This is a genomic window from Nocardiopsis sp. NPDC055551 (assembly GCF_053619415.1).
The window spans coordinates 203,912-261,582 of the sequence record NZ_JBSHJJ010000007.1 but is presented as its reverse complement, the minus strand read 5'-3'; the positions used below and the strand labels follow the sequence as shown (position 1 = coordinate 261,582).

Sequence of the window (57,671 nt, the reverse complement as noted above, 5' to 3'; positions counted from 1 at the left end):
GCGTCGGCACAGGTCGGTGAAGCCACGGGTTACGCGACCCAGAACGGTGGAACCACCGGCGGAGCGGGCGGACAGACGGTACGTGCCACCACGGGAACCCAGATCCACGAGGCCTTGTGCAATCGGTCCGGTACCGACACCCCGATCATCATCGAGGTGGAGGGAACCATCGACCACGGCAACACCTCCAAGGTGTCGGGCGACAGCTGCGACACCGCCGACGACGTGATCGAGCTCAAGAGGATCAGCAACGTCACGATCATCGGTACCGGCGGCGGAGCCGTTTTCGACCAGCTGGGCATCCACATCCGGGAGTCCAGCAACATCATCATCCAGAACGTGACCGTCCGGAACGTCAAGAAGTCCGGTTCTCCCACGTCCAACGGCGGCGACGCCATCGGTATGGAGAGTGGCGTACGCAACGTCTGGGTGGACCACGTCACCCTGGAGGCGTCGGGCGGGGAGTCGGAGGGTTACGACGGCCTCTTCGACCTGAAGAACAACACTCAGTACGTCACCCTCTCCTACAGCATCCTGCGTAATTCCGGCCGTGGCGGATTGGTCGGGTCCAGCGAGAGCGACCGCTCGAACGGCTACGTCACGTACCACCACAACCGGTACGAGAACATCGACTCGCGCGCCCCACTCCTGCGCGGCGGTACGGGGCACATGTACAACAACTACTACGTGGACCTGCACAAGTCCGGCATCAACTCCCGGGCCGGGGCCAGCGCGAAGGTGGAGAACAACCACTTCGAGGACTCCAAGGACGTCCTGGGCACCTTCTACACCGATGAGATGGGCTCCTGGGAGGTCGGCGGCAACATCTTCGACAACGTGACCTGGTCCAGCCAGGGCGACGAGAACCACCCCGCCGGGCCCGACCCGCAGTCCAACACCTCGGTGAGCATCCCCTACCCCTACGAACTCGACGACGCAGCCTGTGTGCTGGACGTGCTGAACCAGACCGCGGGCGCCGGCAAGGGCAACCGGACCTCGGACGGCAACTGCGAAGCGGAGGAACCGACCGACCCGGAGCCGACCGACCCCGAGCCGACAGACCCGGAGCCGACCGATCCCCCTGACGGGACCAACCTCAGCATCGGGGCCGGCGCAGACGGTTCCGGTAAGGCCGGTGGGACCAGCTACGGGAACGTCCTCGACGGCGACATGAACACCTACTGGTCACCGAGCGGCTCGACCGGTCGTATCTCGGTCAAGTGGGGCTCCGAAACCACGGTGTCCACGATCAACATCCGTGAGCAGGCCGGAGCCCAAGGCAACATCGGCTCGTGGAGGGTCACCGACCACGACACCGGTGCCGTCCTGGCCACCGGCAGTGGAGCGGGTGCCATCACCTTCGAACCGACGACGCTTCGAAAGATCGACTTCGAGATCACCGGCTCGAACGGCACGCCGCGCGTCGCCGAGTTCGAGACCTACACCGGCTAGTCACCGGATGGCGTAGGCGGCGGCGAGCCGGGCCGGGATATGGACGATTCACCCGGAATCCACTCTCCCCGGGACGGCCCCGTTGGAGGACCCGGTCCTCTTCGCGGGGTCGTCCCGTCGTTTCCCCTGGAAGTGGTCTTCCGTGCCTCGGTCAGGAATCGAGAAGCCCCGCTCGGCTCGGGTATCTACCGTGGGTACCACCACACGGTGAGTAGAGGCATGGGAGCAGTGATGAGCAGCGGCGAGAACAAGGACGCCTCCGCGGAGCAGGGGCTTTCCGAATGGGAGCGCGCCGCCCTGAAGGAACGGGTCGCGGAGAAGAAGACCGCCGCCCGCCGGGGCCGAGGCGCGGACAAGGCCGCAGCCGACGCGCGGGACGTGCGGGACAAGATCGCCTCGATGCCGGAAGGGGACCGGGAACTGGCCGAGCGGGTGCACACCCTCGTCACGACAGCAGCCCCGGACCTGGCCCCCAAACTCTGGTACGGCCAACCCGCCTACGCCAGGAAGGGGAAGGTCGTGTGCTACTTCCGCAGCGGCCGGATGGACAAGGAGCGCTACTCCACGTTCGGGTTCTCCGAACAGGCCGCCCTGGACGACGACAGCGGTCTGTGGCCGACGGCCTTCGCGTTGACCGAACTGAGTGAGGCGGCGGAGAAGCGGATCAGCGAGTTGGTCGAGCAGGCCGTGCGCTGAGAACGAAGGACCGGGGGACGCGGGCCACCCCGTCCGCGCCCCCTCGGCTCACTCCGCTTCGGGGGCCTCACCCAGGAAGAACGCGGTGGTGCGGTCCCGGGCGGCCTCGGCCTGTTCGCGAGGGGTGCCCGAGGCGATCCCCGCCTCGGCCCAGGCGGCGCTGCTGTCGGTGATGAACCTGCGGCCCTGCTTGGTGGTCTCCCAGCCGTCGGCCTCCACCGGGGAGTCGATGTCGGTGCCCAGGTGCGCGGCCAGACCGATGAACGCCAGGTCCCAGCCCACACCGGTCGCGCCCGGTCCGAACCGTTCCCAGAACGCCTCCACCTTCTCGGCGTCGGCGGTGTGTTCCAGGGTCAGACGCGCGCCCTCGCTGTCGGGATCGACCCGCACCGAGATCCAGCTGACGTCACCCCCGAACTCCCACGTGGCGTCGAAGGACCGGGGCGGCTCGCAGGCCTCGATGACGCCGCTCGCGTTGCCCTCGATCCGGTAGGCGCCGCCCAGACGCAGGTCGCCCGCGACCGGGGCGAACCAGCGGGGGAGGCGTTCGGTCGAGGTGCAGGCGTCCCACAGGTCCTCGACGGTCGTGTCGTAGCGCTGGGAGATCACCGACACCAGCGTTCGTCGGCCCTCCCGGTCACGGGTCTCCAACCCGCGCGTGACCGCCTCGATCTGAGCGTCCACGTCCAGGTCCTCGTACTCACCCATCGTCTTCCCCCTCCATACGGTGCTGTCGCTTGCCCCGGGCGATCTCGGTCTCCAGAGCGGCCAGCCGCGGCGCCCAGAAACGTCGGAACGGGTCCAACCAGGCGTCCACCGGGCGCAGGGCCTCGGTGTCGACCGCGTACAACCGCCGGGTGCCCTCGGCTCGCACGGTCGCCAGCCCGCTCTCCCGCAACACCCGCAGGTGCTGGGAGACGGCGGGCTGGCTGATCCCGAACTCCTCACGGACCACCTTGGTCAGCTCGCCCGAGCTGAGTTCCCCGTCGGCGAGCAGTTCCAGCAGGCGGCGCCTGACCGGATCCCCGAGTACGTCGAAGGCGTGCATAAGCGCATAATATCAACATGTGCTTATATAAGCGAGGGCTTAGATTGAGCGGAGGAAGTCCAACAGGGCCGCGTCGACTTCCTCGGGCCGCTCCTGCTGGGTCCAGTGGCCACAACCCGGCAGGGTGATGTCGTCGCGCAGCTTCGGCACGATGTGCGGCAGTGCCTCCCGCAGTTCCGGCACCCCCTTCAGGGCGGTGACCATGTCCCTGTCACCCACCATGTACAGCGCAGGCACCTCGATCCGCAGCCCCTGGAACGCCGCCATCAGCCCCTGGTTGCGGTCGATGTTGCGATACCAGTTCAGCGGCCCGGTGAAGGCGTCGGGCGCCGAGTAGTCCTCGGTGAAGACCGCCAGGTCCTCGGCGGTCAACCAGGCGGGCAGCTCGGAAGGTTCGGGCAGGGACTCCACCACGGTCGCCCCCTCGGGGACGATCCACGGCACGGGCTCGGGGGAGGGGCCGTCACCGGAGGCGGTGACCAGTATCCGGCGCAGCGTGGCGGCCGGGTCCGCGGCCAGTTCGGCGTCGGCACGGCCGGGCTCCTGGAAGTAGGCCTGGTAGTAACGGTCCCCGTAGATCGCACGGGAGGACTCGATCGATGGCATGCCCGCCGGCGGGAGCGGAGGGACGCTCAACCCGACCACGCCGCGCACCAGGTCGGGGCGGAGCAGGGCGGTGGTCCACGCGACCGGCGCGCCCCAGTCGTGTCCCACGACCACGGCGTCCTCGGCGCCCAACGCGGTGATCAGCGCGGTGACGTCCCCGACCAGGTGTGGCAGGGAGTATTCGTCCACGCTCGCGGCCCGGTCGCTGCGCGCGTAGCCGCGCTGGTCGGGGGCGGCCACCCGGTAACCGGCCTCCGCCAGCGGGGCGAACTGGTGTCGCCAGGAGTACCAGCTCTCCGGGAATCCGTGCAGCAGCAGGACCAGCGGTCCCTCACCCTGCTCGGCCACGTGCAACCGCAGCCCGTTCACCTCGACGTGGTGGTGCTTGAGGTCCATGTCGGTTCCTTTCGTGCCCTTGTGGTCGGCGGAGGTCGGTCAGCCCGGGACTCGCAGGCCCGCCAGGTAGCGCCGGTGGTTCTTTCTGTGACTTCGGTAGGCCAAGGCCAGGAACGTGTACACCGTGCTCAAGCTCATGACGGCTGCGCCAAGGGGATCCAGCCAGAACGAGAACACCGAGAAAGCGCTCGCGGTGAACAGGGACAGGGGCGCGGTCACCACGGTCACCAGGTCGCGGGCCCGAGATCGTCGTTCCGCGAGGGCCGCGGAGAGTACCCCGGCCGCAGCGGGACCCCAGAAAGCGGTACCGAGTAGGAGGCCGGGAAAGGCCCGAAGACTCAGCGGCCATCGTCGACGGGCCTTCGCGGTCAGCCACGGTAGGAGCGCCAGGGCTAGAGACAGTGATACACCGCCGGTAGTCAGGACGAACGTCTCGAATCGGATGGGAGCGGACATTAAGAAGAAGAGCGGGACGAAGCAGTGGACCAAGTTGAACGCGTAGGGCCCGAAGACCAGGCCGGTCTCGAACCCGACCGGGGCGTCCCGCCGGGGGACGAGGCTCGAGAAACAACTGTGCACGACCATGGGACGCAAGTCCCCACGTGCCTCCGTGGTCTCACACCAGTCCGACTCCAGGTCCCCGTCCGGGGTCAGCCCTCGTGTGAGCATGGTGCGCCAGTATTCCGGGTCGTCGCCACGCTCGATCCGGCGGTGGGCCAGGCCTCTCAAGATGGAGCCGCGACCTGTGGTGGCCCCGGCCCGGGCTATTCGTTCGGCCTCACGATGGTCCCCCTTTTCCTCTTCGAGATGGACGTAGTGCTCTAATAACGCGGCCGGCGCGGAGGCGTCGGGTGGGCCCTCGAGGCCGGCCGCGGCACGTAGGGCGGCGACTCGTTCCGGACCGGTGCCATGCCCGAGGGACAGCTCATGGAAACGGGCGGCGTTGGCCCAGTCGCCTTCGAGCTCCAACTCTTCGGCCTGTTCGGACCATGAGCCATAGCACTGGTGTTCACGTAACCACCGGACCGAGAGCAGGGCCAGGTCCGGGCGAGCGGCCTCCAAGAGCGGATCCACCGGGGATATGGCGTCGGACATGAACCGGATGTCCTGGGGGAACTCTGAGGCGGGGGTCTCGGCGAATGAATCGACGACGTCTTCGGCCAAGTGCATCGCACCCGCTCGCACCACGTGGACCAGAACGCGCTGGGCATGTCCTTGCGCGCGCCAATGGTAGGAGCGAAGGCGGGAGCGCAAGAGGGTCCTCGGCCTACCCCATGTGAATTCGGAACGTTCGAAGGCGCCCCTCAAGTCTGCGACTTCCGCACCGAGAAATCCCAGCAGGGCGGGCACCCTGGCGTGCTCTCCCGAGTTCAGGTATCCGCGCACCAGGGAAGGGACGGCCCCCGAGCCGCTGACGCGCAGCGACAACTCCTCCAACTCGTTGGCGGCCGCCGGCTCTCCTTGGTTCCGGTACAGGTGGGAGGTCCAGGCCAGGAGGATGCCCAGGTGTCCGTGGTGGTGTTCCTCTGTCCCGAACATGAACGTCCGGGGGTGGCCGGCAGGGCGGTCCGAGGCCGTCCCTACCCCGTGGGTGAAACCGGGGACACCACCGACCCGCGCGGCCAGGTGGCGGGCCAGAGTGATCGGTGTGCCGTCCCTGAGGTGACGGGCCAACTCCCCTGTTGTCTCCCGCTGGGAGTCCTCGCCTTCGCGCCCCTCTTCCCAGGACGCGGGTGGGGTGAAACGGTGCAGATAGCGCAGGAGCGCTTCGTCGATGAACTCACCATTCCGGGGCCACAGGACCCGGGCACGTTCGTCGTCTCCCGCGGCCTTCGCCGCCCATGCCAGGAAGCACAAGAGCGGCCCGTTCCACCAAGGGGCCCCGGGACGACGCATACGTTCCGCCGCCTCGACCGCCGCCGGTTCGGTCAGTAGGCAGCCGACGATCTCCTCCAACGCCACCTCATCGAGATCGTCGGCGGCCAGTACATCGATCGCCTCCGCACGGTACCCCTGCTCCGTGAGGATTTCCGCCAGGATGCGTACAACCTGTGGGTTCTCGTTATGCTCCACGGACCGGCGCGCCAGGTGTTCCGCGGTGGCCGTGTCCCCCCGACGTCTCAGGTATCGGATGAGGATCCTCTGAACCTCCGTGAGGTGGAGCCGGTCCTCACGGTCGGATGCCCCCGTGCCGCCTTCTGGGAACGCCAGGCGTTCGGCTCCCGCCAGGTCCCCACGGCGTAGGCGAAGACGCAGCGCGAGCTCTCGGGTCAGGGAGTCGTCGAGGTCATTCAGGAGTCGTTCGACCACCTCCGTGCGGCCGGAGACCGCCAGCGATTCCAAGCTCGAGAGGAGATCCCACACCCTGGTGCCGGCCTGGACGGCGAGTTCGAGGAAGCGGGCACCGGAGTCCAGGTCCTTGGCTGAGAGCGCGGCCTTGGTGATCTCGCGGAGGACTTCCGGATCCCCGGACTCGGCGAGGGCCTCGATGAATTCGGGATGCGTCGGCCATCCCTCGTAGGTGTGGGGACTACTCGGGCCCCGGAAGGGGGCCATCGGTTGCAGAATCGGTTCGATGAGCCCAGCGGACACGCATCGTCGGGCGATTTCACCCCGTAGCATCAGGTGCAGTGGATGGGATTCCTCCGACAACAGCTCGTTCAGAGGATCGAGGTAGAAGGCCTTCGCGTGTTCGATCGCCTGGCCGATCCGTCGATCCCGATCGGCTTCCCACACGGACTGCTCGGCTTCGGCGGTCTCGGCCTCGTCCGGATCGATGTGTTCCATGCACAGTCGGATCCCCGCTCGGTCACGGAGCGGTCGCAGTAGCTCGACCAGGGCCAATAGCCCATCGGCCCCCGCGCCCTGGTGGAGAGCTCCCACCAGGGCGCACTTCCCCTCCTCTGAAGCAGTGGGGAAGCGAAGGGTGATCTCCTCGACGACCCATTCGATGCCCTCGGTCTGTTGGAGTAGAACGAAGGCGGCCAGGGTGTATTCGGGGCGGTCTGTGGCATCGACCAGTTCCAGCAGGGCGTCGGGACGGCCGGATAGGGCGGCGTCTGTGGCCAGGCGTTCGGCGGTCGCGAGGTCGCCGGCGCGCGTGCGCAGTCGTGCCCGCCGCTCCAGCACCTCGCCTCGCTCTCTCGATATGAACCTTGTGGGTGTGTCGTTGCGGAGGATCGCGTCCGCGTGACGTAGGAGTAGTCGGTCCTCGGCCGCTTGCACGAATGGAGCGAGTTTGACGACGCTCTTGCCTTCGGGTCTGCTCAGCGCCTCCCACAGCGAGGTCGGTGGGCACAGGTGACGACGTTGCTTGAGCCCGTACTCACTCAGGTAGTCGGGAAGGACGAAAACTCTCTTCTTGATGCTCGACGGCATCAGCGGTCCGGGTGTTCCCGGTCCGCGCCTGGTCAGGCTCCTGAGCACGGTGGTGAACCAGTTCCGAGACAACCGTGAGCGTTCGGTGGGGGACAGGTACCCGGGGGCGGCGGCCCGGAGAAACCTCGGGGAGAGGTGGTAGACGTACTCGGTCGAGCGGGAGACGTCCATGGCGACCTCCAGGACCGCGCGTTCGGCCGGGGTGCCGTGCCGGTAACGGCGGAGCAGGTCCAGCGCACCGGAGAGCGCTTGGGTGACCTGTCCTTCGTCTCCTTCCCTGAGCGCCCAGAGCAGCCGACGGTCGGTACTGGAGAGATCCACATTGGCGTGGAGCTCGGCCGAGGTGAAGGAGCCCGGGACGATGATGTCGCGTGCCCGATCCAGCAGATGGCGGCCCTCCCTGCCGGTGGAGGCCTCGTCGTGCAGCTCCCGCCAGTACTCCGGCCACAGTGAACCCAGGACCAGGACGGGTCCGCGCGACGCGTCGGCGAGCAACCCCTGGAGCGCCTCCAGTACCTCCGGTTGACGTAGGTACAACTGGGCCTCGTTGAGCCACACCACCGTGTGGGGCGTGACCCGATCCGCCCGCAGGGCCTCCTGCAGGGCCTCGGTGCGGGTGGGCGTCAGTGGATGCCACAGCCGCCACTCCGCGGGGAGTTCGGCGTGGACCGCTTCCCAGCAGGCACGCGTCTTGCCCACCGACGAACCGCCCACCAGCAGCACCAGACCGCTCGTGTTCTGTGCATCGCGCACGGCCGCGCGTAGTGGGTCGTCGACGTCGGGGCGGTAAAGGTAGGGCGGCAGTGGTGGAAGCTCGTCGCCGCCGGTGGGATCTGCGACCTCGTGCACCTCGAAGGTGTGGGCGTCCGCGGGCGACAGGTCGCCCAGGGGCTTGCCGAGCGGGGGCTTCCTTGCCGCAACGGGGTGGTGGTAGTGGTGCTCCACCTTGCCGATGAGGTCGCGGCCGACCTCTGCGCCGCTCAGGTCGATGTGATCGCCGCCGTACTCACGGACCACCCCTGTCCCACCATCCTCGTGTCGACGCCTTAGCGGCCACAACCCTTGCCGTTCGGCCACTCTAGATGTTGAGACGAGGTGGAGGGAGGGCTTTCCCGGTCGGTGTGGGCGCACCGAACGGGAAAACAGCGGGGTCAGCGTTGGCGGTTGAACGCCCACACCGACAGTGGGGCGAACACCGCGATCAGCCCCGCCGACCAGGCCAGCGTCCAGGTGACGGTGTCCCCGACCGGCGTACCCGTCAGCAGGGCGCGGGCGGCGTCCATGACGTGGGTGACCGGGTTGATCCCCGCCCAGCTCCGCAGCCAGTCGGGCAGGGTCTCCACCGGCGCCGCCATGCTGGTGCCCAGGAGCAGCGGCAGGATCGCGATGAAGGTGAACGCCATGACAGCGGTCTCGTCGCGCATGAGCACCCCGAGGAACACCATCACCCAGCTCAGCGCGAACCCGAAGCCGATCGCCAGGGCGGAGGCGGCGATCGCCGAAACCGCGTCGGTCTCCACCCGGAAGCCCATGAGGAACCCGATGGCGAACAGGATCAGCACGGTGATCACGTACCGGACCAGGTCGGCCAGGACCGAACCGAGCAGTGGCGTGGAGCGACCGATGGGCAGGCTGCGGAACCGGTCGTAGACACCCTTCTTCATGTCGATGTTGATGGTGAGCCCGGAGGAGAGCATCCCGGCGATGCCCGCGCCCATCACCAGCACCCCGGGGAACAGGTATTGCAGATAGGCGTCGGTGGATCCGGACACCGAGCCGCCGAACAGGTACACGAACAGGACCATGAAGATCGCCGGGGTCATCACCCCGTTGACCAGGCTTCCCGGGTTGCGCAGGGACTTGGCCAGGCTCCGTCGGGCCAGCACGATGCCGTGGCGGAGCAGGGCGGCGGGCCGGGCCGGGGCGGCCGGTCGTCGGGGCATGGTGGGGGCGCTCATGCGGTCTCCTCCTCGTGGGTGTCGCGAGAGGCGCCGGTCAGGGCGAAGAACACCTCGTCCAGGCTCGGCAGGCGCAGGGAGAACTCGGTGACCCGTATGTCCGCCTCTCGCAGGGCACGGGCCAGTTCCCAGGCGGTGGCGTCGCCATCGACCGGGACGGTCAGGGTGTGGCCGCCCGTGTGGTCGGGCGCGCGTCCGGTGACCCGTTCCATGGCCAGGGCGGCGGTCGGAACCCGGGTGGGGTCGGTGGGGCGCAGCGAGACGGCCTGACCGCCGACCACGCGTTTGAGCTCGGCCGGGGTGCCGTCGGCGATCACCCGGCCGTGGTCGATCACGGCGATGGCGTCGGCCAGCGCGTCGGCCTCCTCCAAATACTGGGTGGTGAGCAGGACGGTGGTGCCCTCGGCGGTGAGTTCGCGGACCATGCGCCACAGTTCCTCGCGTTTACCCGGGTCCAGGCCGACCGAGGGTTCGTCGAGGAAGACCACGTGGGGTCGGCCCACGAGCGAGGCCGCCAGGTCCAGCCGGCGTCGCATCCCTCCGGAGTAGGTGGTGACCGGGCGCCGGGCGGCGTCGGTGAGTTCGAAGCGTTCGAGGAGTTGATGGGCCCGGTCGGTGGCCCCGGTCTTGCCCAGGTCCAGGAGTCGGCCGATCAGGACCAGGTTGGCCGTGCCGGTCAGCTCCTCGTCGAGCATGGAGCCCTGCCCGGTGAGCCCGATCAGTCGGCGCACTCGGGCCGCCTCGCGGACGACGTCGTGTCCGCCGACGGTGGCGGCGCCCTCGTCGGGGCGGGCGAGGGTGGCCAGGATCCGGATGGCGGTGGTCTTGCCCGCTCCGTTGGGGCCCAGGACGCCGAGGACCGAACCGGGGCGGGCGGACAGGTCCACCCCGGCCAGCGCGGTCGTCTTCCCGAACCGTTTCACCAGCCCCCGGGCTTGGAAGGCGTAGTCGGTCATGGTGTGCCTCACTCGCTTTCGCAGCAGTGTTCCACTTAAAATGATGTCATCATCTGGATGGTCAAGGTATCCGAGTGTTGGCGGTATCTCAACGTAGGATGGGTGGCACACCGCGGCTAGGAGGACGATGGTTCGGCTCAACAGGGCGCAGCAGCAGGAACACAATCGGGCGAAGGTGCTCGCCGCGGCCCGCGAGGAGTTCGCCGAACACGGCTTCCGTGGCACCGGCATCGACCGCATCGCCGCGCGCGCCGAACTCACCCGCGGGGCCGTCTACTCCAACTTCCCGGGTAAGCGCGCCCTGTACTTCGCCGCCTTGGCCCAGGCCGCCGAAGAGGCCCCGCCGGGGAAGGTCGACGCCACCACCATCGAACGGGCCCTGGGCGACTTCGCCCGCTCCTGGGTGGCCCGACTGCCCATCGGCGGCGACGAACGCGCGGGCGCCGACGCCATGGCCGAGATCACCGCCGACGCCCGGGTGAGCGCGACCTTCGCCCGTCTCACCATGCTGGAGTCGGTCCTGCTCGGTATCGCCCTGGAGCACCTGGACCCGGGCGGGCGCCGCGTCCGGGTGGCGCAGAGCGTGCTCACCACGCTGCACGGGGCCGAGCGGCTCGCCGCCGCGGCACCCGGCTTCACCGACCCCTTCACGGTCATCCGCGCCTGTGAGCACCTGGCCGGGCTCGCCCTGGAGGACGCCTGGCCGCTGCCGCACATCGCCCACGTCCCACCCGCCCGGGCCGCGAACGAGCCCTGGGAGGCCCCCACCGGGTTCGACCTGCTGACCCGCGCATCGGTGACGGTGGACACCGGGATCGTGGTGGTGCTCGGTCCGCACCGTCTGGAGGCGTTGGAGGAGGCCCTGCGCGCCGCGCCCGAGGGTGTGCCGGTCACCCTGGTCCCGGTCACCGATGATCCGGGCGAACTCCTGCCGCTGGTCCGGCTGGTCGTCGCCGAGTTGCGAGGTCACCTGTCCCGGGCCTTCCCTCTCCGGGCGTGGACCCGGGCGCGGATCGTGTTGGAGTCCGGCGTCGCCGCCGCGGCCGGCGTGGTCGATCCGGGCGAAGGGACCGAGTCCGCGCTGTCGGTCGAAGGCGGCCGGATCATCGCTCGGGCCGAGGGGCGGGGCGCGGGTCACGCGGTGGCCGCCTTCGCCGCCGACGTCGTGCGGGCGGGTGGGGCGACCGAGGGCTGAGCGAACGCTCATTCCGCGTGGTCCTCGTCGAACGAGCCCGGGTCCTCGTGTGGATCGTGGCCGGCGAAGGCGACGTTCATGATGTTCCCTTCCGGTGTCGGGGGTGGCCTCGAACCCCCTGTGAGTCAACTTAGGTTGACTTCGTCGAGAAGTCAATCAAGGTTGACTTCCTTCGGGGTGTACGCCTTTGAACCGCTCAAGGACACGCGATCGGGAACACCGGGTGACGAAACGTTCCGGTGTGACACTGAATGTTCCGGGAGGTGAAGGCGTGGACGATGTGATTCCGCTCGGCGAGGGCGAACTCCTCTTCGAGGAACTGGTCAGGTCCGTGCACGCGTGCGGGCCCATCGAAGTCCTGGAGATCGCGAACCGCTACGGCACCGCCATCGGGCTCGACAAGATCACCGTTCACCTCGTCGACCTGCAACAACACCTGCTGGTGCCGCTCACCGGCGGGCCCATCCTCGACATCGACACCACCGTCGCCGGGGAGGCCTACCGGAACGACACCCTGCGGCTGGCCGAGGGCGGGGAGGACCAACTCAGCCTCTGGCTTCCCCTCAAGGACGGCGCCGACCGCATCGGGGTCCTGCACGTCCGCACCTCCAGGCTGGACGAACCCACCCTCCGCCGCTGTCAGGCCCTGGCCGCGCTACTGGCCCTGGTCATCACGTCCAAGCGCGCCTACAGCGACACCTACGTCCGCCGCACACGAGCCCGGCCGGTGCGGTTGCGCACCGAGATGCTGCGCGCCTTCCTTCCACCGCGCACCCTCGGCACCGCACGCGGGGTCTCCACCGCGGTCCTCGAACCCGCCTACGAACTGGGCGGCGACGCCTTCGACCACTCCATCACCCGTGACACCCTGCACGCCGTCATCCTCGACGCGATGGGTCACGACCTCGCCTCCGGACTGACCGCGTCGGTGGCCATGGCCGGTGCTCGCAGCGCCCGCCGTAACGGAGCCGAGCCGGGCGAACTCACCGCCGGCGTGGAGAAGGCGCTCATCGACTGGCTGCCCGAACGATTCTGCACGGCGGTCTTCGCAGACCTGAATCTGTCCACCGGACTGTTCACCTGGGCCAACTGCGCGCACCCGGCCCCCTTGCTCATCCGGGGCAGGCGCCTGATCCCCGGGGCCATGGACCGTCCGCCCGAACTGCCGCTCGGTCTCAACGGGGTCGTCTCCGACAGCACTTCGCGCACCGTCCATCGGATGGCCCTGGAACCAGGAGACCAGGTGCTGCTCTACACCGACGGTGTCATCGAGGCGCACGCCACCGACGGGCGCATGTTCGGTCTGGAGCGCTTCGCCGACTTCGTCACCAGGGCGACCTCCGCCGACGAGCCCGCACCGGAGACGCTGCGCCGGTTGATCCATTCGATCCACACCCACCAGCGCGGTGGTTTCACCGACGACGCGACCATCATGCTGCTGGAGTGGACCCCCGATCCGAAGATCCCCGGACCCCGGAACTGAACGGTCGCGGGAACCGACCGTCCCGAGCCGATCGACCGTCTCACCACAGCGCGAGCACCCGGCTGGGCCCGCCCGAAGCGTCCAGACCGGGCAGCACCCCCACCGTGAGCGTCGCGCCCACGGGCGGCAACCGGTCCAACCCCGTCAGCGCCTCCAGCCCCCACCGGTCGGCGCGGCCGATCGCCTCGTGGGCGGGGAAGTCGGTCGAGTTCCCCGGGTCGCTGCTCAAGGTGTCCACCCCGAAACCGGCCACCGAGCGTCGCTCCACCAAGAACTCGCACACCTGTGGCGAGAAGCCGGGGAAGTGCCAGGCACCGTCCTCGTCCAGGCCCCGCACCGCCGCGTCGCCCTCGGCCCACCTGGAGCTCCACCCCGAACACATCAACACCGCCGTGCCCTCGGGGATCGGCCCGTGTTCGCGCTCGAACACGAGCACGTCGTCCACCCCCACCGTGGTGTCGGGATCCTCCGCCGCGCGCTCCCGGATGTCCAGCACCACCGCCGGCACGACGAGTTCCTCGGGTGCGATGTCGGGCACCAGTCGCCCGCCGCCGATCACGTGTCCGGGCGCGTCCAGGTGGGTCCCGGTGTGCTCGGTCAGGCTCCAACGCTGCAGGTAGAACCCGAACCCACCCTCCGGGGCGGGCGGGCTCAACGTCTCACGGGCCGGTTTCACCTCGTCCCAGGACGGCATGTCGGGGGAGATGGTGTGGCTGAGGTCCACCACCCGCCCGAACCCGCCGGGCCACGAACGCGCACCCGAGGGCCGCGTCGGCGTGGGGTCGGGCGCGGCCCCTCCCGTACGCGAACGAACGGTCTCACCGGTTCCGTGCAGACACATGGGTCCTCCTACCGCCTGAATGGTCTCGCCCGGGATATCCCCGGTGGGCCACCCGCTTCAACCGGATTCTCGTTCCGGGTGGCCGTTCCCCTCCCGTTCGGGCGGTCGGACCGATTGAATGGTCGCAACGTCCAGTGGGGGAGGAAGCCCATGCCCGAGGCCGGTGCCGAGTGGTGGAAGTCCAGCGTCGTCTACCAGATCTACCCGAGCAGCTTCAACGACAGCAACGGTGACGGGATCGGGGACCTGCCCGGGATCATCGACAGACTCGACTACCTGAAGCGGCTGGGGGTGGACGTGGTGTGGCTGTCCCCGGTGTATCCCTCCCCGTGGGACGACAACGGGTACGACATCAGCGACTACACCGACATCGACCCGCGATTCGGCACCCTCCAGGACTGGGACCGGCTCCGCGAGGGATTGCACGAGCGCGGCATGCGCCTGGTGATGGACCTGGTGGTCAACCACACCAGCGATCGGCACCCCTGGTTCGAGGCGTCCCGCGCCGGGGACCCCGGCAAGGACGACTTCTACCTCTGGCGTCCCGGGACCAAGGGCGGTCCGCCCAACAACTGGGGTTCGGTGTTCTCCGGGTCGGCCTGGACCCATGATCCGGGCCGTGACGAGTACTACCTGCACCTGTTCAGTCCCTCCCAACCCGACCTGAACTGGGAGAACCCGAAGGTGCGGTCGGCCGTGCACGAGGTCGCCCGGTGGTGGTTGGACCGAGGCGCCGACGGTTTCCGCATGGACGTCATCAACTTCGTCTCCAAGAACCCGAAGCTGCCCGACGGCCCGGTGATCGGCGACTACGGGATCTTCGCCGACCACGCCATCAACGGACCCCGCCTGCACGAGTTCCTGCACGAGATGCACCGGGAGGTGTTCGACGGCCGCGACGTGCTCACCGTCGGTGAGATGCCCGCGGTGAGCGTGGAACAGGCCCGTGTCCACACCAACCCCATCAACCGAGAACTGAACATGGTGTTCCAGTTCGAACACGTGGACCTCGACCACGGCCCCGGCGGCAAGTTCGATCCGCGTCCACTGGACCTGGTCGAGTTCAAGGCCTCACTGAGCCGCTGGCAGACCGGCCTGGGCGACGTGGGCTGGAACAGCCTCTACTTCAACAACCACGATCAGCCGCGGTCGGTCTCGCGTTACGGCGACGACGGGAAGTACCGGGTGGAGTCGGCCAAGGCCCTGGCCACTACCCTGCACATGATGCAGGGCACCCCGTACGTCTACCAGGGCGAGGAACTGGGCATGACCAACGCCCGCTTCTCCGACATCACCGACCACCGGGACCTGGAGACCCTCAACCACCACCGCACCATGGTGGCGACCGGGCGGGTCGACTCCGAGAAGGCGATGGCGGGGATCGCCCGGATGAGCCGGGACAACGCCCGCACCCCCATGCAGTGGGACGCCTCGGCGCAGGCCGGTTTCACCGACGGAACGCCGTGGATCGGGGTCAACGACAACCACACCGAGATCAACGCGGAGGCGGCCGTCGCCGACCCCGACTCGATCTTCCACCACTATCGGCGCCTGATCGAGCTGCGCAAGGAGCACCCGATCATCGTGCACGGTCGCTACACGCCGCTGCTGGAGGACGACCCCCGGGTGTTCGCCTACACCCGCACCCTCGACGGTCGGACCCTGCTGGTGTTGGCCAACTGGAGTGGGGAGACGGCCCCGGTGGAACTGTCGGAGGACGCTGTGGGCACCGGTGGGCGGATGCTCATCGGCAACCACCCCGAACCCGAACGGGTGCTCGCCCCGCTGCGTCCCTGGGAGGCGCGCGTCCACCTCTTCGACTGATCCTCGCCCGACGCCCCGTCCGCGGGCCGATCACCGGATCGTGATCGGCCCGTTCGTCGCCCACGCCCGATCCGTCAGTACGGTGTTGTAGGCCAAGCGAGCGGGTTGGGAGCTTTCATGAGGGTTGTCATCGTCGGAGCCGGTGTGGGCGGGCTCGCCCTGGCCCGCGGACTGCTCGACCAGGGTCACGAGGTCGAGGTGCACGAACGCGCGACGGGGCCGCGCACCGGCGGGGCCGGGCTGGGCCTGTACTCCAACGGTGTGGCCGCCCTGGCCGCGCTCGGGATCGACGTGTCCGGGATCGGCCGCCGTCTGGACGGCCTGGAGAACCGCGATCCCTCCGGGCGTGTGCGCTACACCCTGGACGTGGACGCGGCCCGCGAACACTACGGCTTCGAGACGCGCACCGTGCCCCGGCGGGACCTGCTGGCTCTGCTCGCCACCGGTCTGCCCGAGGGCACCATCCGCTACGGGCGGATCTGCACCCGGGTGCGGGTGAACCCGGACGGGTCGGTGAGCGCGCTGTTCGGCGACGGGGTCTCCGCCGACGGCGACGTGGTGGTGGGCGCCGACGGGGTGCGTTCGGCCGCCCGACGCGACCTGTGGGACGGCGACCCGGCCCGCCCCACCGGGTGGGCCAGTTGGCAGGCGCTGACCGAGGTGCCCATGGACGCCGCCGCGGGCACGCTCGCCGCGGTGGTCCAGGGCCGCCAGGGCATGTGCGGGATCATGCCGGCCGGGGACGGGCTGGCGCAGTGGTGGTTCGACGTGCGCTGGCGTTCGGGCATGCGGCGCCCGGTGTCCCCGGCGAGTGTGCTGCGCAGACTCTTCGGTGACTGGAAGGATCCCTGGGTGCGCGCGGTCCTGGAGCACGCCGCCGACGACGCACCAGAACTGTTCGAGCACGTCCGGCACCGGGTACCGAGGGTTTGGGGCGAGGGCGGGGCGACCCTGCTGGGCGACGCCGCGCACACGTTCCCGCCCTCCACCGCGCAGGGCGCCAACCAGGCCTTGGAGGACGCTTGGGCGCTCACCCGGGTGTTGGCGGAGGAGGGGGCCGAACGCGATCCCGCGCGGGCGCTGCGTCGGTACGAAAAGGCCCGCCGCGGCCCGGCCTCCCTCGCCTCGATGGCCTCCGGCGCGGAGGCGATCATGCGCTTCTCCCCACCACGTTTCCTGGGCCGCGAACGGCTCGGTGCCATGGCCACCCGGCGGTTCATCGGCTATCTGGGCGGCGTGAGCAACGTGCTGACCGACCGCACTCCCTGACCTGCATTCCAGCCCGGGGTGCTCGCGAATCCGAACGGGCACCCTTTTATGTGTGGGCCGAGTCCATTAGGGTTTTGTGGGTGGCATGAAGAAGTGAATGTCGGTGTGAGGCGGCCTGGAGTAGTCCTGGTTCTGGCTGTTCGTGGTGTTCTTTCCGTGCTGCGTGGACGGAAATCCCCCTGCGAATTCGAGAGTGGACACGGCATGGCTCATGGTTCTGCGCCCAACCCGATGATCACGCGCCCAGGTGTTCGGGAGGCCCTACGGGATCAGCTTCGTCCACTCCCTAAGAACTCTGCGCGCGACGCCAGGAAAATCGTTCTCCTGCATGGTGAGCGGGGTTCCGGCCGAAGCTCGGTCCTCGATTCACTGCGCGCCGAACTCGATGCTGAAACGGCTGTGGCCTGGCTCAACGCGGAGAATGCGCAATACCGTGGAGTTCCCGCCAAGTTGACGGTTCTGGCCAAACAACTCGCCGATCGCACCAAAGGACGCGAGAGCTTGTCCTTTCCCCGCCTGTTGGTGGGGCTCGCCGCGCTCCGAGCGGGGGAGGACGCGCGTTCCGAGTCCGAACGTCTCGGCCTTGAGCAGTCCGTAGTCCTCGGCGGTGAGCAGATCGAGGAAGCGTTGGACGGGATACATCGCGTGTCCCGCTGGGGGCGGGTGGTGTCGGAGACCATCGGTGGCGTCGAGTTGCGGGTGGACCTGGGCGTGGTGGCCATGGAGGGCGTCAAACTGCCCATCGTGTCGATCGGCGGCCTGGTCAAGCGGGCGGCCCTGCGCCCCTTCGTCGAGTGGTACGCCGAGTCCGCGGGCTCGAACAAGGGCAAATCGAACACGGGCAAGGGGACCGGGGTCCTCGCCGATCTGGCCCGCGACGATCGGGACCCCTCCGGGCGGGACATGGACGTCGCGCTGTGCGAGGCGTTCCTGGCCGACCTGCGCCACTCCCGTCGTGGCCGGGGGCGCCATCCGGCCCCGGTGGTACTGCTGGACAACGCCGACGCCGTCGACCCGGACGAATCGACCGAGGCGGGGACGTCCTCGCGCACGGCGGGCAGGTCGTTCCTGCGGCTGTTGAAGGACTCCCGTCCCATCCGGTCCGAGGACGCCGGCACTAACGAATTCGTCCTTCCCGTGGCGGTGGTCGCCACCGCCCGAAAGCCCCGCCCGGACCACCCCCTTCTGAAGCAGCTGAGGCTGCCGACCTTCGGCGTGGACGACTGCGGCAAGCTCATGTCGTGGCGTGGTCGCAGGCCGGAGGTGGTCGACTCCGAGACCGCTCGCTTGGTCCACGAGTTCTCCGGGGGCAACCCCTCGGTGGCCGCCGAGGTGGTGCGTGTGAGCGCCGAGCACCCGGAGGACGGGGGTGTCCTGAACCGGGTACTGGGACGGGACGACCTCGAGTCGAGGCTGTTGGACCGGCTGCTCGACTGGTCAGGGGCGCCCGAGAGCGAACGTGCCGCGTTGGAGATCTGTGCCCTGTCCCGTGACCTGGAGTGCGCGGAACAGCTCGCCAGGGAGGAGGGGCATCGCCTGAACCGGGTCGCCCCCCTGTTCTTCGGCGACGACGTCCCCGACTGGACGACCCCCTTGCGTCACCTCCTGGTGCGGCGCTTCGCCCGTGACGACACCGGTGGGGAGCGCTGGGTGCGCTACCACGAGGCCCTGGCCGGATACTGTGAGCGCTCAGGTGACCCCACCGGGGCCCTCTACCACCGGTTGGCGTTGGGAGGCCTGGGAACGGTCGCCGACGAACTCCTCACCGTCTTGACCGACGAAGGGGCCACGGACTCGTGGGAGGTCATGCTCGACGAGGTCACCCGTGCTCCGTGTCAGCACGTCGAGCACTGGGGTGAGGCCCCCGACGAACGCTTCGTTCGGCTGGAGCGGGAGTCCGTCGGGACCGGAATGGAACCCCACCGTGGTGAGGCCCGGCGTCTGGTCGCCGCACTGTGGTCCCTGTCCGACCCCTTCGGCGGACCCGAACGGGTGGACGCGCAGGATCAGGCCGCCTACGCCCTGATCGTGCTGCGCGGCCGGGTCACGAACACGGGTGTGCTCTCCAAACGGGAGGCCCGACACCGTAGGATCGCCGACGAACTTCGTCGACGAGACGTCACCTACCGCAGGTCCGCGCAGGACGACTCCCTCGTGCCGCCGAGACCGCGAGGCCGCGGACTCCTGGTCGTCTCCCTGGTGGTGGCCCTGGTTGTGGGAGGCGCGGTGGCCTTCGGGCCGGACCTGGTCTGTGGGGGCCCACTCTCCGGCCTGGTCCGGGTGGAGGGCGAGTGCGTCGGGGTCAACGATGGATCACACGTGTTCGACCCCGCCTTCACCGAGGTCCAGGGCCTGATCGAGCGGGAGAACACCCGGGTGGCCGGCGTCGCGGAGGAGGACGGTACCCCCGTGGCCCGGATCGCGCTGATGACGACGCTCACCCCCGACGGGCGCAGCCCTTTGGACACCGATCGGGTCCGGGCCGCCATGGAAGGGGCGCACGTCGCCCAGGTTCGGGCCAACCAGGACCAGACCTTCCACGGCGATCGTCCCCTGATCCAGCTGTACCTGGCCAATGAGGGCAGTCGTCAGCAGCACTGGCGGTACGCCGTCGACCGGCTGGTGTCGTTGTCCGAGGACGACGTTCCGCTGTTGGCGGTGGCGGGTCCGGGTCTGAGCAGCGACAGCGCCGAGCGGGCCGCCCTGGAACTGTCCGGTCACCGGATCCCCATGGTCAGTGGCATCGTCACCGCCGACGGTCTGGACGCCTCCACCGCCCCGGGTCTGATGCGCGCTTCGCCGACCAACTCCGAGTACGTCGCCTCACTGGTGGACCACGTCGAGTCCGAGCACCCCACCGCCGCGGGGATCCTGCTCTACGACAACACCGAGGACGACACCTACACCGCGACGTTGCGCGAGGCCTACGCCGAGCAGTTCGCGGACCACCTACCCCGTAACGAGCTGGAGTTCACCGGGAGGGCCATGGGACAGACCGCTCCCACGGCGTTCGCCAGCGCGGTCAACCACATCTGCTCCCAACAGCAGGGCCTGGACCTGGTGTTCTTCGCCGGGCGTGAGGACGACCTGGACGTGTTCGTCAATGCCTTGGCGGGGGAGAGGTGCGTTCCGGAGGACCCGCTGACCATCGTGTACGCCGCGACCGGGGTCACCGGTGGTGCCGAGCTCCATCGGGACCTCGACGACGGCAACCTCGACCTGGCCATGGCCTCCTCCACACACCCGGGGTGGGGCAGGGGCGACGTGGCGTCCCCGGCCGGGTTCGACGGGTTCCACGAGGTGTTCGTCGAACGGATCGACGCCGACCCCGCCAGGCTCGACGACGGGTACGCGATCATGCACCATGACGCCGTGGCGGTGACCGTGCACGCGGTGCGTCTGGCGTTGGAGGAGGTCGGGGGCGAACGGTTGCCCACTCCGGAGGAGGTCCGGAACCAGCTCTACTACCTGCACGGCGCGATGGCGGTCTCCGGGGCGGGAGGGGACCTGGAGTACGTGGCCGGCAGGGAGGGCAACCCCGTGGGCAAGCCGGTACCGGTCGTCCTGTTGGGCCACAGCCATGGTGGGGTCGTGGAGGAGGCTGGGAGCCCTCCGGGTGAGCCCTACCTCACCGGGGAACCGGAGGTTCCCTGAGCCTCGAAGCGGGTCCGGGCAAGGGTTCGGATTTTTTGGAATCGGGCCAAGTGAGGTTAGACTAACCTTGGTTGCGGTCGGGTTCGTCCTGATCCGCCCGGCTTTCGTGCTGCCCATACTCGGGCGCTCCCCATGTACGAAACGGCCCGCCGAGTACGACGAGGTCGCCTCCCGTGACGAAGAAAGCAGTGAGCATGAACCCCACTCTGCGCCGTTTCAGCGGTCTCGGCCTCACCGCCGCCCTGGCACTGGGCCTGGTCGCCTGCGGTACCGACGACAGCGGAGGTGACGGCGACGCGGCCTCCGCCGACGGCACCTTCCCGATCGAGATGGAGAGCGCGCTGGGGACCGCCGAGATCCCCGAGCAGCCCGAACGCGTGGTCACCCTCGGCCAGGGATCGGCCGAGACCTCCATCGCCCTGGGCGTGGTCCCGGTGGGTATCGAGAGCTACGAGTGGGGCGCCGACGACACCGGCTACCTGCCCTGGATCCACGAGGCCGTCACCGAGTCCGGCGAGGAACTCCCCGAACAGTTCGCGGGCGCCGCCGACATCGACTTCGAGGCGATCATCGAACTCGCCCCCGACGTCATCCTCGCCCCCTGGTCCGGCATCACCCAGGAGGACTTCGACATCCTCAACGACATCGCCCCCACGGTCGCCTACCCCGACCTGCCGTGGAGCACCGATTGGGACCAGCAGATCGAGATCATCGGTGAGGCGCTCGGGAAGCCGGAGGAGGCCACCGGCCTCGTCACCGAGATCGAGGACACCTTCGAGCAGGCCGCCGCGGACCACCCCGAGTTCGCCGACCTGTCCTTCTCCTACATCTACACCGACGGCCCCGGCACCCTCGGCGTCTTCCTGCCCGACGAGCAGCGCGTGGCCATGGTCCGCGGCCTGGGCCTGGAGGTCGACCCGATCGTCGAGACCTTCCCCGAGACCGAGGGCACCGACTCCGCCCTCATCGGGTTGGAGAACGCCGACCAGCTCTCCGACAGCGACCTGATCTTCACCTTCTACAGCGACCCCGAGTCGCGCGCCGAGATCGAGGAGCAGGAGCTGTACGCGGCCATCCCCGCGATCGAGAACGGTGCGGTGGTCGCCAGTGAGGACAACTCCTTCGTCACCGCCTCCTCCCTGATCAACCCGCTCACCGTCCCCTGGACCATCGACCGGTACGTGCCCCTCATCGAAGAGGCCGCCGCCGAGATCGACGACTGACCCATCACCAGGTGAACGTGAAGACACGCACGACGGCACCGCCCAAGGCCGGGCCCGTCCGCGCCACGCTCATGTTGGGCGTGGGCGTGGCGGCCCTGGCCGGCGCGGTTCTGCTCAGCCTGGTCGCGGGCAGCAAGCCCACGCCTCCGTTGGAGGTGCTGCGGGTGTTCACCGGCGGCGCCGACCCCTACACCGTCACCGTGGTGGAGAGCCGGATCCCCCGGACGATCGTCGGTGTGCTGGCCGGTGCCGCCCTGGCGCTGGCCGGCACGCTCATGCAGGGCGTCACCCGCAACCCGCTGGCCGACCCCGGCCTACTGGGCGTGAACGCGGGTGCCGCGGCGGCGGTGGTGACCGCCACCGCGCTGCTCGGGCCCACCTCGGTCACCGGAACGGTCTGGTGGGCGCTGCCCGGTGCCCTGCTGGCCGGGCTGGCGGCCTACACCGTGGGAACCCGCGGCGGCGACGGGGGCATGGTGCGTCTGCTACTGGCCGGGGCGGTCGTCTCGGCCATCCTCACCGCCTACGTACAGGCGGTGGCGCTCAGCATGCCCGACGTCTTCGACAGCTACCGCTACTGGGTGGTGGGCTCCCTGGCCGGGCGCGGCATGGACGTGGTCCTCGCGGTCCTGCCCGTCCTCTGTCTGGGGCTGGTCCTGGCCCTGTTCGTCATGGGCGGCCTCAACGCCCTGGCCCTGGGGGACGAGGCGGCCGTGGCCACCGGGGCCAACGTCACCGCCACCCGGGCCGGTGGTCTGGTCGCCGGGGTGCTGCTGGCCTCCGGAGCGACCGCCGCGGCGGGCCCCATCGCCTTCGTCGGCCTGGCCGTGCCACACGTGGTGCGCTCCCTGGTGGGGGTGGACTTCCGTGTCCAGGTGCCCTTCGCGGCGTTGGTCGGACCGACCCTGCTGCTGGTGGCCGACGTGGTGGGACGCACGGTGGTGCGGCCCATGGAACTCATGGTCGGCGTCGTCACCGCGTTCGTGGGCGCCCCGGTACTGCTGTACGTGCTGCGCAGGACGAAGGGGGCCTCATGAGCCGCACGATTTCCGAGCCCGCGTCGCGCCTGACCGCCCTCGCGGAGTCTCCCGAACCCACGCAAAGGGTGCTGCGGGTCGGGCGGTTGCTCGCCTTTCCCATCCACCCGCGTTCCCTCATCATCGGCTCGGCGCTGCTGGCGGTGCTGCTCGTGGCGGCCGCGGCCACCCTCAGCCTCGGCCGTCTGGGCATCCCCCTCGCCCAGATCCCCGCCGCGCTCGGCGGGCAAGGTGAGGCGACCCACCTGTTCGCCCTCGAACGCCTGCGCGGCCCCCGTCTGGTCGTCGCCGCCGGCACCGGCGTGGCCCTGGGGCTGGCCGGCGCCCTGTTCCAGTCGGTCACCCGAAACCCCCTCGGCAGCCCCGACGTGATCGGGCTCGCCGCCGGCGCCGGGGCCGGCGCTTCCGTCGCCGCGCTCGCGCTGCCCGGGATCGTCCCCGTCCCCTTGGGGGCACTGGCCGGAGCGTCGCTGGCCATCGTGATCGTGTACCTGGTGACCGGAACGGGGTTGCGCGACCCGGGCCGCCTCATCATCGCCGGGATCGGCGTGGCCGCCATGGCCACCGCCCTCACCCACTTCGTGGTGTCGGTGATGGCCCGCGACCAGGCAAGTGTGCTCGCCTCCTACGTCAACGGCAGCCTGTCCGCCAGGTCCTGGGACCACGCCGCCACCATCTGGGTGGCCGTGGCCCTGGCCGTACCGTTCGTGCTGGCGTTGGCCGGCCCCATCACCGTCAACGAGATGGGTGACGAACTCGCCGACTCCCTCGGGGCCGGCGCCACCACCACGCGCACCGGAGCGGTCGTGCTGTCGGTGGTGTTGTCGGCGGCCGCGGTGAGCGTCGCCGGACCCATCGCGTTCATCTCCCTGACCGCGCCCCAGATCGCCCGCCGGCTCAGCGCCGCGCCCGGACCCAACCTGGTGCTGTCCGCGGTGGTGGGCGCACTGCTCCTGGTCTGCGCCGACCTGGCCGTGCAACAGTCACCGGTCGGTGACGGGCTGCCGGTCGGTGTGTTCACCATGGCCCTGGGCGGCGTGTACCTGGGCCACCTGCTCATCCGCGAATGGCGAAAGGGAACCCTTTGAACGGCGAAACCACCCCGGTGCTCTCCGCTCGGAGTCTCACCCTCGGCTACGGGAGCGACCCCGTCGTGTCCGACCTGGACATGAAGGTCGACGAGGGCGAGTTCGTGGTGATCGTGGGCCCCAACGGCTGCGGGAAGTCGACCCTGCTCAAGGCGCTGGGACGGGTGAACCGGCCGGTCCGGGGCAAGGTCCTGCTGCACGGGGACGACGTGCGCTCCCAGCGCGCCAAGGCGGTCGCCCGCAAGCTCGCGCTGCTGCCGCAGAGCCCGCTGGCCCCGGAGGGCATCACCGTGCGGGCGCTGGCCGCCCGCGGGCGTTTCCCGCACCACACGCTGTTGCGCCAGTGGAGCCCCGAGGACGAGGTCGCCATCGCCGCGGCCCTGGAACTCACCGGACTGACCGACCTGGCCGACACCCAGGTGGGTTCACTGTCGGGCGGCCAGCGCCAACGCGCCTGGGTGTCGATGGTGCTGGCCCAGGACAGCCCCACCCTGCTGCTCGACGAACCCACCACGTTCCTGGACATCGCCCACCAGTACGACCTGCTGGAGCTGTTCGCCGAACTGCACCGGCAGGGCCGAACCGTCGTGGCGGTCCTGCACGACCTGGCGCAGGCGGCCCGGTTCGCCACCCGCCTGGTGATGATGCGCGACGGGGAGATCGTGGCCGACGGGTCGCCCGCCGAGGTGGTCACCGCCGATCGGGTGCGCACCGTGTTCGGGCTGGACTGCGACGTGATACCCGACCCGCGCACCCGGACCCCACTGGTCATCCCGCACGAGCGGGCCGTACCGGAGGGGCCGCGCGAGCCCGAGGGATCCGACCACGCCCGAGTGGGTTAGTCGCCGTCTCGTCGACCCCGGGGGTCACCCGTTCGGATGCCGAAGGTTCCCGACGACCTTCGGGTGTGCGCGAGGGGTACCATCCGGTCGGTATGCTGGCTCGGATCAACAGTCGACTCGCCACCGGGGGACGGGGGCAAGAGGTGGTACGGGACATGCGCGGTGCACAGCGGACGGCCGATGGGGACACCCCACGAGGCACGGTGCCCGAACGACTGCTGAGCGCGGCCACACGGCTCTTCGCCGAACGCGGCTTCGAGGGCACCTCGGTACAGGAGGTCGTGGCCGCCGCGGGCGTCACCAAGGGCGCCATGTACCACTACTTCGGTTCCAAGGACGACCTGCTCTACGAGGTCTACGCCCGGGTGCTGCGTATGCAGACCGAGCACCTGCAGGAGATCTCCGCCCGGGACGAGCCCGTCACCGAACGGGTGCACGCGGCCGCCGCCGACGTCATCGTCACCACCGTCGCCAACCTCGACGACAGCACCATCTTCTTCCGCTCCATGCACCAGCTCGCCCCGGAGAAGCAGCGCAGCGTGCGCGCCGAGCGTCGCAAGTACCACGAGTTGTTCCGGTCCATGATCGAACAGGGGCAGAAGGAGGGCGTCTTCCGCGCCGACGTCCCCGCCGACCTGGTCATCGACTACTACTTCGGCTCCGTGCACCACCTGAGCACCTGGTATCGCCACGACGGCGCCCTGACCGGTCAGGACGTGGGCGGGCACTTCGCCGACCTGCTCCTGGCCGGCCTGCGCCCCCAGGGCTGACCCCCGCACAAGTGGCGAGGGCCGGGGACCCGCCCCGGCCCCGGCCCTTCCGCGACGCGCGAGACTCTACGCGTACTTGCGCAGTTCCGCGCGGCCCAGCGAACGCAGGTGCACCTCGTCCGGCCCGTCGGCCAGGCGCAGCGAACGCACCCCCGCCTGCCAGGCGGCGATCGGCACGTCCTGGCTGACCCCGGCCGCGCCGTGCGCCTGCACGCACTTGTCGAGGATCCACTCCACGGTGCGCGGGGTGGCGATCTTGATCGCCTGGATCTCGGTGTGGGCGCCCTTGTTGCCCACCGTGTCCATCAGGTAGGCGGTCTTGAGCACCAGCAGACGCAGTTGCTCGATCTGCACCCGTGCCTCGGCGATCCACTCGCGCACCACGCCCTGCTCGGCCAGCGGGCGGCCGAACGCCACCCGATCCAGCACACGCCGGCAGGTGATCTCCAGGGCACGCTCGGCCATGCCCAGGGCGCGCATGCAGTGGTGGATCCGCCCCGGGCCCAGACGGGCCTGGGCGACGGCGAAGCCCTCCCCCTCGGCGCCGACGAGGTTCTCCGCCGGTACCCGCACGTTCTCGAACAGCACCTCGGCGTGGCCGCCGTGGTCGCTGTCGTCGTAGCCGAACACCGTCATGCCCCGCTCGACGGTCAACCCGGGGGTGTCGCGCGGCACCAGCACCATGCTCTGCTGCTTGTGTCGGTCGGCTTCGGGGGCGGTCTTGCCCATCACGATGAAGATCTCGCAGGCGGGGTTGAGCGCCCCGGTGATGAACCACTTGCGGCCGTTGATCACGTACTCGTCGCCCTCACGGACGATGCTCGTGGTGATGTTGGTGGCGTCGGAGGAGGCCACCGCGGGCTCGGTCATCGCGAACGCGGACCGGATCCGCGCGTCCAACAACGGCTCCAACCAGCGCTTCTTCTGGTCGGGGGTACCGAACATCGTCAGCACCTCCATGTTGCCGGTGTCGGGCGCGGCGCAGTTGAGGGCGGCCGGGGCCAGACGGGGGCTGCGCCCGGTGATCTCCGCCAGCGGGGCGTACCGGAGGTTGGGCAGCCCGCCGTGCTCGGGATGCCCGGCCAGGAACAGGTTCCACAGACCCCGCTTCCTGGCCTCGGCCTGGAGTTCGCCCACGATCGGCGGGATCGCCCAGGGGTCGTCGCGTTCGGCGAGTTGGGTCTCCATCACCGGTTCGGCCGGATAGACGTGTTCTTCCATGAAGGCGAGGAGCCGCTGCCGCGACTCCTCGGTCTCGGCGTCGTAGGCGAAGTCCATCATTTCTCCTTGAGCATGGTGTGTGCGCGTTCCACCAGCGGCGCGACCACGTCGCCGATGCCGTCGAAACCCGCTCCGACGGTCAGCCCCCGGGTGTGCCGGAAGTGGATGCCCTCGGCGATCACCGCGAGCTTGAAGCAGCCGAAGGCCACGTACCAGCCGAGTCGGGACACGTCGCGACCGGTGGTGGCGGCGTACATCCGCACGAGCTCCTCGGAGGACGGGAAACCCTCGGCGGAGGTGGCGGGGTGGTCCCCGCCGGTGACCGGGCGTTCCCGGTAGACGAGCATCAGGCCCAGGTCCACGAGCGGATCGCCCAGGGTGGCCATCTCCCAGTCGAGTACCGCTGTGAGCTCGCCGTCGTCGGTGACCAGCACGTTGTCGAGCCGGTAGTCGCCGTGCACGATCGCGGGCGCGGACGATTCCGGGATGGACCGCGCCAACCGGTCGCGGAGTTCGTCGATACCGGGGATGTCCCGGCTGCGCGAGGCCTCCAGCTGCTTGCTCCACCGGCGCACCTGGCGCTCCAGGAACCCGTCCGGGCGACCGAAGTCGGCCAGGCCCACCGTGGCGGGGTCGATGGCGTGCAGCCGGCCCAGGGTGGTGACCAGTCGTTCGGCGACCGCGTGGACGCCGTCGGGGCCCAGCGGCGCGATCTCCTCCTGGGTGCGAAAGGCGGTCCCGCCCACGTACTCCATGACGTAGAACGGGGCGCCCAACACCTCGGTGTCCTCGCACAGGTGGTGGGTGCGCGGAACCGGCACGTCGGTCTCGCGCAGCGCCGTCATCACCCGGTATTCGCGCGACATGTCGTGCGCGGTGGCCAGCACGTGCCCCAGGGGCGGGCGGCGCACCACCCACGTCCCGGTGCCGTCGGTGACCACGTAGGTCAGGTTCGACCTGCCGCCGGTGACCACCCGACCGGTGAGCGGACCCGACACCAGGCCGGGGACCTCCCGGTCCAGGTAGGAGCGCAACCGGTCCAGGTCCAGGCCGGGGAGTCCCCCCTCGTTCCCGTCGCTCATTCGGTCTCCTCCTCGGCGAACACCTTGGCCTGGATACGGCGCATCCCCACCAGCCAGGCGTCGGTGTCGGTGGCTCGGGCCGCGTAGTAGTCGGCGGCCTCCGGGTGCGGCAGGATCAGGAACCGGCCATCGCTCAGGGCCACCAGCACGGTGTCGGCGACCTCCTCGGGCGTGATCGCCCCGGGGGAGAGGATGGCCTGACCCTGGTCACCGGCGTCGTCGAGCATGCCGGTACGCACGCCCAGCGGGCACAGGCACTGCACGGTGATCCCGCGGTCCCCGTAGGTGGCCGACAGCCACTCGCTGAAGGACAGGGCGGCGTGCTTGGTCACCGAGTACGGCGCGCTGCCCAGCATGGTGAGCAGACCCGCCCCGGAGGCGGTGGTGACGAAGTGACCCCGGCCGCGCTCCAACCAACCGGGCAGGAGTTCACGGGCGGCGCGCACGTGCGACATCACGTTGACCTGCCAGGAGGCCTCCCAGTCGGATTCGAGGGCCTCCGGGCCGCCGCTGCGGGCGATCCCCGCGTTGGCCATGTACAGGTCGATGCCGCCCAGGTGGGCGTCGGCCTCGGCGATGAGTGCGGTGACCCCAGCCTCGGAGGCCGCGTCACCGGGCACGGCGATCCCGCCGATCTCACCGGCCACGGCCTCGGCCGCGGAGGCGTCCAGGTCGTTGACGACCACCCGGGCCCCGGCGGAGGCCAACCGGCGGGCCACGGCCGCGCCGATACCGTTACCGGCGCCGGTGACGACCACTCCGGCGTTCTTGGGGTCCAGCGGCATCAAACACCCCCGGTGAGGGTCATGCCGCCGTCGAGGACGAGGGTGCGGCCGGTGATCCAGGAGGCGTCTTCGGAGAGCAGGAACGCGACCGCGCCGGCGACGTCCTCGGGCACGCCGAGCCGCTTCAACGGGTACTGGGAGGAGACCTCTTCCTCGCGCCCGTCGTACAGCGCCTCGGCGAAGCGGGTCTTGACCACGGCGGGGGCGACCCCGTTCACCCGGATGTCGGGGCCGAGCTCGACCGCGAACTCCTCGGTGATGTGTCGGAGCATCGCCTTGGAGGCGCCGTAGAAGCCGATCCCGGGGGCGGGCTTGAGACCGGCCACGGAGGAGACGTTGACGATCGAGCCACCGTGCTCGGCCATGCCGGCCCGGTACACCTTCTGCACCCAGGAGACCGCCGAGAGCGCGTTCACCTCGAAGATCTTGCGGGCCGCGTCCAGGTCCAGGTCGACCATGCGTCCGTAGACCGGGTTGATCCCGGTGTTGTTGACGAACATGTCGACCGCGCCGAACGCCTCCTTGGTGGCGGCGATGGCCTCGTCCTGGTGTTCGGGGTCGTCGCCGCGCCCGGGGACCCCGATGGCGTGTTCGGGGCCGCCCAGGGCCTCGACCGCCTCCTTGAGGGGATCGGGCTTGCGCGCGGTGACGCACACGCGGGCTCCCTCGGAGATGAGGCGTTGGGCGATGGCCAGGCCGATACCGCGACTGGCACCGGTGATGATGGCGGTGCGGCCGCCGAACCGCGAAGTCATGCGTACTCCTTAGACCGACTGGTCGGTATGTCAAGGCGACCCTATGTCCACGGGGCGCGCGCCGCAAGGGGTGGAGGCTCCCCGGTAAGGGTGACAATGGGGTCGCACGGGAACATAGGTGCCCGTGCGGGACCCCCGGGTTCCAACACCCGTTCCCGACATCTCCCGACATCGAAAGGGATCCCGTGGCTACCGAGGTCAAGGACGTTCCGGAGAACAACCGCTATGTGATCACCTCCGACGGAGAGGAGGCGGGCTTCGCCGAGTACATCCTCACCGACACCATGATCACCTTCACCCACACCGAGGTCGATCCCGCCTTCGAGGGCAAGGGCATCGGCGGCGCCCTCGTTCGTGAGGCCCTCGACGACGTGCGCACCCGTGACCTGTCCGTGCTGCCCATGTGCCCGTTCGTCAAGGGCTGGATCGAACGACACCCCGAGTACACCGACCTCGTCTATCGCTGAGCGTGTGGTCACCTCCCGACCGGGCAGGACCGCAGGGCAGCCGAGAACCAGGAGGCGTGAACGTTGGGCATCGACTACGGACGTGACATCGAATTCGGGGTCTTCCCCTCGCCGGAGACCGCGAAGCTGGACCGCACCTGGGCGGTGATCGACGCGGCCGAACGGGGCGGGCTGGACTTCGTGGGCATCCAGGACCACCCCTACCAACGCCGGCACCTGGACACCTGGGCGCTGATGGCCACGGTCCTGGCCCGCACCGAGCGCCTGCGGGTCTTCCCGGACGTGGCCAACCTGCCGCTGCGGTCACCCGCCATCATCGCCAAGAACTCCGCGAGCCTGGACGTGCTCTCCGGTGGCCGCTTCGAACTGGGGCTGGGCGCCGGCGGGTTCTGGGAGGCGATCGAGGCCATGGGCGGGCCCCGACGCAGCCCACGCGAGGCCGCCGACGCCCTGCTGGAGGCGGTCGAGGTGATCCGCCTGCTGTGGTCGGACCAGCGCTCGGTGCGCTTCGAGGGCGAGCACTATCGCCTGGCCGGGGTCAAACCCGGCCCGCCACCCGCCCACGACATCGGCATCTGGCTGGGCGTGCTGGGTCCCCGTCTGCTCAAAGCGGTCGGCAGGGTCGCCGACGGCTGGGTGCCCTCCCACGCCTACGCGGGCACCGACAAGCTTCCCGGCATGCATGCGCGCATCGACGAGGGCGCCGCCGAGGCCGGCCGCGACCCGGCCGACATCCGCCGCGTGTACAACCTGTGGGGCACCATCGGCGATTCGGCCGGCTCCTCCGGTGGCGGCTTGGATGGTCCGGTCGACCAGTGGGTGGAGCGCATCACCGAGTTCGCCGTGGAGTACGGGATGGACACATTCGTCCTGGGGCCGGTGGAGGAGTCCCCGGAGCAGGTGGAGCTGTTCGCCGCCGAGGTCGCCCCTGCGGTGCGAGAGGCCGTGCGCCATGCCCGAGGCTGAGTGAGTGGTGAGGGGTGGGGTGGGTGTGTAGGTGGGGCGCTCGTAGGGCGCCTGAGGTTGGGAGCTTTGGGGTTGTTGGGCGTTGTTCGGGTGGTTGGGGGCGCCTCGGGTCGGGAGTCTTGGGGTTGTTGGGCGGGGTGGGGGTGGGGGTGGGTTCTCCCTCCTTCCCCGCCGCGTGATTGTTGCCGCCCGCACCGCACGCGTCAAGGCAACGTCGAGTCCTGTAGCGATCGGGCTGGTGGCCTTGACCCGCACGGTGCGGGCGGCGGTTTGGCGGCTATCGGGGAAGGGGGGAGAGTGGTTGAGGTCCCAAAGGGCCCTGTGGGCCTTCGGCCCACTCCGGCCGCAGCCGGCCGGATCCCTTCCCCTCCCTCTGGTGTTCTCGTTGAGCGCGTCGCCACTACGTGACGGGTCCGGTCACGAAGGACCCGCTACAGGTGGGGTTCGGGGCGGGGCGCGTCCCCGCGGTGGCCGGCTCTGGTCTTCACAGCGATGATCTTGCTCGTAGCGCCATGTTGGGCGCCCAACATGGCGCTACGGACAAGATCGTTTCCATTCAGAGCCCCTTCCCTCGAATTCGCCAGGAGTATCTCCGTGATAGACGGATCCGACCAAAGCGAAAAGGGGTTGCGGGTAACCCGAAACAGGGGTCCTCGTATGGTATGAATGCTGGCCCCAGAATTCGGTCAATAAACTCGCGGGTAGGCCTGCCGTTCTTGGGGGTGTTCGCATATAATCAGAGTATGAGCTTTCCTCCCCACGCACCGCGCCCGGCCGGGAACACCCCGGTCGATAAGGCGATGGCGGGTGCGCGGGAGATCGCGGTGGAATTCTCCGGCCGGGATATCCCGTTCGGGTGCGAGGGCGATGTGCTCGCACAGTTTCGCCGGCTCAACCAGGAAACAGACCGGATCCGCTACGGGATGTTGCCCGCCCTGGCCCGTATGGAGGCCACCGGTTCTCTGTTGGAAGAGGGTGGCCAGCGCAGTATCCAGGCGTGGATCACCCACCAGTGGGGGACCTCCCCGGCCGAGGCCAAGAGCCTCGCCACCCTCGCCCGAGCGTTGTACAAGCAGCAACTGCCCTTGGTGGAAGAAGCCTTCCAGGGTGAGGTCTTGTCGCTGGGTGAGGCGTGCGCCATCGCGACCTCCACCGAAAAGGCTGTGGGTGAGTGGGCGAAAGTCCTGGAAACGGCGGATGAGGAATTCCGTGCCCAGCGTCCTTCGGTGGAGGGGTTTCGGGCCCGGTTGGAACTCGGGTTGATCGGTTTCAAGGCCGAGTGCCCGCAGGCTTCGGTGCGCCAGTTGCGGGACGCGGCGAAATGGTTCGTCGCCCGCCTGGACCCCGACAAAGCCGACCGGGACTACGATGAAACGTTCGAGAACCGGGGCGCCCAGTTCTCGCCCACGTTCGAGGGTGGGTTCCTGCTACGGATGTGGGGGCCGGGGGCCGATAACGAGCTGATCCAGGCCGCCCTGGAGGCTTACACCGAGCCGTATGGGCCGGAGAACGCCGCCGTGCCGAAGCACCAGCGCACCTATGACGCGATGATGCGGATCTTCGAGACCGCTCTGGGCCACCGGGGTTGCTCCAGCCTGAGCCGCCAACCGTTGGCGACCCTCAACATCACCGTGCCGCTGAAGCGCTTCCTCGGTGATGGGTCGACTGAGCCGGCCACCACCGAGGATGGTGTGGTGTTGCCCGATCAGATGGTGGCCCGCTTGGCCCCCGAGAGTTGGTTGCGTCGGTTCGTGACCGACGCCCAGGGTCGGACTCTGTTGGATGTGGGGCGTAAGCAGCGGTGTGCTCCGGATCCGGTGCGCCAGGCGGCGGGGTTCAAGAAGCCCTACTGTGAGTGGCACGAGGGTTGTGACGTGCCGCGTAGCTGGTCGCAGTACGACCACATCGTTCCGTTCTCCCACGGCGGGGCCACGAGTGCGGACAACATGCAGATCTTGTGCTCGACCCATAACCGGCTCAAGCACCGGTTGCAGGCGAAGGTGAACCGGCAGATCTGGGAACACCACCACGCCCAGAACCGCCAGGAAGCGGGAAAGGAAGCCGGGTCCGGGGATGGGGAGGGGGAGCCAGCCCCAGCCACTGTCCTCTAACCACCACCATCCGCTTCCGCCACCCGTTTCCGCCAGGTGGAACACCACCCCCGCGAGAACACCCCCGGTTGGGTGTCAGACCCCAAGGGCCCGTGCCCTGTGGGGATATCAGCATGCCCCCACCCCGAACCCCCGCCCAGAGCCACATTCCGGGCACGGAGTGGCTCTCATCGGGGGTGTCGGCACCACTTCCACCCCCGGTACCGGCTCCCGCCCCAGGTACCGGCCCACCGGCACCACCAACCCCGTGTTGTCTCTCCATCATGATGATCTTGTCCGTAGCGCCATGTTGGGCGCCCAACATGGCGCTACGAGCAAGATCATCGCTGAGAAGACCAGAGCCGGCTACCGCTGGGACGCGCCCGGCCCCGTGTCCGGCCTGTAGCGGGTACTTCGTGACCGGACCCGTCACGTAGTGGCGACGCGCTCAACGAGGACACCAGAGGGAAGGGAAGGCATCCGGCCGCCTGCGGCCGGACCGGGCGAAGCCCGGGGCCGTTGGGACCTCAACCACTCTCCCCCCTTCCCCGATAGCCGCCAAACCGCCGCCCGTGCCGTGCGGGTCAAGGCCACCAGCACCGCTGCCAGAGCACCCGACATTGCCTTGACGTGTGCGGTGCGGGCGGCAACAATCACGCGGCGGGGAAGGAGGGAGAACCCACCCCCACCCCGCCCAACAACCGGCAGATTCTCTAGCCAAGGCGCCCCACCAACCCACCCCACACAACGCCCAACAGCCGGAAGACTCGCGACCTTAAGCGCCCCACCACCCACCACCCACCACCCACCCGACACCCCCAGACACCCAAGCCGCCAAGCCACGATGCCCCGAACTCGCTCGGCTACGGCTCTCTGCTCTGCCGCATCACCGGACGGGCAGAAGGATCAGGGTGTAGGACGGCTGAAGGGCGGCTGAAGGCGTCAGGGCATCGCGCTGCGGGCCCCGGACGAGACCGGAGCCGGCGTGGTGGTCGGCGGAGAGGCTACGAGAGATCTACATCGTCAAGGTGATGCGATCATGCGCTTGATTGTGGCCGATGCGATTGATTCACGAACGTCCTGGTCTCCAGAAGTCCCGAAGAGTCGGTCCGAAAAGTTCCAGACGCGCGTATCCACTCCCCACGTCGAGGCCGCGAACCACCGGCCCCGACGTGGACACAGGGTGAGAGCGCGAACTCAGGCGGAGGTGTCCAGGGTCAGCTTGCCGGTGGTGGCCCGTGAACGAAGGTCCTCGTGGGCCCGACGGGCCTCAGACAGCGGGTAGCTCCGGCCCTGGATCGGGCGCAGTTTCCCCTCGGTGACCAGGGCGAAGAGCTCTCGCATGGCGGTGCCGACCACGTCTCCGGGAAGCATCCAGGCGTGCGGCAGCCACATGCCGGCGACCGTGGTGGAGAAGCGCATGAGGTTGGCCGGCTGGACCGGCTTGGGCGCCTCACGGGAGGCCATGCCGTAGAACGCCAGGCGCCCGAACGGCGCCAGGGCGCGCACGCTCTCGTCTGTGACGCGCCCGCCCACCATGTCGAGTACGACGTCCACGCGGCGGCCCTCGTTGGCCTCGATGAGTGCGGCGGTCATGTCGGGCGCGGCGGAGTCCACCACCGCGTCGGCGCCCAGTTCCAGGGCCAGTGCGCGCTTGTCCTCGCTGCTCGCCACCGCGATCACCCGGCCGGCGCCGAAGTGCGCGGCCAGCTGCACCGCGAGGGTGCCCACGCCTCCGGCGGCGGCGTGCACCACCACGGACTCTCCGGGTTCCATGCGCACGCTCTTGCGCAGCAGGACCCAGGCGGTGGCGCCTTGGACGATGAGGGCGAGGGCGGCTTCGTCGGAGACGCCCTCGGGGATCTCGTAGGTCATGTTCGGGTCGGCCACGGCCTTCTGGGCGTAGCCGCCGCCCCCGTTGAGCAGGCCCACGACGCGGCGGCCGTCGGCGGTGCGTCCGGCGATCTCGGCGCCGGGGACCATCGGCAGTGTGGAGGGGGCCAGATAGCTGTTCTCGGCTTGATGGGTGTCGGCGAAGTTCACGCCGCTGTGGGTGACGTCCACGAGGAGTCGTCCCGGGCCTGGCTCGGGGTCGGGCAGTTCGGTGGGGACGAGGACCTCGGGTCCGCCGAACTCGGTGATCTGGATGGCGCGCATGAGGGGTCCTTCCATCGGGGAGGCATACCGACCAGATGGTATGACATGGGGAGAGTGATGGCGTGGGCGCCCCGCCTGGGTCCTTCCTGGGTCGCCGCGGACACTCGGCCCAGGGTCGCGGCGTCCGGCCTGGTGAAGGCGTCGGAGTGGTTCGGGGCTTGCGCGGACAAACCTAACGTTGTTAGGTGGGGTGGACGCCGCGAACCCCCGAGGAGACCCCCACATGGACGCCGAGCAGATCGTGACGACCGTGAACGGACCCGTTCGCGGCACACCCTCGACCCGGGCCGAAGGGGTCACGGTCCATCGCGGCATCCCCTACGCCGCCGCGCCCTTCGGCGAGCACCGCTTCGCCGCCCCCGCCCCGGCCCCCCTCTGGGACGGGGTACGCGACTGTTCGGGGTTCGGCCCGCCCCCGCCCCAGGGCGAACAGCTCATCGGTGCCGCGCACTGGGACCCCGACACCTCGCTGGACTGCCTGGTCCTGAACGTGTGGACCGCCGCCTCTCCCGACTCCCCGGCCCCGGTCCTGGTGTGGATCCACGGCGGCGCCTACATCGTCGGATCCGGCGCCGAGGGCACCTACGAGGGCTCCCACCTGGCCGCCGAGGGAACGGTGGTGGTGAGCGTCAACTACCGGCTGGGCTTCGAGGGCTTCGGACACGTGCCCGGACGCCCCGACAACCGGGGACTGCTCGACCAGGCCGCCGCCCTGCGCTGGGTGCGCGACAACATCGCGGCGTTCGGCGGCGACCCCGACAACGTCACCATCGCGGGTGAGTCCGCCGGTGCCGGGTCCGTCATCGGCCTCATGGCCATGCCCGACGCCCACGGTCTGTTCCGGCGCGCCATCGCCCACAGCGTCCCCGCTGACACGATCACCGTCGGCACCGCCCGACGGGTGTCGGAATCGGTGGCCAAGGCCGCCGGGGTGCCGTTGGAGGCCGAGGCGTTGGCCGTGCTGGCCCCGGAGGAGATCCTGGCGGCCACCGACGTGGTCCTGTCGGGCAGCGGTACGTCGAGCAGGGGAGTGCGCACCAAGGCGTTCACCTGCTATGCGCCGGTGGTCGGCGGCCCCGAGCTCCCCGAGGAGCCGCTGGCGGCCATCGCCCGCGGCGACGCCACCGGCGTCGACCTGCTCGTCGGTCACAACACGGAGGAGTACCGTCTGTTCACCGAGCTCGGCCAGTCGGTGGAGATCGACGGTGAGGAGGCCTTGGCGGCCACCGCCGCCCATCTGGGATTGGGCGAGGACGCCGTGGGCGTCTACCGGTCGGTGTACCCCGACGTCTCACTACGCGGACTGTTCAACGAGATCCGTGGCGACGCCATGTTCTGTGAGTACTCGGTGCGTGTGGCCGAGGCGCAGGCCCGGGCCGGGGGCCGTGCGCACTTCTTCCGTTTCGCCGCCCAGAGCCGCACGATGGAGGGCAGACTGGGCGCCTGCCACGCTTTCGACCTGCCGTTCGCCTTCGGTAACCTCGACAGTGACCTGGCGGTCTTCCTGTGCGACGGCGAGCCCGACGAGGCGCTGCGAGCGCTGTCGGCGCGGATGGTCGCGGCCTGGCGTGACTTCGCCGCCACCGGTGATCCGGGATGGTCCGCGGTGCGACCGGAGAGCACCGTGGTGCGGGTGTGGGACGTGACCGACTCCGTGCGGGAGGGCGATGACTCCCCGCTCCGAGGGCTGTGGTCGAAGGTGGACTTCGCGCCGCGCTAGGTGCCCGCCGGCACCGGCCCCGGTGGCTTCGGCGCCGTCCACGGCACCGATGTATAACATGCGATCAGGGGGTCCATGGTGTCCGAGGGGACTGTTGTGGTGGAAGAGGTATCGGATGCGTTGTCGGAGGCGCGCGAGGACGTCACACGCTTCCTGCTGTCCTACAAGTTCGCCATCGACACCCTGATGGCGAAGGTGAACATCCTCAACGAGGAGTTCCGCTACACCAACGACCACAATCCGATCGAACACGTGGACTCTCGGCTCAAGTCACCGGCCAGCATCCTGGAGAAGGCGCGCCGGCGCGGCGTATCGCTGGACCTGGAGAGCATCGCCAGGGAGATCTTGGACATCGCCGGGATCCGGGTGACGTGCAGTTTCGTCTCCGACACCTATGCGATCCGGGACATGCTGTCAGGACACGAGGACATCCAGGTCATGGAGGAGCGGGACTACGTCCGCTCTCCCAAGGCCAACGGCTACCGGAGTCTGCACCTGTTGGTGCGCACCCCGGTCCGGATGTCGGACCGGACCGTCGAGGTTCCGGTGGAGATCCAGATCCGCACCATCGCGATGGACTTCTGGGCGAGTCTGGAGCACAAGATCTACTACAAGTACGCCAAGTCGGTGCCCCAGGAGTTGTTGGACGAGCTGCGGACGGCGGCCGAGACCGCGAATCGGTTGGACCAGACGATGGAGCGGTTGCACAGCGAGGTGCGTGAACTGGGCGACCGTGCTCAGGTGCCGCTGCCGGGGCCGGAGGAGCTGCGCAGGATCCCGATCGCCGACGAGTTGTTGGACGCCCTGGCCGAGAGGGTCAACGCGCGCCGTACCGATTGATCCCGGCCCGCCCGGCAAGAGCCGGTAAAACCTGGTGGCTCGACACGTTCCGACCGTTTGGCCGGTGCTCTGTGCGGTAACCCGTGGGGACGGGACCCGTCCGCTCTGGGGAGGAACCGGCCTTGGACACCACGATCACTTTGACGGTGGACGGTGAGCGCCGCGAGCTCACCGTCGACACCCGCACCACACTGCTGGACGCGTTGCGCGACGGTTTGGGGGTGTACTCGCCGAAGAAGGGCTGCGACCACGGCCAATGCGGCGCCTGTACCATCCTCCTGGCGGGGCGGCGCGTCCTGGCCTGCCTGGCCCTGGCCGTCGCTCACGACGGCGCGGAGGTGACCACGGCCGCGGGGCTCGGTCGGGGTGACGAGTTGCATCCGGTCGCGCGGGCGTTCCTGGACCACGACGGTTTCCAGTGCGGTTACTGCACGCCGGGGCAGATCTGTTCGGCGGTGGGCATGCTGGCCGAGGCCGAGCGGGAGTGGCCCAGCCACGTCACCGAGGACCTGGACGCTCCGGTGCAGATGGACGAAGCCGAGATCCGGGAGCGCATGAGCGGCAACATCTGTCGTTGCGGCGCCTATCCGGGCATCGTCGGCGCGATCGGGGAGGTCCTTCGATGATCCCGTTCGCCTACTCCCGTCCCGGTGACGCGGCCGAGGCGGTCGCGGCCGTCGCCGACGACCCCGGCGCGTCCTTCCTGGCCGGCGGCACCAACCTGGTCGACCACATGAAGCTGGGGATCACCTCGCCCACCGCCCTGGTGGACGTGCGGGAGGTGGTCGGCGACGGCGTCGAGGAACTGCCCGGGGGTGGGGCCCGGATCGGTGCGGGGACGACCAACAGCGAGTTGGCCGCCCATCCGTTGATCCGCCGCCGCTATCCGTTGCTCTCCTCGGCCCTGCTGGCCGGGGCTTCGGGGCAACTGCGCAACATGGCCACGACCGGCGGGAACCTGCTCCAGCGCACCCGTTGCGTCTACTTCCAGGACGTCACGACCCCCTGCAACAAACGTGAACCGGGCAGTGGTTGTTCGGCCCTGGAGGGGCATGGGCGCGATAACGCCGTTCTGGGCGCCTCGGAACAGTGTGTGGCCACCCACCCCTCCGACATGGCGGTGGCGATGCTGGCCTTGGACGCGCAGGTGCGTGTGCTGGGCCCGTCGGGCGAACGTCGGGTGCCGCTGGCCGAATTCCACCGTCTGCCGGGGGTCGAACCCGAGCGCGACACCGTTCTCGAACACGGCGAACTCATCACCGCGGTGGAACTGCCGGCGCCGGAGGAAGGAGCCCGGTCGGCCTACCGCAAGGTACGTGAACGGGCCTCCTACGCGTTCGCGCTGGTCTCGGTGGCCGCGCTGGTGCGTGTGCGGGGCGGACAGATCACGGACACGCGGATCGCCTTCGGTGGCGTGGCCCACGCCCCATGGCGGGCCCGGCGGGCCGAGGAGGTGTTGCGGGGTCGACCGGTGACCGAGATGGCGTTCCGGGTGGCGGCCGAGGCCGAGTTCGCCGAGGCGCGTACCGGCCGGGACAACGCCTTCAAGGTGCCGTTGGCGATCAACACGTGCGCGGCGGTGCTGCGCTCTTTGACGGGGGTGAACGGGTGAGTGGCGAGATGACGGGCGCGAGGACCGGGGCCATCGGTGTGCCGATGGAACGGTTGGAGGGGCGGGCCAAGGTGACGGGCACCGCCCCCTATGCCTATGAGCACTCCTTCGAGGGCGCCCTGTACCTGCATCCGGTGCTCTCGACCGTGGCCCGGGGGCGGGTGCGTTCGATGGACACGGCGCGGGCCGAGGCGGTCGAGGGGGTGCGGGCGGTCCTGACCCCGTGGAACGCTCCGCGCCTGGCTCGGACCGACGACCGCGAGTTCACCGTTCTGCAGGACGGTGAGGTGTACTTCCGCGGCCAGTTCGTCGCCGCCGTGGTCGCCGACGGTCCCGAGGCCGCGCGTCTGGCGGCCGATCTGGTGGTCGTGGACTACGAGGTCCACCACCACCAGGTGGATCCGTCGGTGCCCGGCCGGGAGACCTATCGGCCGAGTGCGGACGACACCGGGGTGGAGGCCGACACCGAACAGGGCGACGTGGAGAGCGCCCTGACCGAGGCCATGGTGCGGATCGACCGGACCTACCTGACGCCGCGCGAGTACAACAATCCGATGGAACCGCACACCACGATCGCGCTGTGGGAGGAGGGTCCCGATCGGCTCACGCTGTACGACTCCACGCAGGGTGTGCACGTGGTGCGCGGGACCGTCGCGGAGGTCTTCGGGCTCGCATCCGAGCGGGTGCGGGTGATCTCCCCGCACGTGGGTGGCGGGTTCGGTTCCAAGGGGTCGGCCCACGCCCACAACGTCGTGGCGGTGTTGGCCGCGCGCGCCCTGCCCGGGCGTCCGGTGAAGTTCGCGCTGACGCGACGGCACATGTTCTCGTTGGTGGGGTACCGCCCGGACACGCGGCAGCGGATCCGGTTGGGCGCCTCGGCGGACGGCCGGCTCGGTGTGCTCGTCCACGACGTGGTGGAGGCGACTTCCCGGGCCAAGGAGTACGCGGAGATGAGCGGTGCGTGCTCGCGGATGATGTACGCGTCGCCCGCTCGTCGAACGTCGCACCGGTTGATCCCCTTGGACACGCCGATCCCGTTCTGGATGCGTGCGCCCGGGGAGGCGCCGGGGATGTTCGCGCTGGAGACGGCGATGGACGAACTCTCCTACGCCTGTGGTCTGGACCCCATCGAGTTGAGGATGCGCAACGAACCGGAGCGGGATCCCGAGAGTGGTCTGCCCTGGTCGGGACGGAACCTGGTGGAGTGCCTGCGTCGGGGCGCGGAGCGGTTCGGCTGGTGGGATCGGGATCCTCGGCCCCGGGCGCATCGGGACGGCGATCGGTGGGTGGGCACCGGGATGGCCGCCGCCACCTATCCGAGACTGATCATGCCGGGGTCGGAGGCCGAGATCGTCCACGAATCGGATGGGCGTTACACGGTCTCCATCGGGGCCGCCGACCTGGGCACCGGAACCTGGACGGCCCTCACCCAGATCGCCGCCGACGCACTGGGGTGCGACACCGCGCGCGTGCGGTTGCGGATCGGGGACACGGATCTGCCCTCGGCCAGTGTGGCGGGTGGTTCGTCGGGGATCTCCTCGTGGGGTTCGGCCCTGGTGGCGGCGGCTCGTGTCTTTCACGAGGAGCACGGGAACGATCCGGCCGTCGGGGCACGGTCGCGGGCCGGTACACCGCAGGACCCGGATCGGGAGAGGTACGCACTGCATTCGTTCGGTGCCCACTTCGCCGAGGTGCGGGTCGACGTGGACACCGGTGAGGTGCGCGTGCCGCGGATGTTGGGGGTCTTCTCCGTGGGGCGGATCATCAATCCGAGGACCGCGAAGTCGCAGTTCGTGGGCGGCATGGTGATGGGGATGTCGATGGCCCTGCACGAGCAGGGCGTGGTGGATCCTCGGTTCGGCCACGTGGTCAACGGTGACCTGGCCGAGTACCACGTGCCCGTGAACGCGGACGTGGGTCGGGTGGATGCGGAGTGGCTGGAGGAGTCGGATCCGCATGTGAACGCCCTGGGTGCGGCGGGGGTCGGTGAGATCGGGATCGTCGGTAGCGCGGCGGCGGTGGCCAACGCCGCCTTCCACGCGACGGGCACCCGGGTGCGTGAGTTGCCGTTGACTCCGGACCGGTTCCTGGTGTGAGCGTGGCGGGTCGTGCCGGCGAGCACATCGTCTACACGGTTCGGCAGGCCTGGCGTATGGAGCGGGGTGGAGGAGGGGCCGGGGAGGTGTGTCCTCCCCGGCCCCTCGTGTGCCTCGTGGTGCTACTCGCTACTCGCTACTTGCTCAGGCCGGCACGGCGCAGGGCGTCGGCCATGGCGCCCGAGGGGGCAGGGGCGTTGTCGCGTCCGCCTCGACGGTCGCCGCCGTTGCCGCCTCGACGGTCGCCGCCGTTGCCGCCTCGCTTGTCGCCACGGCCCTTGCCGCCGCCGCCGCCGTTGCCGTTGCCGCGACGGCGTTCGCCGCCGCGTCCGTCGCGCTCACCTCGCTCACCACGGTCGCCGCGGCCGCCGCCCTGCGGGGCCTCGTCGTCCAGGCGCATGGTCAGCGAGATGCGTTTGCGCGGGATGTCCACGTCCTGCACCTTGACCTTGACGATGTCACCGGGCTTGACGATGTCGCGTGGGTCTTCCACGAACTTGTTGGACAGCGCCGACACGTGCACCAGACCGTCCTGGTGCACGCCCACGTCCACGAACGCGCCGAAGGCGGCCACGTTGGTGACCACGCCTTCCAGGATCATGCCCTGTTCGAGGTCGCCCAGCTTCTCCACGCCCTCCTTGAAGGTGGCGGTGGCGAAGGCCGGTCGAGGGTCGCGGCCGGGCTTGTCCAGCTCGCTGAGGATGTCGGTGACGGTCGGCAGACCGAACTTGTCATCGACGAAGTCCTCGGGGCGGATGTTTCCGAGCGCCTTCTTGTTCCCGATCAGCGTGGACAGGTCGCCGCCGGTCGAGTCCAGCATGCGTCGGACCACCGGGTAGGCCTCGGGGTGGACCGCGGAGGCGTCCAGCGGGTCGTCGCCGCCTGGAACCCGGAGGAAGCCCGCGCACTGTTCGAAGGCCTTGGGGCCCAGGCGCGGCACCGAACGCAGCGCCTCTCGGGTGCGGAAGGGGCCGTTGGCGTCACGGTGGGCGACGATGTTGCGGGCCAGGGTGGAGGTCACCCCGGACACTCGGGTCAGCAGCGGTACCGAGGCGGTGTTGACGTCCACGCCCACACCGTTCACGCAGTCCTCGACCACCGCGTCCAGTGAACGCGAGAGCTTGGCCTCGGCCAGGTCGTGCTGGTACTGGCCCACGCCGATGGACTTGGGGTCGATCTTGACCAGCTCGGCCAGGGGGTCCTGCAGACGGCGCGCGATGGAGGCGGCGCCGCGCAGGGACACGTCCAGGTCGGGCAGTTCCTCGGAGGCGTAGGCGGAGGCCGAGTACACCGACGCGCCGGCCTCGGAGACCATCACCTTGGTGAGCTTCAGGTCGGGGTGAAGCTTGATGAGGTCACCGGCGAGCTTGTCGGTCTCTCGGGAGGCGGTGCCGTTGCCGATCGCCACCAGTTCCACGTTGAACGCGGCGCACAGTTCGGCCAGGCGGCCGATGGAGCCGTCCCAGTCACGGCGTGGGGCGTGCGGGAAGATCGTGTCGGTGGCCACGACCTTGCCGGTAGAGTCGGTGACGGCGACCTTCACGCCGGTGCGCAGGCCCGGGTCCAGGCCCAGTGTGGAACGGGTTCCGGCCGGGGCGGCCAGCAGCAGGTCGCGCAGGTTGGCGGCGAAGACGTTCACGCCGTCGTCCTCGGCCTGTTGCCATAGGCGCATGCGCACGTCGATGTCCAGCCGGACCAGGACGCGGGTGCGCCAGGCCCAGCGCACGGTGTCCTGTAGCCATCGGTCGGCCGGTCGGCCCCGGTCGACGATGTCGAAGTGGGAGGCGATGGCGTTCTCGTAGCCGCTGCGCGGCACGGTGCCGTCGGGGCCCGGGTCGGGGGTCTCCTCCGGCTCCAGGTTGAGGGTGAGGATCTCCTCCTTCTCGCCCCGGTACATGGCCAGCACGCGGTGGGAGGGCAGCGCGGTGAGGGGTTCGGAGAAGTCGAAGTAGTCGGCGAACTTGGCGCCGGCCTCCTCCTTGCCCTCACGGACGGTCGAGCCCAATCGACCCTTCTCCCAGAGGCGTTCGCGCAGGTGGCCGGTGAGGTCGGCGTCCTCGGCGAAGCGTTCCACCAGGATGGAGCGGGCGCCGTCCAGGGCGGCCTTGGTGTCGGCCACGCCCTTGTCGGCGTCCACGTAGGAGGCCGCGACCTGCTGCGGGTCCTGGGTGGGGTCGTCGAACAGTCCGTCGGCCAGGGGTTCGAGACCGGCCTCGCGGGCGATCTGCGCCTTGGTGCGGCGCTTGGGCTTGTAGGGGAGGTAGATGTCCTCCAGACGGGCCTTGGAGTCCGCCGCGTTGATGCGGGCCTCCAGCTCGTCGTCCAACTTGCCCTGGGAACGGATCGACTCCAGGATCGCGGCTCGACGTTCGCCCAGTTCACGTAGGTAACGCAGGCGTTCCTCAAGTTCGCGCAGTTGGGCGTCGTCCAGCGCGCCGGTGACCTCCTTGCGGTACCGGGCGATGAAGGGCACGGTCGACCCGCCGTCGAGGAGCTCGACGGTGGCACGGACCTGGTGCGTGCCCACGCCGAGTTCCTCGGCGATGCGCTGGTCGATCGTGGGTGTCACAGGGGTCGTCACTTGGTCAAGTCCACTCTTCGGCTGTTCGGTGCGCGGACATTCTCGCGGCGCGCGGGGGTGTTGTCATCCCGGCACGTCGTCGGTTCGTCACTCCCAGGTTCCCGCATCCGTGGAGGTGGTCGGTCCCGGGAGGTGTCAGGAGCCGTTGCCTTCGAGGAAGTCGGGGGCGTAGTACTCGTCGACGGGTGTGGGTCCGCGGTAGCCCTGGCACATGCACTGGCGGTAGGTGGAGTCGGCCTGTCCCGTCCAGCGGCCGGGGATGACCACCTGGGTCAGGCAGCGCTTGGTCTCCTGATCGTGGAAGACGAGGTTGTGACCGCAACCGCAGATGGGCTGGGGGTTGGCGGGTCGGCCCTGGCCGCCGTGGAGGGCGCGGGGGTCCTGGTGGGGGTGGAACTGTCGGGTGATCTGCCGCTTGGTGGTGGCCCGGCCCGCGAGGTATCCACCGACCGCGATGGCCACTCCGATGACCATGGAAACCGGATCCATGCGGTGACACGCTCCTTTGTCCTGAAACTCTTGCGCCTCGGCTCGCGCTCGACGTGCGCTCGCTCCCATTGTCACCCATACGACGGTGGCTGACGAGGAGGAGGTTCCTTCCTCGGGGGAGCGGTTCCCCGAAGTTTCCCAAAGAAAATTCTGCAAAGGTATTTTTGCAAAGGTATCTTTGGGATACGGTTTCGGTATGAGCGAGGAACCCGAATCCACCCCACCCCGGCCCCTCGACGTCGGTGCCGAGGCCCTGCGCGGCCTGGCCCACCCGCTGCGTGCCCGCATCCTGGACCGGCTGCAGCTCCATGGTCCCGCCACCGCCACCATCCTGGGTGAACATCTGGGGGAGAGCAGCGGCTCCACCAGCTACCACCTGCGCCAACTGGCCCGGTTCGGGTTCGTGGAGAACGACCCCGGACACACGGGCAAACGGGATCGTTGGTGGCGGATCCGCCCGGGCGGCTGGCGTTTCAACGGAATCGACCACCTGCGCGACCCGGCCACCCGCGAGGCCGCCGAGATCGTCCTGGACCGCTACTACGGCGGGCGTCGGGAACGGCTCGACCGGTGGCACGCCTTGACTCGGGAACGGCCCGACGAACCGGCGGTGCGCCGCTGGCTGCAGGCCATGCAGGACTCGGTCTCCCACGCGCGGATGACCCCGCGGGAGACCGAGGAGTTCGCCGGTGCGCTACAGGAGTTCATCCGCTCCTGGACCCGCCGTTTCGATGGCCGAACGGCCCGAAGCCACCCCGACACCGAGGCGGTGGAGTTGCAGACCGACCTGTTCCCCGACCTCGTCGAGGAGGACGTCGAACCCGACGAGCGGTAGAGCCACCTGAGATTCCACCCCCCATCAGGAGCCACACCATGACCACCGCACCCACCACCACGAACACCACCCGCACCGAGCGTCTGGGCGCCGACTTCCACCGTTTCTGGGGCGCCGGCGTGTTCACCAACCTGGCCGACGGCATGCTCGTCGTGGCGTTGCCGCTGATCGCCGTGTCACTCACCCAGGACCCGCTGCTCATCTCCGGGTTGACCGCCGTGCGGTTCCTGCCCTGGCTGCTGTTGGCCCCGTTGTCGGGGGTGCTCATCGACCGAGTGCACAGGATGCGCGCCATGGTCGTGTCCAACACCCTGGCCACCCTGGTCATGGTCGCCCTGTTGCTGTCCCTGGTGACCGGGAACCTGACGATCTGGGTGCTGTACGCGGCGATCTTCGCGGTCATCACCTGTGAGACCGTCACCGACCCCGCGAGTCGTATCGCGGTGGTCCGGCTGGTTCTCCCACGCCTACTGGACCGGGCCAACAGCCGGGTGGAAGGGGGCCGGCTGGTCGCCCAGGACTGCCTGGGGCGGCCGGTGGCCGGCTTCCTGTTCGCGGCCGGCGCGGCTGCGCCCCTGCTGGGCATCGCCGGTTCCTACGCCCTGTGCGTGGTGCTGTTGTGCGCCATCCCGATGGTGTGGCGCCGCTCCGTCCCGGCCGGCGAAGAGGACTCGCGTACCGAGTCCGAGGGGTTCTGGCGCTCGACCGGGGAAGGGTTCCGACAGGTCTTCGGCGACCGGATCCTGCGCGGCAACATGCTCTGCAACGCCGGGATGATGATCGGCGCGAACATGGGCGGCGCCGTGCTGGTGCTCTACGCCCAGGGCGACCTGGGGGTCTCGGCCGCCTACTTCGGGGCCTTCACCATGTCCTCGGCGGTCGGTGGTGTGCTCGCCACGCTGGTGACGGACCGACTGATCGTCCGTCTGGGACGGCGCACGGTCGTCCTCGGCGGTTACCTGGGGGTGGCCGCGGCGTCGGTGGCGGTGGCCCTGGCCCCTGGTGCCTCCACGGCCTTCGTCTTCCTGGTCGGACTCGGATTCTGCATCGTGGCCTCCAACATCGCGGCGAGCCCCTACTACCAGACCGTGGTCCCCGACCGTGTGCGCGGGCGGGTCAACGGGGCGAGCAAGATGATCGGTTGGGGCATCACCCCGATCGGAGCGCTGCTGGGCGGGACACTCGGGCGCGTCGACCTCGCGTTGCCGTTCCTCGTCGGTGGGGTGATCATGGCCGGCACCGCGCTCCTCGCCAGGAAGGTCATCGCGGAGACGGCCCGCCGGGCCGACCTGGCCCTGTCCGAGGAGGCTCGGCAGGGGTGAAGGAGACGGGCCCGCCGAATCGGGAAGATCCGGTGGGCCCGGCGGGCGATGCCGTCTCAGGCCTGCTCGCGCAGCTTCTTGAGGGTGGTCACGTCCTCGGCGTGGGGACCCTCCGGCCCGGGGGTCTCCAGGATGATGGGGACCCCGGCGGTCACCGGGTGGCGGAACAGCTCGGCGAAGGGTTCGGCGCCGATGTGGCCCTTGCCGATGTTCTCGTGCCGGTCCTTGTTGCTGCCGCACGGCGCCTTGGAGTCGTTGCAGTGGATGAGTTTGAGCCGGTCGGCGCCCACCACCTCGCCGAAACGGTCCAGCGCCTCGCGCATGCCCTCCACCGTGGAGATGTCGTGCCCGGCCGCGAACAGGTGCGCGGTGTCCAGGCACACACCCACGTTGGGGTGCCAGTCCAGGGCCTCGAAGTAGGGGACCAGGTCGTCGACGGTGGCGCACAGCACCTGACCCTGCCCGGCCATGGGCTCCAACAGCAGCGGGGGCACGTCCCCGCCCAGCCGTTCCAGCATCGGCAGCAGGCGCTCGCGGGCACGGGCCAACCCGTCCTCACGGGTGCCCGAGACGGCCGAACCGGTGTGCATGACCGCGCCCAGCGCGCCGATCCGCGCGCTTCGCCGCAGTGCGTGCTCCATCGAGGTGATCGACTTGGCGGCGGTCTCCTCGCTGGGGGTGCCCGGATTGATCAGGTAGGGGGCGTGCACGAACACGGGCAGGTCGGCGCGCTCGCGCATCATCGCGTCCTGGGCGGGGTCGCCGTCGTTGGTGGCCCACCCGCGGGGGTTGGACACGAACACCTGGACGGTCTCGGCGCCGATCTTCTCCGCGTAGGCCAGGCCCTTGGTGGCCATGCCGCCCGCGACCGGGACGTGCGCGCCGATCGGGGACTGAGGTCTTTGTTCGGTGTTGTTCATCGTCGAACCACCTTAGGCCGTGCGGCCGCTCACACGGGCGGTGGCCCTCAGCGACGTTCGCGCAGTTCGGTGAGCATCCCGGGGAGTTCCCACAGCACGGTGACGTGGCCGTGGTCGGGCAGCATGCGCAGTTCGGTCCCGGGTACGAGCCCGGCGGTGTGCGTGGCGTGCGCCAGGGGCACCACGGTGTCCTGGTCGCCGTGGGCCACCAGGAACGAAGAGGCGACGGTCGAGGGATCGAAGGTCCAGGGGCGGCCCTGGACCCAGGCGTCCTGGGTGTAGCCGCCGACCCCTTGGGCGAAGGCCTCCTTGGCCGAGGCGGCCAGGTGCGGGACGTGTCGGGTGGCGAACAGCCTCCGGTCCGGTTCGGGCCACTCGGAGGGGCCTTCGCCGAGGTTGCGCTCGCCCCATTCCAGGGCGGCCCTCTCGTCGGGCAGCCGCATCATGGCGCACTCGTCCGGTGAGTAGCCCTCCCACGCCGGTGCCCAGGAGAAGTCGGTGACCCCGCCCAGGACGACCGTGCCGTGCACCCGGTCGGGCAGCAGGGCGGCGGTGACCACGCCGTAGGGGCCGCCGGAGGAGTGCGCGGCCACCAGGAACCGGTCCAGGCCGAGGGCGTCGGCGAAGGCGGCCATGTCCTCGGCCCAGTCGGTGAGGGTTCGCCCCGGGGCGGGGGCCGAACCACCGTAGCCGGGCCGGTCCGGGGTGAGCACCCGCAGACCGGCCGACCTGAACTCGGCGTGCTGGTCGCCCAGGTTCCGGCGACTCATCGGGGCGCCGTGGAAGAACAGGACGGGGGTGCCGTCGGGGTCGCCGATGTCGGTGTAGGCGACCTGACGTCCCTGGAGCTCGACCGTGGTGTCCCGCATGCAGTTTGCGCCTCCCGCTCGGTGGTGCCCGCACTCTAGGCGGCGCCCTCTCCGGCGGCAAACAGGGGACACGCCTTGTGGCCCCTCACCGTCGCGGGGTCAGGGGCCGGTTGGTGTGGACGCGGCCGTGCGGGTCCACTCGGTCCCGGATCGCGACGAGCCGGGCCAGGGCGTCGGGTTCGTACATGCGTGCCACGTCCGAGGTGGGGACCGGACCGAAGTTGAGGTTGCTCGCGAGCCCCAGGGTGTGTTCGGTCAACAGGCCGGTGGCCCGCGCGCGCAGATCCGCCATGGCGTCGGTGTCGTGCGGGGTGGCGAAGGTGAGCACGCCCAGGGCGTGGGTGGCGGCACGGTGGCTCACCGCGGCCGGGACCTTCGGCGGCCGTGACATGGCCCCGCCCAGGTGACGCAGCGACACCAGGCTCATGAAGGGGCGGTCGGCCGCCATCAGCTTCGACAACGCGGTCATCGCGTCCTCGCCCGGGTCGGTGAGCATCATCGCGCGGCCTCGGTAGGGCGCCGGGTCGTCGTGGTCGTCGAAGACCGTCTCGGACTCGGCGTAGGGCAGGACGCGCGTGGTGTCCCTGAGGACGGGAGCGATGGACCGCAGCGGCTCCACCCACGTCGGGCCCTGCGCCAGGGGGCCGCACCAGGCCACGGACAGCTGGACCACCATCCGTCCGCGCATGGGCTCGGGTACGCCCTCCACATCGGGGTAGACCAGGGCGCAGGCCCCGGAGGTCATCTCCTCGGGCACCGTGGCGGTCCAGCGCAGCCACGCGGCCAGGGCCTCGGGTATGTCGGTGGCGTCCAGGTACAGGCTGCCGCCGTACAGGTGGGAGACCGGGAACAGCGCGAACTCCATCCCGGTGACCAGGCCGAACGATCCTCCGCCGCCGCGCAGTGCCCAGAACAGGTCGGGTTCGGTCTCGGCCGTCACCCGATGGGTCTCACCGTCGGCGGCGACCAGGTCCAATGCGTGCACGTGGTCGGCGGCGTATCCGTGCCGGCGGCCCATCAACGACATTCCACCGCCCAAGGTGTAGGAGACCGCGCCGACCGCGGGCGCGCTGCCCGACAGGGGTGCGAGCCCGTGCGGGGCGGCGGCGTCGATGACGTCCCGCCAGATCGCCCCGGCCCCGACCCGGGCGGTGCGGCGCCGGGGGTCCACCTCCACGGTGTCCAGGGCGGTGGTGTCCACCAGGATTCCGCCGCTCGCCCCGGTGCCGCGGCCGTGCCCGGTGCGTTGCGCGGCCACGGGTACGCCCAGTTCGGCGGCGGTGCGTACGGCGGTGCGCACGTCCTCGGTGTCGGTGGCGCGCAGTACGGCGTCGGGTGTGTGCGGGGACAGGGATTGGGCGCCGGAGCGGGCCCGCTCGAACCCCTCGGAGCCGGGTGCGTACACCCGATCCCTGTGCGCCTGTCCCAGGCGCGCTCGCAGTGTCCTCGTCACGTCGTTCGTGTGCTTCTGATCGCTCATGTGGTCACGGTAGAGACCAATGCGGTCACATCATGGCCGCGATGGCCGGCAGGATGATGGGCATGGTCGAGACCGAGTCGGTCCGCGCGGGATTGCCGCAGCGGCTGTTGCGCCTGTTGTCCCTACTTCAGGTGCGCCGGGAGTGGAGCGGGGCCGAACTCACCGAACGGCTCGGTGTCAGTGCTCGAACCCTGCGCCGTGACGTGGAACGCCTGCGCGACCTGGACTACCGCGTCGAGGGCACCCCCGGGGTGGCGGGCGGCTATCGGCTGGTCTCCGGCTCGGACCTGCCTCCGTTGCTGCTGGACGACGACGAGGCCGTGGCCATCGCCATGGGATTGACGACCGTGCAGGGTGTGGGTGAGAGCGCGCTGCGTGCCCTGGCCAAACTCGAACGGCTACTGCCCGCCCGCCTGCGCCCCCGGTTGTCGGCGGTGGCCGGGGCGACCTCGACCGTGCCCCACCCCGACACCCCGGGCGTGGACCCCACGGTCCTGGGGATGCTGGCCGCCAACAGCCGCGATCGGGTGGTCACCGACCTGGTCCACCGTTCCCGTTCCGGGGAGCGCACCGAACGTCGCGTCGAACCCCACCACCTGGTCCTGCACGGTGGGCACTGGTACCTCATCGCCCACGACACCGACCGTGCGGACTGGCGGACCTTTCGGGTCGACCGGATGAGCGACCCGCGGCCCACCCATGGGCGCTTCGAGCCCCGCGAGCTGACCGCGCCCGACCCCGCGACCTTCCTCACCCGCCACTTCGCGCGCGGCGAGTACCGCTACACCGCCACGCTCACCCTGGGGCTGCCCGCGGAGGAGGTGCGTCGGCGCGTGTACGGGCCCCTGCCCGGCTCCCTCACCCCGTTGGACGAGGGGCGTTGTCGGGCACGGCTCAGCGCCGACACCGTCGACCTGGTGTGTCAGTACGTCGCGGTGTTGTCGGCCCTGGGCGCCGAGTTCACGCTGGAGGCCCCACCGGAGGTCACCGACCGTCTCCACGCTCTGGGTACCCGGCTCGGCCGATGAGGCGTTCGAGTACGTGCGCGGTGCCACGGAACGTTAGTCTCGTGCCCGTGAGCACCTCGACCACGCCCTCGGCCACCCTTTCCGACGTCGTCACCGCCTTCGAGGAGGTCTACCCGCCATCGTGGGCCGCCTCCTGGGACGCGGTCGGCCTGGTCTGCGGAGACCCGGAACAACCGGTGGATAAGATCCTGTTCGCGGTCGATCCGGTGGACGCCGTCGTCGACGAGGCCCTCACCCGGGGCGCCGACCTGATCATCACGCACCATCCGCTCATGCTGCGCGGGGTCACCAGCGTGGCCGCGGACACCCCCAAGGGTCGGATCGTGCACCGGCTCATCCGTTCGGGTGTGGCCTTGTACACCGCACATACCAACGCCGACACCGCCTCACCGGGGGTCTCCGACGCCTTGGCGCGCGCCGTCGGGCTCACCGGACAGCTGCGCCCGCTGGACCCCGACACCACCGACCCCGAGGGACGGCGTGGAATCGGGCGCATCGGTGAACTGCCCGCCCCGCTCGTGCTGGGCGACTTCGCCGACCAGGTCGCCCGAGGGCTGCCGGCCACCGCCGCGGGCATTCGGGTCGCCGGAGACCTGGACCGCCTGATCAGCACCGTGGCCGTCTCCGGTGGCGCCGGGGACTCCCTGTTGGGCGCGGCCCGCGCCGCCGAGGTGGACGTCTACGTCACCTCCGACCTGCGCCACCACCCGGCCTCGGAGTTCGTCGAGCGGGCCGGTGGTCCCGCCCTGATCGACACCGCGCACTTCGCCAGTGAATGGCCGTGGTTGGCCGACGGTGCGAGCCACCTGGGCGAGGCGCTCGGGCGTTCGGTCGGCCCGAATGGGGCTAACGTGGAGATCCACGTGTCGACCACCGTGACGGACGCCTGGTCACGGACCTTCCAACACGTGTAGAACCCGCAGTACCGAAGACCACAACTGCACAGAGCGCGGGCGGCCCTCGAAGGCCTCCCCACCGCGATCCTCAGGAGACCCCAAGTGAAAGCCGAACCCGCCGCGCAGGCCAGACTCCTCGACCTTCAGAGCCTGGACTCCGAACTCCAGCTTCTGGAACACCGTCTCCACACCCTGCCCGAGATCGCCGAGGCGGCCCGGCTCAAGCAGCGGGCCGACGCCCTGGAGGCCGATCTGATGGCGGCCCAGACCAAGGCCTCCGACATCCAACGCCACCAGCGCAAGGCCGAGAGCGACGTCGAGCAGGTGCGAGCCCGTGCCGACCGTGACGCCAAGCGTTTGGAGTCGGGTGCGATCACCAACGCCAAGGACCTGCAGAACCTGCAGTCGGAGATCGAGTCGTTGGGGCGTCGCCAGTCCGAGCTGGAGGAGATCGTCCTGGAGGTCATGGAGGAGGCCGAGACGATCAACGCCGACGTCGTCCGTCTGGGTGAGGAGCGCGAGGCCGCGGTGGCCGAGGTCACCGAGGTCACCGCCCGCCGTGACACCGCCGCCGCGGAGATCCAGTGGGACCGAACCCGCCTCGGTCAGGACCGTGAGCGGGTGGCCGGTGAGATCCCCGACGACCTGATGAAGCTCTACGACAAGCTGCGCGGCCAGTACGACGGTGTGGCCGTCGCCCCGCTGCGCTATGGCCGCTGCAACGGTTGCAAGTTGGCGTTGAGCACCATGGAACTCAACGAGATCCGGGCCGCGGCGGCCGACGAGATCGTCCGCTGTGAGGACTGCCGACGCATCCTGGTGCGCACCGAGGAATCGGGCCTGCACGCCCCCGTCGCGGAGTGAGCCGCGCCTGGGGTGCTCCCGACACCGAACCGACCCGGCTGCTCCTGCTCCGGCATGGGCGGACCCCGCTGTCCGTCGAACGGCGCTTCGCCGGACGCGGTGACATCTCCCTTACGGAGACCGGTCACGCCCAGGCCGAGGCGGCCGCGCGCCGTGCGGCCGAAATCGGTGTGGACGTGATCGTGTCCTCGCCGCTCGCGCGTACCCGGCTGACCGCCGGGTACGCGGCCGACCTGCTGGGACTTCCGGTGGAGTTGGACGAGGGGTTCGTGGAGACCGACTTCGGGACCTGGGAGGGGTTGACCTTCGCCCAGGCGCGCGAACGCGACGCCGAGCACGTGGACCGTTGGCTGTCCGACCCCGAGACGGGGCCGCCCGGGGGAGAGAGTTTCGCCCGGGTGGCCGAACGCGTCGCGAAGGCCCGCGATGCCCTGCTGGAACGCCACCGGGGCCGTCGGGTGCTGCTGGTCGGCCACGTCACCCCGATCAAGGTCATCGTCCAGCAGGCGATGCTCGCCCCCATCGAGGCGTTGTACCGCATGCACCTGGACACCGGGTGCCTGACCGAGGTGGACTGTTACGCGGATGGCCCACAGGTGGTGCGCTCCCTCAACGACACCGCCCATTTGAAGGGGCTAGACTGACCCTCGGAGGGGGAGTCGGCCAGACGGTCGCGGATCCGCGTTCGGCGCGGGTTCGAGGAAAGTCCGGACTCCACAGGGCAGGGTGGTCGGTAACACCGACCCGGGGTGACCCGCGGGACAGTGCCACAGAAAGCAGACCGCCACCGTTCGCGGTGGTAAGGGTGAAACGGTGGTGTAAGAGACCACCAGCGGCCGGAGTGATCCGGGCGGCTAGGTAAACCCCACCCGGAGCAAGGTCAAAAAGAGAACCTTCGGGTTCTCGCGCGGATGTTCGAGGGCGGCCCGCCCGAGTCCGCGGGTAGACCGCACCGAGGTCGTCGGTAACGACGGCCCCAGATGGATGACCGTCCGGTCCGTCAGGACCCGACAGAATCCGGCTTACCGGCCGACTCCCTCCTCTCTTAGCGTCCGGCCTGTGAATACCTCGCCCATGGCCACCTCGATGGCCCACGAACCCGTCGATACGGCGTCGGTGGCCGCGCCCCTGTGATTGGTCTCGATCTCCCGCGCCGATGACCCCCGGTGCCCGACCGAACCCCGTCCCGCGGCGCGTATCGGTGTGGGGCCGGATACGCCGGGGATACGGGGATACCGCTTCGTGGTGATGGTCCGAACCCCTGTGGCACCGGTAGATTGACCCATGCGCTCCGGTCCCCCGGGGCACGAACGCCCGCGGGCCCGATGGGGTCGGGCCGACGGGCATCCGCGTTCATGGGAATGGGTGACTCTCGTTGGACTCCACCGCCGTCTGGGTGGTCCTCTTCGGCCTGCCGATCCTGGCGATCGTGGCGATCATCCTGCTCGCCATGTACCAGGCATCAGGCGTTCAGCAGGACGGGCGTGACGACGCCCCGGACGACGATTCCGCCGGCTGAGGCGGCGGGACCGGTTCGGACCCGCCCCCGACACCCTGGACCGGATCGAAGCCGCCGGTCGCGGGGTCCAACAGGTGCACCCTCGCCGACTCCAGGTCGTAGTACATGCCCGAAAGGGTCAGCTCGCCCGACTCCAGTTTCTCGCGGACCGTCGGGTGCCTTTCGAGGTTGTCGAGCTGCTCGACCACGTTGGCCTGGGCCAGGCGACGTAGCGCCTCGGCGGTGGGCAGCGCGGTGAGCTCGGCGTGTTCGGCGTGGGCCCGTCGCAGGCTCGCGTCGCCCTTGGCCAACCAGCGGCGGATGTGCGTGGTCGCCACTTCCTCGGGCTCTCGGTGGGTCCGGTCCAGGAGTGCCTGCATGGCCCCACAGCGAGAGTGACCGCACACCACGATGGAGGGCACCCGCAACACGTTGATCGCGTACTCGATCGCGGCGCCCACGGAACCGTCGGGGTCGTCGGGGGCGGGCACCAGGTTGCCCACGTTGCGCACCGTGTACAGGTCGCCGGGTCCGCTGGCGGTGATCAGGTTGGGCACCACCCTGGCGTCGGCGCAGGTGATGAACAGCGCGGTGGGACGGTGGCCGTGTTCCAGTCGGCTCATCACCGAACGCATCCGGTCGGCGGTGCTCGCGTGGTACTCCCGGGCTCCGGCGGTGAGCAGACCGATCGGGTGGGCCTCCTCCTCGGTCCGGGCGCGGTCGCGCATGTCCCAGGGCGCCCACCAACGGCCCTTGGGCACGGTCTTGGCGGCCGGGGCGGAACGGGTGGAGCTGCGCGCGTACCACTGCTCGTGCACCTCGTCGATGTCCACGCTTCCACCGGTGCGTTCGTGGTCCACCCGCCAGGCGTGGATGGCCTCGAAGGCGGCGTGGTCCATGAAGTCCACGTGCAGGTCCAGGTCCACGCGGGTTCCCGTCGGGACGGTGCGCAGCACGTGCGTGAGGCGGGGCACCCCCAGGAACGTGAGTGAGCCGTCCACCGTCACGTGCACGCGACCGTCGTGTTCCTCGGTGGTCACGGTGAGCCTGGTCAGCCGTCGCAGGGACATGATCATGGCGAGCGCGAACCCGATGCACACCCCTTCCAACAGTCCCAGGAACACCACGGTGGACAGGGTGATCAGGTAGACGGCGGCCTCGTGGTGGCGGCGCAGGTCGCGCAGGTGCGCCAGGGACACCATCTGTGTGCCGATGAACACCAACAGCGCGGCCAACGCCGCCATCGGGATCAGTTCGACCACGTGTGCGAAGAACGCCACGAACAGCAGGATCCACACCCCGTGCAGGATCGTGGAGAGCGGGCTTCGGGCCCCGGCGCGCACGTTGGCGGTGCTGCGCACGATCACCCCCGCGACGGGCAGCCCACCGAGGGCGCCACTGACGGTGTTGGCGGCGCCCTGGCCGCACAGTTCGCGGTTGAGTCGGACGCGGCGGCCACTGTGCAGGCGGTCCACGGCGATGGCGGCCAGGAGCGATTCGACACTGGCGACCATGGCCACGGCCGCCACCGCCAGGGCGATTCCGTGCCACTGGCCGGACTCGGGCAGGGCGGGTCCGTTCCACGCCTGGGCCAGGGAGGCGGGCAACGTGACGGTCTCGACCTCCCAACGTCCCAGGGTCGCGATGACGGTGGCGGTGCCGACCGCGACCAGCGCGGCCGGGATCACGCCCGGTCGGACCCCGGCGATGGCGGGCAGCCGGTTCCAACCGAACATGATGGCGATGGTGACGACCCCGACCAGGACCGCCGCGGTGTGGTTCTGCGCGACCTGTCGAGGCAGGTCGGCGATGTTGGCCAGGGCGGAGCTCTGGGGCGCGCCGCCCAGGACCACGTGGAGTTGGGCCAGGGCGATGGTCACGCCCACCCCGGCGAGCATGCCGTGGACGACGGCGGGGGAGACGGCCAGGGCGGCGCGCGCGATGCGGAACGCGCCCAGGGCCAGTTGGACCAGGCCCGCCAACAGCGTGATCAGGCAGGTGACCCGCCAGCCGTAGGTCAGGATCAGGTCGGCGACGATGATGGTGAGTCCGGCGGCGGGGCCGCTGACCTGGACCACCGAACCGCCGACCAGGCCGGCGACGATGCCGCCCACGACGGCGGCGATGATGCCCGCGATGAGGGGCGCGCCGGAGGCGACGGCGATCCCCAGGGACAAGGGGACGGCGACCAGGAAGACCACGAGGGAGGCGCCGATGTCGGCGGCCGGTCCCTTGCGGTCCGGGTGGGTTTCCGGCGGCGGGGAGGTCTCTCCTCGCCGCCCGGGTAGTGCTCCCTGGACGTCGTTGCGCATGGTTGCTCCGTTCGGGTCGAACCGGGCGGGTGCGCGCGAGGGCGCACGTGGACGGGGGTGTGCGGCGGTGCGCCTGACAGCGGGGACACCCCGATGAGTGCATGTTCAATCACTCATTGTAGTCAATATTCATGACACCGAGTGACGAATCATCGCGGTTCCGGTGACCGCTCTCGTCACTGGGGGCGTCGGGGGAAACGAACGGGACATAAGAAAACCGAGGTGGCGGGGTTTCCGCCACCTCGGTGGGGTGAGGCGATGAATCCGATGTCGTTCCCGCGGGGCCGGGTCGATGTCACGCTCGGTCGCCCGAGGCCGGTCCCGGCCATACGGTCACCGGAAGCGCCCGTCCTCGTAACCGCCCTCGTAGTAGTCCTGGCCGTAACCGGGGCGGGGCTCCTCGTCGTAGGGTCCCTGGCCCGGCCGCGGGGCGGGGCCACCGTACCGCGGGCCCGCGCCGGGTCGTTCGCCCTCGGGGTGCCGGTCGTCCACCTGCGGGTAGCCGTAGTCCGAGGGTGGGAAGCCCCCGCCCAGCATGTCCGAGTAACCGCCCTGGCCACCGGGGCTCTGCGGGGGCCCGCCCTGGCCCAGCGGTCGTCCGAACCGATCGGTCTGTGGTGGCCGCTGCTCGCTGTAGGGCAGGCCGCTGAACTGGCCGCTCTGGTAGGTGCCGTACCCGGGGTCGGTGGGGTATCCGCCGGTCGGATACGGGGCGGATCGACCCGGCCCGTCCTGTCCGCCGGGTCCACCGGGCATCTGCGTGGGCCCACCGGACCCCCCGTAACCGGGTCCCTGCGGGGCGTCCCACAGGGGGGCGTTGCCTCCGTGGCCCGTGCCGGGGGCCCCGGGCATCGTGGGCCCGCCCGGTGCCATCGGACCACTGGGGACCCCGGGTCCACCGGGCACGCCCAGGGCGCCCGATGCGCCGGGAGTGTCGAACCGGCCGAGGTCACCCTGGCCGGTCGGTCCGCCCAGGTGGCTCGGCCGGGTGTGGGTGCCGCTGTCGTAGGGGTTGCGTTGGTGGGTTCCGGTGTCGTACTCGGGTCGGGTGAAGGAGTCGGTGTCGTAGG

Annotated in this window: 45 protein-coding genes, 1 other RNA gene and 1 pseudogene (1 of these 47 cut by a window edge); 28 read left to right on the top strand and 19 right to left on the bottom strand. The window is 69.8% G+C overall.

Annotated features, from left to right (window positions below; all coding sequences use genetic code 11):
• Positions 1 to 1,452, top strand: the 3' portion of a protein-coding gene (locus ACWGSK_RS15035; protein WP_452456047.1) for a pectate lyase family protein. 69 nt of this gene lie to the left of the window's left edge; the window shows 1,452 of its 1,521 coding nt (coding positions 70-1,521); its start codon lies beyond the left edge, outside the window; the stop codon is at positions 1,450 to 1,452.
• A 231-nt stretch (positions 1,453 to 1,683) separates the two neighbouring features.
• Entirely contained in the window at positions 1,684 to 2,148 is a 465-nt protein-coding gene (locus ACWGSK_RS15030) for an iron chaperone (RefSeq protein ID WP_358513190.1), read from the top strand.
• A gap of 48 nt (positions 2,149 to 2,196) precedes the next feature.
• On the opposite strand, the gene ACWGSK_RS15025 is transcribed toward ACWGSK_RS15030, so the two are convergent.
• The 6 genes from ACWGSK_RS15025 to ACWGSK_RS15000 all read right to left on the bottom strand — a co-directional run bounded on the left by ACWGSK_RS15025 (position 2,197) and on the right by ACWGSK_RS15000 (position 10,490).
• Positions 2,197 to 2,856 (bottom strand): SRPBCC family protein, encoded by a 660-nt coding sequence (locus ACWGSK_RS15025; RefSeq protein ID WP_452456046.1) that lies wholly within the window; start codon positions 2,854 to 2,856, stop codon positions 2,197 to 2,199.
• A complete protein-coding gene (locus ACWGSK_RS15020) occupies positions 2,849 to 3,196 on the bottom strand; it encodes an ArsR/SmtB family transcription factor (RefSeq protein ID WP_358513194.1) in 348 nt (115 codons plus the stop codon). Before ACWGSK_RS15020 ends, ACWGSK_RS15025 begins: the two co-directional genes overlap by 8 nt.
• 39 nt (positions 3,197 to 3,235) lie before the next feature.
• On the bottom strand, positions 3,236 to 4,198 hold the full coding sequence (locus ACWGSK_RS15015; protein WP_358513196.1) for an alpha/beta fold hydrolase: 963 nt from the start codon (positions 4,196 to 4,198) through the stop codon (positions 3,236 to 3,238).
• 39 nt (positions 4,199 to 4,237) lie between these two features.
• Complete coding sequence (locus ACWGSK_RS15010; RefSeq protein WP_452456045.1) at positions 4,238 to 8,593, bottom strand: hypothetical protein; 4,356 nt, start codon at positions 8,591 to 8,593, stop codon at positions 4,238 to 4,240.
• A 134-nt stretch (positions 8,594 to 8,727) separates the two neighbouring features.
• Entirely contained in the window at positions 8,728 to 9,534 is an 807-nt protein-coding gene (locus tag ACWGSK_RS15005; RefSeq protein ID WP_452456044.1) for an ABC transporter permease, read from the bottom strand.
• The gene (locus ACWGSK_RS15000) at positions 9,531 to 10,490 is read right to left on the bottom strand and encodes an ATP-binding cassette domain-containing protein (RefSeq protein ID WP_358515367.1); all 960 of its coding nucleotides are present in this window, start codon (positions 10,488 to 10,490) and stop codon (positions 9,531 to 9,533) included. The genes ACWGSK_RS15005 and ACWGSK_RS15000 overlap by 4 nt, the downstream gene beginning before the upstream one ends.
• A 127-nt stretch (positions 10,491 to 10,617) precedes the next feature.
• On the opposite strand from ACWGSK_RS15000, the gene ACWGSK_RS14995 reads away from it, so the two are divergent.
• Both ACWGSK_RS14995 and ACWGSK_RS14990 read left to right on the top strand, forming a co-directional pair.
• Positions 10,618 to 11,685, top strand: coding sequence for a TetR/AcrR family transcriptional regulator (locus ACWGSK_RS14995; RefSeq protein WP_452456043.1), 1,068 nt, complete (start codon positions 10,618 to 10,620; stop codon positions 11,683 to 11,685).
• A 271-nt stretch (positions 11,686 to 11,956) separates the two neighbouring features.
• Positions 11,957 to 13,168: a PP2C family protein-serine/threonine phosphatase gene (locus ACWGSK_RS14990; RefSeq protein WP_452456042.1), complete on the top strand. Its 1,212-nt coding sequence runs from the start codon at positions 11,957 to 11,959 to the stop codon at positions 13,166 to 13,168.
• Between the two features lie 40 nt (positions 13,169 to 13,208).
• Here ACWGSK_RS14990 and ACWGSK_RS14985 read toward each other — a convergent pair whose 3' ends face one another.
• Positions 13,209 to 14,009 (bottom strand): cyclase family protein, encoded by an 801-nt coding sequence (locus ACWGSK_RS14985; RefSeq protein WP_358515375.1) that lies wholly within the window; start codon positions 14,007 to 14,009, stop codon positions 13,209 to 13,211.
• 150 nt (positions 14,010 to 14,159) lie between these two features.
• On the opposite strand from ACWGSK_RS14985, the gene ACWGSK_RS14980 reads away from it, so the two are divergent.
• The 8 genes from ACWGSK_RS14980 (at position 14,160) to ACWGSK_RS14945 (ending at position 25,716) form a co-directional block, all read left to right on the top strand.
• Entirely contained in the window at positions 14,160 to 15,833 is a 1,674-nt protein-coding gene (locus ACWGSK_RS14980; RefSeq protein ID WP_358515378.1) for a glycoside hydrolase family 13 protein, read from the top strand.
• 117 nt (positions 15,834 to 15,950) lie between these two features.
• The gene (locus ACWGSK_RS14975) at positions 15,951 to 17,102 is read left to right on the top strand and encodes an FAD-dependent oxidoreductase (protein WP_358515381.1); all 1,152 of its coding nucleotides are present in this window, start codon (positions 15,951 to 15,953) and stop codon (positions 17,100 to 17,102) included.
• 501 nt (positions 17,103 to 17,603) lie between these two features.
• Positions 17,604 to 20,756 carry an ABC transporter substrate-binding protein gene (locus tag ACWGSK_RS14970; protein WP_358515383.1) on the top strand — a complete coding sequence of 1,051 codons (3,153 nt, stop codon included), beginning with the start codon at positions 17,604 to 17,606 and terminating at the stop codon, positions 20,754 to 20,756.
• Positions 20,757 to 20,950: 194 nt separating this feature from the next.
• Positions 20,951 to 21,979, top strand: coding sequence for an iron-siderophore ABC transporter substrate-binding protein (locus ACWGSK_RS14965; protein ID WP_358515397.1), 1,029 nt, complete (start codon positions 20,951 to 20,953; stop codon positions 21,977 to 21,979).
• 71 nt (positions 21,980 to 22,050) lie between these two features.
• Complete coding sequence (locus ACWGSK_RS14960; protein ID WP_358515400.1) at positions 22,051 to 23,016, top strand: FecCD family ABC transporter permease; 966 nt, start codon at positions 22,051 to 22,053, stop codon at positions 23,014 to 23,016.
• Positions 23,013 to 24,104, top strand: coding sequence for a FecCD family ABC transporter permease (locus ACWGSK_RS14955; protein WP_452456041.1), 1,092 nt, complete (start codon positions 23,013 to 23,015; stop codon positions 24,102 to 24,104). The genes ACWGSK_RS14960 and ACWGSK_RS14955 overlap by 4 nt, the downstream gene beginning before the upstream one ends.
• Positions 24,083 to 24,946: an ABC transporter ATP-binding protein gene (locus tag ACWGSK_RS14950; protein ID WP_358515386.1), complete on the top strand. Its 864-nt coding sequence runs from the start codon at positions 24,083 to 24,085 to the stop codon at positions 24,944 to 24,946. Before ACWGSK_RS14955 ends, ACWGSK_RS14950 begins: the two co-directional genes overlap by 22 nt.
• 155 nt (positions 24,947 to 25,101) lie before the next feature.
• Complete coding sequence (locus tag ACWGSK_RS14945) at positions 25,102 to 25,716, top strand: TetR/AcrR family transcriptional regulator (protein ID WP_358515389.1); 615 nt, start codon at positions 25,102 to 25,104, stop codon at positions 25,714 to 25,716.
• A 66-nt stretch (positions 25,717 to 25,782) separates the two neighbouring features.
• On the opposite strand, the gene ACWGSK_RS14940 is transcribed toward ACWGSK_RS14945, so the two are convergent.
• From ACWGSK_RS14940 to ACWGSK_RS14925, 4 genes are read right to left on the bottom strand one after another with little or no spacing between them, the layout of a single operon-like run.
• A complete protein-coding gene (locus ACWGSK_RS14940) occupies positions 25,783 to 26,994 on the bottom strand; it encodes an acyl-CoA dehydrogenase family protein (protein WP_358515392.1) in 1,212 nt (403 codons plus the stop codon).
• The gene (locus ACWGSK_RS14935) at positions 26,994 to 28,019 is read right to left on the bottom strand and encodes a phosphotransferase family protein (RefSeq protein ID WP_452456040.1); all 1,026 of its coding nucleotides are present in this window, start codon (positions 28,017 to 28,019) and stop codon (positions 26,994 to 26,996) included. The genes ACWGSK_RS14940 and ACWGSK_RS14935 overlap by 1 nt, the downstream gene beginning before the upstream one ends.
• Positions 28,016 to 28,804, bottom strand: a complete 789-nt coding sequence (locus ACWGSK_RS14930; RefSeq protein WP_358516305.1) for an SDR family oxidoreductase — start codon at positions 28,802 to 28,804, stop codon at positions 28,016 to 28,018. Before ACWGSK_RS14930 ends, ACWGSK_RS14935 begins: the two co-directional genes overlap by 4 nt.
• Positions 28,804 to 29,559: an SDR family oxidoreductase gene (locus ACWGSK_RS14925; RefSeq protein WP_358516303.1), complete on the bottom strand. Its 756-nt coding sequence runs from the start codon at positions 29,557 to 29,559 to the stop codon at positions 28,804 to 28,806. The genes ACWGSK_RS14930 and ACWGSK_RS14925 overlap by 1 nt, the downstream gene beginning before the upstream one ends.
• A gap of 185 nt (positions 29,560 to 29,744) precedes the next feature.
• Between ACWGSK_RS14925 and ACWGSK_RS14920 the strand changes: the two genes are divergently transcribed.
• From ACWGSK_RS14920 to ACWGSK_RS14910, 3 genes are all read left to right on the top strand, one after another.
• Positions 29,745 to 30,026, top strand: a complete 282-nt coding sequence (locus ACWGSK_RS14920) for a GNAT family N-acetyltransferase (RefSeq protein WP_358516300.1) — start codon at positions 29,745 to 29,747, stop codon at positions 30,024 to 30,026.
• A 63-nt stretch (positions 30,027 to 30,089) separates the two neighbouring features.
• Positions 30,090 to 30,992: an LLM class flavin-dependent oxidoreductase gene (locus ACWGSK_RS14915; RefSeq protein ID WP_452456039.1), complete on the top strand. Its 903-nt coding sequence runs from the start codon at positions 30,090 to 30,092 to the stop codon at positions 30,990 to 30,992.
• A 743-nt stretch (positions 30,993 to 31,735) separates the two neighbouring features.
• The gene (locus ACWGSK_RS14910) at positions 31,736 to 33,103 is read left to right on the top strand and encodes a DUF222 domain-containing protein (RefSeq protein WP_452456038.1); all 1,368 of its coding nucleotides are present in this window, start codon (positions 31,736 to 31,738) and stop codon (positions 33,101 to 33,103) included.
• A gap of 1,176 nt (positions 33,104 to 34,279) precedes the next feature.
• On the opposite strand, the gene ACWGSK_RS14905 is transcribed toward ACWGSK_RS14910, so the two are convergent.
• On the bottom strand, positions 34,280 to 35,239 hold the full coding sequence (locus tag ACWGSK_RS14905) for a quinone oxidoreductase family protein (RefSeq protein ID WP_452456037.1): 960 nt from the start codon (positions 35,237 to 35,239) through the stop codon (positions 34,280 to 34,282).
• 223 nt (positions 35,240 to 35,462) lie between these two features.
• Between ACWGSK_RS14905 and ACWGSK_RS14900 the strand changes: the two genes are divergently transcribed.
• The 5 genes from ACWGSK_RS14900 (at position 35,463) to ACWGSK_RS14880 (ending at position 41,507) form a co-directional block, all read left to right on the top strand.
• The gene (locus tag ACWGSK_RS14900) at positions 35,463 to 36,959 is read left to right on the top strand and encodes a carboxylesterase/lipase family protein (RefSeq protein WP_358505453.1); all 1,497 of its coding nucleotides are present in this window, start codon (positions 35,463 to 35,465) and stop codon (positions 36,957 to 36,959) included.
• Positions 36,960 to 37,055: 96 nt separating this feature from the next.
• Positions 37,056 to 37,799, top strand: coding sequence for a GTP pyrophosphokinase (locus ACWGSK_RS14895; protein ID WP_358505456.1), 744 nt, complete (start codon positions 37,056 to 37,058; stop codon positions 37,797 to 37,799).
• A 122-nt stretch (positions 37,800 to 37,921) separates the two neighbouring features.
• Positions 37,922 to 38,425: a 2Fe-2S iron-sulfur cluster-binding protein gene (locus ACWGSK_RS14890; RefSeq protein ID WP_452456036.1), complete on the top strand. Its 504-nt coding sequence runs from the start codon at positions 37,922 to 37,924 to the stop codon at positions 38,423 to 38,425.
• The gene (locus tag ACWGSK_RS14885) at positions 38,422 to 39,411 is read left to right on the top strand and encodes an FAD binding domain-containing protein (protein WP_452456035.1); all 990 of its coding nucleotides are present in this window, start codon (positions 38,422 to 38,424) and stop codon (positions 39,409 to 39,411) included. Before ACWGSK_RS14890 ends, ACWGSK_RS14885 begins: the two co-directional genes overlap by 4 nt.
• Positions 39,412 to 39,419: 8 nt before the next feature.
• A complete protein-coding gene (locus ACWGSK_RS14880; protein WP_452456034.1) occupies positions 39,420 to 41,507 on the top strand; it encodes a xanthine dehydrogenase family protein molybdopterin-binding subunit in 2,088 nt (695 codons plus the stop codon).
• 136 nt (positions 41,508 to 41,643) lie between these two features.
• Here the strand turns inward: ACWGSK_RS14880 and ACWGSK_RS14875 are convergent, their stop codons facing one another.
• Together ACWGSK_RS14875 and ACWGSK_RS14870 are read right to left on the bottom strand one after the other, a co-directional pair.
• Positions 41,644 to 44,088, bottom strand: coding sequence for a Tex family protein (locus tag ACWGSK_RS14875; protein ID WP_358505468.1), 2,445 nt, complete (start codon positions 44,086 to 44,088; stop codon positions 41,644 to 41,646).
• A 135-nt stretch (positions 44,089 to 44,223) separates the two neighbouring features.
• Positions 44,224 to 44,577 (bottom strand): hypothetical protein, encoded by a 354-nt coding sequence (locus ACWGSK_RS14870; protein ID WP_358505471.1) that lies wholly within the window; start codon positions 44,575 to 44,577, stop codon positions 44,224 to 44,226.
• Positions 44,578 to 44,773: 196 nt separating this feature from the next.
• Between ACWGSK_RS14870 and ACWGSK_RS14865 the strand changes: the two genes are divergently transcribed.
• Positions 44,774 to 45,412, top strand: a complete 639-nt coding sequence (locus ACWGSK_RS14865; protein ID WP_452456033.1) for an ArsR/SmtB family transcription factor — start codon at positions 44,774 to 44,776, stop codon at positions 45,410 to 45,412.
• Positions 45,413 to 45,450: 38 nt separating this feature from the next.
• Positions 45,451 to 46,734, top strand: a complete 1,284-nt coding sequence (locus ACWGSK_RS14860) for an MFS transporter (protein ID WP_358505477.1) — start codon at positions 45,451 to 45,453, stop codon at positions 46,732 to 46,734.
• Between the two features lie 56 nt (positions 46,735 to 46,790).
• Here the strand turns inward: ACWGSK_RS14860 and ACWGSK_RS14855 are convergent, their stop codons facing one another.
• The 3 genes from ACWGSK_RS14855 to ACWGSK_RS14845 all read right to left on the bottom strand — a co-directional run bounded on the left by ACWGSK_RS14855 (position 46,791) and on the right by ACWGSK_RS14845 (position 50,003).
• On the bottom strand, positions 46,791 to 47,654 hold the full coding sequence (locus ACWGSK_RS14855; RefSeq protein ID WP_452456032.1) for a deoxyribonuclease IV: 864 nt from the start codon (positions 47,652 to 47,654) through the stop codon (positions 46,791 to 46,793).
• 47 nt (positions 47,655 to 47,701) lie between these two features.
• Positions 47,702 to 48,523: an alpha/beta fold hydrolase gene (locus tag ACWGSK_RS14850; protein ID WP_358505483.1), complete on the bottom strand. Its 822-nt coding sequence runs from the start codon at positions 48,521 to 48,523 to the stop codon at positions 47,702 to 47,704.
• An 85-nt stretch (positions 48,524 to 48,608) separates the two neighbouring features.
• On the bottom strand, positions 48,609 to 50,003 hold the full coding sequence (locus ACWGSK_RS14845) for an FAD-binding oxidoreductase (protein WP_452456031.1): 1,395 nt from the start codon (positions 50,001 to 50,003) through the stop codon (positions 48,609 to 48,611).
• 41 nt (positions 50,004 to 50,044) lie between these two features.
• Here ACWGSK_RS14845 and ACWGSK_RS14840 point away from each other — a divergent pair, with 41 nt between their 5' ends.
• From ACWGSK_RS14840 to ACWGSK_RS14815, 6 genes are all read left to right on the top strand, one after another.
• On the top strand, positions 50,045 to 51,031 hold the full coding sequence (locus ACWGSK_RS14840; protein ID WP_358505489.1) for a helix-turn-helix transcriptional regulator: 987 nt from the start codon (positions 50,045 to 50,047) through the stop codon (positions 51,029 to 51,031).
• Positions 51,032 to 51,072: 41 nt separating this feature from the next.
• The gene (locus tag ACWGSK_RS14835) at positions 51,073 to 51,945 is read left to right on the top strand and encodes a Nif3-like dinuclear metal center hexameric protein (protein ID WP_452456030.1); all 873 of its coding nucleotides are present in this window, start codon (positions 51,073 to 51,075) and stop codon (positions 51,943 to 51,945) included.
• Between the two features lie 84 nt (positions 51,946 to 52,029).
• The gene (locus tag ACWGSK_RS14830; RefSeq protein WP_358505495.1) at positions 52,030 to 52,791 is read left to right on the top strand and encodes a zinc ribbon domain-containing protein; all 762 of its coding nucleotides are present in this window, start codon (positions 52,030 to 52,032) and stop codon (positions 52,789 to 52,791) included.
• On the top strand, positions 52,788 to 53,435 hold the full coding sequence (locus ACWGSK_RS14825; RefSeq protein ID WP_452456029.1) for a histidine phosphatase family protein: 648 nt from the start codon (positions 52,788 to 52,790) through the stop codon (positions 53,433 to 53,435). Before ACWGSK_RS14830 ends, ACWGSK_RS14825 begins: the two co-directional genes overlap by 4 nt.
• Positions 53,436 to 53,446: 11 nt before the next feature.
• Positions 53,447 to 53,832: RNase P RNA component class A (rnpB, locus tag ACWGSK_RS14820), an RNA gene on the top strand.
• 334 nt (positions 53,833 to 54,166) lie between these two features.
• Positions 54,167 to 54,310 (top strand): hypothetical protein, encoded by a 144-nt coding sequence (locus tag ACWGSK_RS14815; RefSeq protein ID WP_190318368.1) that lies wholly within the window; start codon positions 54,167 to 54,169, stop codon positions 54,308 to 54,310.
• Here ACWGSK_RS14815 and ACWGSK_RS14810 read toward each other — a convergent pair.
• On the bottom strand, positions 54,262 to 56,601 hold the full coding sequence (locus ACWGSK_RS14810; protein WP_358505500.1) for a bifunctional SulP family inorganic anion transporter/carbonic anhydrase: 2,340 nt from the start codon (positions 56,599 to 56,601) through the stop codon (positions 54,262 to 54,264). The genes ACWGSK_RS14815 and ACWGSK_RS14810 overlap by 49 nt on opposite strands.
• Positions 56,602 to 56,934: 333 nt before the next feature.
• Positions 56,935 to 57,671: pseudogene (locus ACWGSK_RS14805) on the bottom strand (hypothetical protein); the annotation flags it as partial.

What these genes read in the sequence shown, in the direction of transcription:
- ACWGSK_RS15030 (WP_358513190.1), top strand. Translation starts at nt 1,684, where the DNA reads ATGAGCAGCGGCGAGAACAAGGACGCCTCCGCGGAGCAGGGGCTTTCC.
- ACWGSK_RS15025 (WP_452456046.1), bottom strand. Translation starts at nt 2,856, where the DNA reads ATGGGTGAGTACGAGGACCTGGACGTGGACGCTCAGATCGAGGCGGTC.
- ACWGSK_RS15020 (WP_358513194.1), bottom strand. Translation starts at nt 3,196, where the DNA reads ATGCACGCCTTCGACGTACTCGGGGATCCGGTCAGGCGCCGCCTGCTG.
- ACWGSK_RS15015 (WP_358513196.1), bottom strand. Translation starts at nt 4,198, where the DNA reads ATGGACCTCAAGCACCACCACGTCGAGGTGAACGGGCTGCGGTTGCAC.
- ACWGSK_RS15005 (WP_452456044.1), bottom strand. Translation starts at nt 9,534, where the DNA reads ATGAGCGCCCCCACCATGCCCCGACGACCGGCCGCCCCGGCCCGGCCC.
- ACWGSK_RS15000 (WP_358515367.1), bottom strand. Translation starts at nt 10,490, where the DNA reads ATGACCGACTACGCCTTCCAAGCCCGGGGGCTGGTGAAACGGTTCGGG.
- ACWGSK_RS14995 (WP_452456043.1), top strand. Translation starts at nt 10,618, where the DNA reads ATGGTTCGGCTCAACAGGGCGCAGCAGCAGGAACACAATCGGGCGAAG.
- ACWGSK_RS14985 (WP_358515375.1), bottom strand. Translation starts at nt 14,009, where the DNA reads ATGTGTCTGCACGGAACCGGTGAGACCGTTCGTTCGCGTACGGGAGGG.
- ACWGSK_RS14980 (WP_358515378.1), top strand. Translation starts at nt 14,160, where the DNA reads ATGCCCGAGGCCGGTGCCGAGTGGTGGAAGTCCAGCGTCGTCTACCAG.
- ACWGSK_RS14975 (WP_358515381.1), top strand. Translation starts at nt 15,951, where the DNA reads ATGAGGGTTGTCATCGTCGGAGCCGGTGTGGGCGGGCTCGCCCTGGCC.
- ACWGSK_RS14965 (WP_358515397.1), top strand. Translation starts at nt 20,951, where the DNA reads ATGAACCCCACTCTGCGCCGTTTCAGCGGTCTCGGCCTCACCGCCGCC.
- ACWGSK_RS14960 (WP_358515400.1), top strand. Translation starts at nt 22,051, where the DNA reads ATGTTGGGCGTGGGCGTGGCGGCCCTGGCCGGCGCGGTTCTGCTCAGC.
- ACWGSK_RS14955 (WP_452456041.1), top strand. Translation starts at nt 23,013, where the DNA reads ATGAGCCGCACGATTTCCGAGCCCGCGTCGCGCCTGACCGCCCTCGCG.
- ACWGSK_RS14950 (WP_358515386.1), top strand. Translation starts at nt 24,083, where the DNA reads ATGGCGAAAGGGAACCCTTTGAACGGCGAAACCACCCCGGTGCTCTCC.
- ACWGSK_RS14945 (WP_358515389.1), top strand. Translation starts at nt 25,102, where the DNA reads ATGCGCGGTGCACAGCGGACGGCCGATGGGGACACCCCACGAGGCACG.
- ACWGSK_RS14940 (WP_358515392.1), bottom strand. Translation starts at nt 26,994, where the DNA reads ATGGACTTCGCCTACGACGCCGAGACCGAGGAGTCGCGGCAGCGGCTC.
- ACWGSK_RS14935 (WP_452456040.1), bottom strand. Translation starts at nt 28,019, where the DNA reads ATGAGCGACGGGAACGAGGGGGGACTCCCCGGCCTGGACCTGGACCGG.
- ACWGSK_RS14930 (WP_358516305.1), bottom strand. Translation starts at nt 28,804, where the DNA reads ATGCCGCTGGACCCCAAGAACGCCGGAGTGGTCGTCACCGGCGCCGGT.
- ACWGSK_RS14925 (WP_358516303.1), bottom strand. Translation starts at nt 29,559, where the DNA reads ATGACTTCGCGGTTCGGCGGCCGCACCGCCATCATCACCGGTGCCAGT.
- ACWGSK_RS14910 (WP_452456038.1), top strand. Translation starts at nt 31,736, where the DNA reads ATGAGCTTTCCTCCCCACGCACCGCGCCCGGCCGGGAACACCCCGGTC.
- ACWGSK_RS14905 (WP_452456037.1), bottom strand. Translation starts at nt 35,239, where the DNA reads ATGCGCGCCATCCAGATCACCGAGTTCGGCGGACCCGAGGTCCTCGTC.
- ACWGSK_RS14900 (WP_358505453.1), top strand. Translation starts at nt 35,463, where the DNA reads ATGGACGCCGAGCAGATCGTGACGACCGTGAACGGACCCGTTCGCGGC.
- ACWGSK_RS14885 (WP_452456035.1), top strand. Translation starts at nt 38,422, where the DNA reads ATGATCCCGTTCGCCTACTCCCGTCCCGGTGACGCGGCCGAGGCGGTC.
- ACWGSK_RS14880 (WP_452456034.1), top strand. Translation starts at nt 39,420, where the DNA reads ATGACGGGCGCGAGGACCGGGGCCATCGGTGTGCCGATGGAACGGTTG.
- ACWGSK_RS14870 (WP_358505471.1), bottom strand. Translation starts at nt 44,577, where the DNA reads ATGGATCCGGTTTCCATGGTCATCGGAGTGGCCATCGCGGTCGGTGGA.
- ACWGSK_RS14865 (WP_452456033.1), top strand. Translation starts at nt 44,774, where the DNA reads ATGAGCGAGGAACCCGAATCCACCCCACCCCGGCCCCTCGACGTCGGT.
- ACWGSK_RS14860 (WP_358505477.1), top strand. Translation starts at nt 45,451, where the DNA reads ATGACCACCGCACCCACCACCACGAACACCACCCGCACCGAGCGTCTG.
- ACWGSK_RS14855 (WP_452456032.1), bottom strand. Translation starts at nt 47,654, where the DNA reads ATGAACAACACCGAACAAAGACCTCAGTCCCCGATCGGCGCGCACGTC.
- ACWGSK_RS14850 (WP_358505483.1), bottom strand. Translation starts at nt 48,523, where the DNA reads ATGCGGGACACCACGGTCGAGCTCCAGGGACGTCAGGTCGCCTACACC.
- ACWGSK_RS14845 (WP_452456031.1), bottom strand. Translation starts at nt 50,003, where the DNA reads ATGAGCGATCAGAAGCACACGAACGACGTGACGAGGACACTGCGAGCG.
- ACWGSK_RS14840 (WP_358505489.1), top strand. Translation starts at nt 50,045, where the DNA reads ATGGCCGGCAGGATGATGGGCATGGTCGAGACCGAGTCGGTCCGCGCG.
- ACWGSK_RS14810 (WP_358505500.1), bottom strand. Translation starts at nt 56,601, where the DNA reads ATGCGCAACGACGTCCAGGGAGCACTACCCGGGCGGCGAGGAGAGACC.